Consider the following 52817-nt stretch of genomic DNA (forward strand, 5'->3'; position numbering starts at 1 on the left):
GCTCGACCATCGTCACCTCGAACCTGCCCTTCGAGGACTGGACCTCGGTCCTGGGATCGGAAAGGCTGACCGGCGCGCTGCTCGACCGGCTCACCCACCACGTCAGCATCCTCGCCATGAACGGCGATAGCTACCGTCTCAAGCAATCCGCCGGCCGCCGGCGCCCCACCGCCGCGGCGGAGCAAAACCAGGCCACCACAGAGCGCGTCGATCCCGACACCGGCGAGATAACCGGAGGCTGATCAGAAACGAACGCGACGATATGCAAAGGGCCCCGATCGGGGCCCTTTGCATATCGTCCTCCGGCGCCGCCACTGGCCTGCTTTTACTCCGCCCCGATGGCCTGGAATCCGACCGCCGTTGACATGCGCGGCATCGCGCTGAAGCAGAGATCCGACCCGAAGGCGGCCGGGCACCTCGCCGAATGGCTGCGCAAGCTTCGCCACGACCATGCCGACCGCATCCTGCCGGTGACCGATCAGATCTCGGTCGAATGGGGCCGCATCGCCGCGATCCGCCCGCGCGGTGACATCGATGGCCTGATCGCCGCCACGGCGATCGTGCACGACCTGATCCTCGTCACCCGCAATGTCGCGGACTTCGAGGATACCGGCGCGTCGGTCGTCAACCCCTGGGAGACCGCGAGCTGATGCAGGTGATCGCCGAGCATCGCCAGACCGCGCGAGCGCCCCTACTCCTTCGGCATGAGGCCGCGTTCGATAAAGTGCCCATACATCTGTGGGTACGGCATCGAGGCCGCGATCGCAGGGTCCATCTGCTTCAGGACCACGGGCTCGCTTTGCGGGCCGGGCCAGAGTTGGATCCGATAGTGGTCATCGTCCAGCTCGCTGTCCCCGTCCTCAATTTCCCTCAAGCCGCCGTAGGAAACGCGGACCCGATAGGTGCCGGGCGCGAGCTCGAAGCGCTTCGCCTCCTTGAACTCGGAGGCCCCGTCGCTTCCGAGGCGCAAACCGTCGGCGCCGACGTGGATCGCAGCTTCGACAACATGCTCCCAGCCGTCAAAGCCCTCGGGTGGCGCGCGCTCGGAGATCTCGACGGTGAAGGGGACGTCCCATTCCCGCACCGTGAAGATCGTCAGGGCGCCGTCGCGAGAGCCGAGCATGCGCAGGCTTTCGGCAGGGGTCAGCTCGGCCGGCAACGTGCGCGCTTCGGGCGCTTCGCCCACGAGGTAGACGAGAGAGAACTCGGCGTCGAACACCAAATCATATCGGCGCGTGTCCATGTTGGGTCACTCCCGCAAGCGGATTGTATCGTCTCGGCCCGCCACCACTACCAGTTGCGCGCCACGGAGGTAAATTGATGACCGCGGACCCAGGCGGCGAAGACAACCGGATCGACGCAGGTGCCCCCTCCCCTCTCCCGGCTGTTTCGGACACAGCGTCGTCGTCCGTGCTGCCGGCTCATCTCGAGAAGCTCGCCGACCGCGCCCGCGACTATGTCGATGCTGCGAGCTCGGCAAACACCCGCAAGGCCTACGGTTCCGATTGGCGGCACTTCTCGGGGTGGTGCCGGCGCCAAGGGCTTGAGGTGTTCCCGCCCTCCCCTCAGGTTGTCGGCCTCTACATCACCGCCTGCGCCTCCGGCGCCGCCACGGCCGACCGCAAGCCGAACGCCGTCTCGACGATCGAACGGCGATTGTCGGCCCTGGCGTGGAACTACACGCAGCGCGGCACGCCGCTCGACCGGAGCGATCGGCACATCGCGACCGTGCTCGCGGGCATCCGCAACACTCATGCGGCCCCGCCCCGCCAGAAGGAGGCGGTCCTGCCTGAGAACGTCATCGCGATGCTGGAGACGCTCGATCGCGCGTCGCTACGGGGGTTACGCGACCGCGCCATGCTGTTGCTGGGTTTCGCCGGTGGCCTGCGCCGATCCGAGGTCGTCTGCCTCGACCTCCATCGCGACGACACGGAGGATGGTGGCGGATGGATCGAGATCCTCAAGAAGGGCATGATCGTCACGCTGCGCGGCAAGAACGGTTGGCGCGAGGTCGAGATCGGTCGCGGCTCGTCGGACGCGACCTGCCCCGTGGTGGCACTCGAAACCTGGCTGAAGCTGGCGAAGATTGGCCACGGCCCCCTCTTTCGGCGCGTGACCGGAAAGGGCAAGAACGTCGGCCCGGACAGGCTGACCGACAAGCAGGTGGCTCGCCTGGTTAAGCGGACCGCGCTCGCCGCCGGGGTCAGGGGCGATCTTACCGAGGGCGAGCGAGAGCAGAAATTCGCCGGCCATTCGCTGCGCGCCGGTCTCGCCTCCTCGGCCGAGGTCGACGAGCGCTACGTCCAGAAGCAGCTCGGCCATGCCAGCGCGGAAATGACTCGTCGCTACCAACGGCGCCGCGATCGCTTCCGGGTCAATCTGACCAAGGCCGCGGGGCTATAGTCCCCTCCCCCGTGTCCCAATCGATACTCAGCGCCAGGACAATTGATCCTTGGGAAGCCGACCGCTCGGGTCGATGACGTTCACCTGGTGCGGCAGATCCGGGCCCCACTCCCAAAGCACGAGGTTGAGGTCGTTCGCTTCTGCGCCCGGCGCGAAGCTTGGGACGCATATGCCGGCGAAACCCTGCGCCTTAAGCCGGTCATGGACCGACCACGATGCCGGACGATCGCCGTCGGCAAGAGCCGTGGCCCAGGCGCAAGCCATCTCATCGAGCTCGATCGAATACGCCGCCCTCCCCTGCTCCGTCGTCAGATCGGCGACATCCTCACAGTCAATCTCGTAGGAGCACAGCACGCACGGGTCGACCCGGTGCGCAAAGCCCTGATTGGCTTCCTTGATTGCCGTCATGATGCTCAAGCCGAGATAGAGCGCAGGAACGCCTTTCGGATTGAAACGCGCGCCTCTGATCGCGGCTCCGTCTCCCGATATCGGTTTGAAAGCCCAACGAGGATCGTGTGCCCGATAGCAGGTCGCGACGAACCTCACGCAAATCCGCCAAGAGCCATGTGATCGAGATAATCCCGAACAGCCGCGGCCTTACCCTCCTTGACCAGCGCTTCGGCGGTCCGCCCGCCAAACGCCGGCAGGGGCTGCGCACGATACCAGGCCATGGCCTGCTCCTTGCCGCCGGCCCATTCCGAGACGCGGCTGATGATTTCCAGCATTTCACGGAGCCGCCCCTGGGCCTTCCGCGCGCCGCTACGCTCAGCCCGATAAAGCGTCTCCCGCGCAAGGCCAGCAGTTTCGGCAAGCTGGGTCTTGGACATGCCGAATCCGTCGGCGAGCTGATTGATTGCAATCCGGCCTGCTCGATCCATAAACGACAGGACCAACGGTTCGGTCTGCAGCGGGATCTTTGCCACGTGGGACATCGTCGCCACCTTATGCCATATCCAGATACATATTCCTACGGCGAAACATATGACGTCAGCCAGTCGAATTCAACCCCGTCCAAGTGCTTGGCCGCCCTTCGAGATAGTGCCAACGACGTGGCGAGAATCCCTGCCGAGCCTGACGTCATTCGGCAGCATGCTTGAAATCGATCTCTGCGTTGAGATCTTCGCAGCTAGGTGCGACCTCAGCCGCCTCGACAGTTGCGATCTCCGTCTCGCTCAGTTCTACGGTTCGCTTGGCGCTCTTCCGGCCCTGCATCGGTAGCGTATCTTCGAAGCGCGTGTGCTGGCGACCATCGAGCTCGACAGCGCCGATGTTGGCGCAGGACCGGACTCTCAGGCGCAGGGGAATGTTGTTGCCCGGGCCGAGCTGGTTCATCAGCCAGCCGACGCAGTAGGCGTCCTCGCAAGGCGGGTGCTCGTGACAGGCCATGACATGGCCGGTGTCGCTCAGCGAATCCGGCTCGGCGATCGTCTTGACGAGCGCTCGATGCAAATCCTCGCTATAGCCGTCAGGGATGTCATGAGGGTTCGTCGACACCTTCCAAGGGCACTTCGCGCACTGGCGTACGCGTTTCAATCTCCAGGTCACCCCTTGATATCTCCGTGAAAATCACCGAAGCAGCGGCAAGATCGTCGCCGCGGCAATTACCACGACGATCGCGCTCCGGATGAGGATCCCGTTGATGCGAGCCATCGAGGCTTCCGCGTTTTCAGGCGTGCGCATGACAATCGCCTCCCTGTGGATGCCAGCTTCCCGCAAGACACAGGTCCGGACAATCGCCATCTTGCTTCCTGGCGCAGTTGACCCGGAGCTGTTGCCGGTCGGCAACGAGAGCGATGTCCCCGAGCAGCGTCGCGCTCATCTCGCGCCATCGACGAGCCGATAGCCGCGCCGGGTTTTTCTGACCAGCCAGTCGTCCAGCGCTTCGGCTGCCTCGAGAACATCGCCATAGAGATCCAACCGGCGGCGACTGGTTCGACCCCAGCGCCCCCATTCCCGCACGAGCGCCGCGTCCCCGAACAGCGTCGGCTCGATCGAGAGCACGTAAAAGCGCGCCATGTTGTGCTCCGGCTCGGTTCGATCCAGCACGAGCATCTGCAGGCGGGCCGGTGTCGTTTCAAGAGCGCTGTCCATGCGCGCATGTCACGCTCACGCATGGGCCCGGTCCAACACAAAGATTGAATCGATCTCGCGACAACGATTCACGCGCTTGATGGAACGCGCCACTCTAAGCACGCTGCTTCACGCGCTTGCGACTGCCGATCAGCGCCATCAGCATCGGCCCGAGCGAGAACTCGCCGGCCTCGGCCTTGCGTGTCAGCCCGCGCAAATAGCCGCCGGCACTGGTGATCGCCTCGCCCCGCTGAAGAATGGCCGCCACGACGACGGCCGCTTCGCCTTCGCCCATCACGGACTGCGCATCGAACCAGGCGCTGGGACTGATCCCTAGCATCGGCCGAACCACAGCGACCGCCGCCTGGAAGTCGCGCCAGTTGCTGATCCCGCCGCGGCTGTAGTCGATGATGTCGGGACAGGCGTCGAGAACCAGCCCCAAGGGATACGTTCGAACCGGCATCCGCTCCGGCTCAGGATCGATCACGACAATCGCCCCCGGGCTCTCTGGAGAGCAAGGTTCAAGATCAGTAAGGGGATCTGGTTTTGAATTCTGTATGTGACGCTCAGAATGAGACTCATTGCCGCTCGGATTCTGAGTTTTAATGTGATTTTCCAGCAGGTTGAGGATCTCGTCGGCGAGGAGCGACAGCTCGGTGGCAATTCCCTCGAGGATGGCGAGCGGCGCAGAGCGCGGAATCCGGCCGGCAATGCCCCGGTAGATCTCATGGAGCTCGGTCCAATCGGCCGGCCCCTGGCCATTCCGGCGCGTCGGAACGCCCTCGTAAATGCCGGTCGCGATCATCTTGATGATATCCCGCCGGCAGATCGTAATCCGCTCGCGGGCGAGCTTGAGAGCGCGCTCCTCGGCCAGGACCTCTTCCGCCAGCGCCTCGAATTCCTCGGCGCGGACGACGAGCGGAGCCAGGTCGAAGCCGAAGGCGAGCTCGATCTCCCCTGCCCGGTCCTTACGAGCGTACCGCTTCCCGTTCGGGCTATCGCGCCGAATAATCAGGCCGCAGTCGACAAGGACTGCGAGGTGGCGCCGCAGCGTCGCCGGCGGCATGCCGTGTGCGCGCAGGCAAAGCTGCTGGTTGGATGGAAACACGACCAGGCCCTCGCCCGTCAGAACCGTCTCCGGATGGAATGTCAGTAGTGCGTTCAGCACGGCCAATGCGCGCTCGGTCACGCCTAGCCGGTTCTTGGCTGTGCAGATCGCCCGAAAGATATTCCACTTATGGACCGCCTTTTCCGGCAGCCGTTCCTTGGCGTCCGCCTGGCTTGCTACATGGGCGAGCGTCAGCATTCGCCGCCCAAAGGGCGTCGTTACGACATGAGTTCGCATTCTCTTTCACCTATCGTTAGGCAAAAGAAATCCGCTCGCCGAAGGCGCTGAAAGTGCATCAGCACTTGACGGTGATTCGGGGAAATGCGATTCTCTAGTCGTCACACCAAGAGAAGGGCTTCCGGAACACCGTTTCGGGGGCCTTTTTCTTTTGCGGGCTAACCCTTTCCTTCACCATTGCGCTGCTGGAACTCGCCGTAGAGCCGCTCGAGGTTCTCGGCGATAAATCGGCCGAACTGGACGCTGTCCTTCGCTTTGAAGGCAACAGAAAACGCGCGTCCCGTATCGGTGATCTCGGCGGCAACACCCTGATCTCGGGCCTGCCATTTCTCCTTCGCAGGCTTTGCCGGCGTGCCGCGTCGTTGGCGCGACTTGGATTTCATCTCCGCCTGCGCGCGCTCGAAGCGAAGCTCGGACGACAGGTCACTGAAGCCTGGCTCTGCAACGAGAGACAGCGCGGCCGCACGGCCATCCGGGCTTTCAACGAGCTGCGCAAATTCGAGCCAACGGTCACGCCCAATGGTCTTGCTCGGACCTATCGCAACCGCCAACTCCTCCGGCACACGGCTTGAAACCGAGAGCATGCGCGTGAGCATAGGGGCATCGACAGACAGGGCCGATTGTATCGTCGGCCGTTCGTAACCTTGATCGAGCAAACGCTGCGCGAAGAAAGCGCGCTCGATAAACGAGAGATTTTCACGCGCGGAGTTCTCTTGCCCCTGCGCGATGACATGCTCATCATTCGTGATCGTGCGGACAACCGCTTTGACCTTGCGACCGAGCTCCCGGGCTGCGCGAGCGCGACGATGGCCAAAGACAATTTGATAGCGGCCTTGTCCAACCGGGTGAGGGCGCACCAATATCGGAGTGTCTTGACCGCGCCCGCGGATCGCCTCGACAAGCTCGTCGAACGCCGCATCATCTTCCATTCGGTCCGCTACGAAGGAGTTATCGATCAGATCGGGATCGATCTCGATGACGGACTCGCCCTCGACAATCTGGTCGGCACGGGCAGCCTTTTCAGCAAGCTCCCCGATCGATGCCAATATGTTTCGGGTGGCACCTTGTGCAGTGTAGCCTCGCGGCGCCGGGCGGTCGCTTTCACGCCCGTCGGCCTCCTTGATGTTCCGGAAGATATCGCGGCGAGCCATAACGGAAGTCCCACATCCCTATAAAGCGTTGATCCTACGTGCAAAACTTCAGTTCTGTACGGCTGACAATTCCATTCTCACGGCGTTCTGCCCCAAGCGCCGAGAACAAGTTCCGCCACCTCGCCATTTACAGCATCAAGCGATTCCCGAGCCCGGTCGTAGGTCGCCGAAACGAATTTCGTCCGCTCAACCTCGTAGAGCGACTGCTTGGTCAGCCCGGCATCCGAGATCGCGGTCGATTTCACCATCGGATTCTTCATCATCTGCCGCGCGAACATCGACTGCATCAGACCGACCATCTCCTGCTGCGGCACATCGCCGGGCTCATAGCGGGTCACGAGATAGCGAAACCAGTCGAGAGAAACCGTCGCCCCCGCCGTTTCGATGCTCTTGAGAATCTCGCCGAGCATCAGGAGGAACTGGCTCATCGACATGACGTCGAGCATCTGTGGATGCACCGTGATCAAAACCGCTGTAGCAGCCGCGAGCGCTGTCAAGGTCAGGTAGCCAAGCTGGGGAGGGCAGTCGATGATCACTACATCGTAGTCGTTATCGACCTCGCGAAGCGCCGCGCCGATGCGCGTGTAAAAGGATTTGCCCGCAGAGGGGTCTTTCGCATGCATGGCGACGGGCGTCTCGTACTCGAATTCCTGGAGCTCGAGATTTGCGGGAACGATGTCCAGCCCCGGAAAGTTCGTGGCCCGCCGAACCTCTGTTATCGACAGCCGTTTCTCGTCGTAGCGCAGGGCATCGTAAAATGAGGGGTTCCCGTCGAGCTCCGGCTGAATGCCGAACAACGCTGTCAGCGAGGCTTGAGGGTCCAGGTCGACTGCGAGGACGCGAAAGCCACGCAGAGCGAGATACTCCGACAAATGCACGGCAGTTGTCGTCTTACCTGACCCCCCTTTGAAATTGACCACCGACACAACCTGGAGCTTCTCGCCGGGGCGGCGACGGGGCGAACGGTCGAGGAGGTCCCGCAGCTCGTTCATCTGCTCTGCGGTGTAGTAGCGTCGGCCAGTCGGCGTGACGAACGGCTCGGAGCCCTTGCCCTGCAAATGAAGCTTCTTAATGTAGCTCTGCGAGACACCAACAAAATCGGCGGCTTCCGCAAGACTGAAGCGACGCAACGTCTTTTGGGCATCTGGTGGAAAGCTCTCCATGCGCAACATGTCGAGCCGCCGCGAAATCTCACGGCTTTGCTGCAAGATGGTATCAGAGAAGCCGAACTCCGGCATCTGAACGGGCAGAGTCGCGCTCATCAGGCTCTCGCGGACTAGAAACGATAAATTCCCAATTTTTGGAAATTATCGGGAATATCCCGCGATTCTAAGCGCCCGGCAAGGGAATTTGGGTTAATGAAAGGTTAATGTCGATAGCGTCCGATCGGCTCGTTAGCCGTGGAAGCGGCCATTTCTTGTTTTAGAACAACAAGATACGTTACCAGTAGGATGCATTGCTATCGATGGAGCGCTAACACTTTTATCAGGCCCATGGCCTCGTGCAGGCCTCGGCGACTAGAGGGATTGCCAATCCACCAAGCCGACTCACCGACCTCTCTCGAGAATCGCACTACCGCGAATTCCTGAACTGGGACGTCACGGCCCGCAACGGTCACGAGAGCGATGCCTCCGACGACCGCCCCATCCGACCGACATCCTGGTGCTCTCGGGATGGAACAAGGTCGTCGGTTCGGTCCAACTGTTGCCGGCGACCAGCTCTACGCTGCTCGGCGCCCTGTTCCCCGTGATCGGCAACTCAGGCTTGTTGAAGCCGCACGCGACCATCGTCGAGAGCTCGCGCTTCTGCGTCGACACCTCCCATGAGATCGGGAGGGCAGGGGAGGTGTTGCATAACGCGACCTGGACGATGTTCGCCGCGATCATCAAGTCGTCGATGTCCGGGCTATTCCGTGCTCGTCAAAACAACGGATCTGCGCATCGAGTGAATCCTGCGCCGCGCCGGCTGGCCGATAACACGGATCCGAGAGCCCAAGGCGGTCGGAACACGACGGCTGTCGTCGGCCTTTTGCCGACGGACCTCACAAGCCTCGAGCGCGTTCGCCCGGTCGGCTATCCCTCGATGATCGGCACGATCGCGCGGGCGGCCTGACGAGTCGTCGTGACGTTGACGCAATTGCGATCCCATCCGCACCTGATCGGGAATTACAGGAGGCTCCCGAAGACCAGCTCTACGTCGTGGCAGAGGATGCGACGGTCGCCGAGATTATGCTCAACCTGACGGCAGGTTTCTCATCGAACGGCTCGGCCGCGGCATGACGCCAACCGGCGAGATGTCGCCGGCCACGACCGAGATCGTCATCTGCAGCGCCGGAGTCGGCTGGCAACAGGAGAAAATCACCAACCAGAGGGGAGGGTGAGCGCGATGTTGAAAGCTCCCACCTCCGTCCAGCCGGCCCGCGCCGCCACGCCCCTTCTCGCCGCCGCCCTTCTTTCGGATGCCAGACATTCGGTTCGGACGGCGTCACCAGCAGCAGCGCACCAGCTGAATTGCCGGCGTCAGCCGCCCCGGCCGTGGCTGGCGACCTCGTACCGCGGCTGGTCGAGCAGATCGGACGGGGCACAGCCACGATCGTGTTGAAGCCGGATAGCTCGACCCTTGGTAGCGCGCTGGAAACCTCGCTCAGAACCTGGGGCTATGCCGTGACAAGCGATCAGGATGCGAAGAAGTACGCCAGGGCGATCGGGCTTGCCTATGTCCTCGCGCCGGTGGACGAGCAGGTACTAGCCGGCTGTCGACGCGAACTGTCGAGATCGGCCGCATCTACATGACGACAGGCGCCGGCGCGGCTCCGGCAAGCCTGGTCTCAATTATGAAGTGCGGGTGAGGGGAGGGGCCGTGGTTCAGTCTGCGAACCTCGGCGGGGCGCCGGGCGGGGCCTGGCACAGGGCGGGAGGTCCGTCACCTCAGCCGTCTGCCGATCATCATCGCGATCTTTCTCGTGGTGCTCTTCTACGGCCTGAGCTCGCACGGTGTGATCTTCCAGAATGCTCAGGATGGCAGCGGTTTGGGCGGCTCGCCCCCTCGACCTTGAGCGGTCAGCTCAAGCGCGTCGTCACCGACGGTATCATCGGCGATCCGACGCAGCAGACAGTCGTCGCCCCACCTCCAAGCGAATCGCGGAAGGAGCAGTAGGATACTTTTAGTCAACTAACAAACCGGCGAAGAACCTCAGCGAACGGCTCGACGTTGCAGATCGGCGGCATGGCCGGTATGGACGCCGAGGGCTATGGCGGCTTCAACAACAGGGTCGATAACCGCTATCTGAAGACCTTCGGTTCGGCGATCATGGGCACCTGCATGGACATGGCCATCCCGAGGAACTCGAGCGAGTCCAACCAAGCGATCGCCTCGATGCCGCCCGGCGGAATTTCGCCGAGACTTTAGGACGCGTGGCCGACGATCAGCAAGAACCTTGACGTCCAGCTGGTGCTCGAGATCAGGCCTAAGACCGGGCTCCGAGCAGCTGCGTTATCGCTCGCAGCAAGCGAAAAATAATCGTTGCCGCTATTGCGTCCGTGATGGGAACTGGATGCGACAGTAGCGAGATTGGGTGAAATGGCACAATCCGACGGGGTTTCAACTATCGGCTTTCTCGGGCTCGGATCGCTGGGTGCCCCCATCGCGACGAGGCTGGCGATGGCCAGACCGGTCGTAGCGTTCGACCCCGATCCTACGCGGTTCGATGGTCTTCCGGCGAGTATCGAGCGGGCCAAGTCGCCAAGCGCGGTCGGCGACAGCGCCGACATCGTATTCGCGTGTCTTGCCGCGGAGAGGCATCACCATGACGCCTTACTGGGTCCTGTGGGCCTGTTACACGGCAAGCGGCGGAGGCTATACGTCCACTTGGGGACGAGCGGGTCCCCATTCGTCGCGTGGCTGGCGGAGGTGTTGGTCAAGAATGGCATCGAGACCTTGGATGCGCCTGTTACGGGCGGCCCACCGAAAGCGCGCTCGGGAGAGTTGACCTCGGTCGTCTCGGGCAAGCCGGCACATCTCGCCGACGTGCGAGAGGCGCTCGGCCTCTACAGCAACAAGGTTGTCGTGGTCGATGAGGCACCCGGCCGGGCGCAGACATTGAAGCTCGTCAACAACGCGATCGCCCTGGTCAACCTTGTGGCGGCCTGCGAGGCCATGGTCGTCGGCGCCAGAGCCGGGCTGCCCGCCGGGGCGATGCTGGAGGTGATCAACAGCGGGAGCGGCCGTAACAGCGCGACGTGCGATAAGGTCCCCACCCACATCCTCCGGGGCACCTTCGACTTCGGTGCGAGCTTAGACGTCGTGATCAAGGATTTGGAACTCTTTCTGGCTGAGCCGGCCGCAGTCAGCAGCGCCCTGATCGAGACGTGCCGCAGCGCCCTGGAAGCCTACAGACGAGCCAAGTCTGAGGGGGTCGAAATCGACGACCTAACGGCCGTCGTGCGCCCGATGGAGCGCCGGGCTGGCATCGAGCTGCGCGCATAAGGCTCAGGCCAGCATCAGGACCTCGCCCATCCCCCAGCCGCTGGCGTTCTCGCGGTAGATCGACAGGAAAGTTGAGATCAGGAGCGCATCCAGGGCCGGGTCCATGTCATAAGCGCGTATCGCATACAGTGTCCTTTCCAAGGCGGCGTCCGGGATGCGCGAGGCGGTCAGCCTCTCCGCCGCGACGTCCTCGTAGACGCTGCCCAGCGGAAGGATGGCCGACGCCAGACCGCGCGAGACAAGCTGCTTGATCGCCGTAAGTGAATGGACCTCGTAGGCGACATTCAGCGAGAGCCCGGCGGCGGAGGCGCTGTCCTCAACCATGCGGCGAACGACATCGTCGCGATCAGGCATTGCAAATCGGCCGCTGAGCGCATCGCGCAACGAGACGGACTTCTCGGATCGGGTCGCGTCACTAGGCGCACGTATGAGGAAGAGGGAATCCTTCAGGAGCGGCGAGCACCGATAAGACCCGCTTATCTCCGGCTTGAAAGCGAAGGCGAGGTCCACTTTGCCATTGGGCAGCCCCGCCACCATCACATGGCTGAGGCCCTCGGCGAGCTGGAGGTTCACGTTTAAGGGAGAGCGTGCGATTGCCTGGATCAGGTCGGCTCCCATCAGCATCGTCATACTCGGGGTGAGGCCGACCGTCACGGTTCTCCGGACCGCATTATCCCGGAAGACGGCGAGAGCGCTCCGTATTTCTCTTCGGCCGTCGAGCGTCCGCCGAGTCCAGTCCAGAAAGATCCTACCGGCATCCGTGGGGGCCACGCCGCGGCTCGTCCGGCTGAGCAAGGGACAGCCCATCTCGTCCTCCAGCTGGCGAATCTGCAGTCCCAGAGCCGTCTGGGCCACATTGAGCGTAGACGCGGCCTGCGTGATGCTGCCGAGCTCGCACACGCGTTCAAAGCATTCAAGTTGGCGGAACCTCATGTCGATTTCCCTTCCCGGGCGGAGCGTTCGGAGCCGGGGGTCCTGCGCCACGTTCAGGCGATGGCATATCGCGGGTAGAAATGGCGAGCGATTTTTTTGCTGACTGCGAGGGTGAAACAGTCTTTGTGACGAATGAAGCGATGCTGCACATTCCGGAGAAGAGGATGGCTGACGCGGCCTCTTAGCGCCAGGAATGAGATTTTCCGCTAGTGCGGCCGCACATCTCAGACCGGAAGGAGAATAGTGCAGATGAGCGTAGCGCTCGCTTCTGACGCTGGCGCGGCTGAGCCGTCGCACCGTGGGATTCTAGAAGACGTCCTTGACGACCTGGTCGTGTCGAACCGGATACTTGCCCGCGAAGGCGTCCTTGATGGCTTCGGCCACGTAAGCGCCCGGCATCCATCCGAGCCGGGCCGATATTTCATCTCCCGCTCGCGCAGCCCGGCGCTCGTCGAGCGAGCCGATTTGGTGGAACTCGACCTAGACGACCGCCCGGTCCGCGACACTGGCGCAAAACTCTATGCAGAGCGCGTGATCCACGGCGCCATATATCGGGCGCGGCCAGACGTGATGTCCGTTTGTCACCATCACGCTCCAGCGGTCGTCGCATTCTGCATAGCCGGCCTCGACATCGTGCCGGTCTGCCATCTTGGTGCGGTGATCGGACAGCGGGTGCCAGTCTGGGACAGCCGGGACGATTTCGGCGACACTGACTTGCTGGTGCGGACGGTCGACCAGGCCGAGTCGCTTGCGGCTGCGCTCGCCGACAACTGGGTGGTGACGATGCGTCGCCACGGTGCGACCGTAGTCGGCCGCTCGGTTCGTGAATTGACATTCCGAGCGGTCCACCTGCGGCTCAACGCCGAGCTTCAGTTTCGGGCGTCCACGATCGCGCCTTTGTCCCCTCTGACGAGCGGGGAGATCGAGCTCTCCAGTCGAGTTAACCTGTCAGAGGACGTCATTGGGCGAATCTGGGAGTACTGGTCGGCTGACATCTGACGTCGCTCCACGAACAACCAAGCAAAACACCGAGGGAGGAAGAAAATGCAGTTCATGAACAGACTGCGCGGGCGGTGCCTGTCGTTGGGCCTGGCCATCTGCGCCATGGGCGTGGGCACGCTGCGCGCCGAGGAGATCGTCGTCAGCAATTATGGTGTTTCCGCCAGCGGCATGCCGTTCGCGGTCGCTATGGAAAAGGGCTTCTTCGACGGCAATGTGACGGGGATCCTATCCTCTCAGGGAGGTGGCACGACCGTGCGCAACCTGCTGGCCGGCGACATCGCCTATGCCGAGGTAAGCCCGATCGCCGTAGCAACCGCGATCAGGCAAGGGGCTGCGCTTAAGATCATCAGCAACAACGTCCAGACCGTTTCCGAATTCGGCTGGATGGTGAAGAAGGACTCGCCGATCAAGTCGGTCGCCGATCTGAAGGGCCGCAAGCTGGGTTATTCCAGCCCGCGCTCGGTCAGCCAGGCCTTGGCCATGCTGATCGTCGAGAAGGCCGGGCTTAAGCCATCCGACGTGGAACTGGTCATGACCGGAGGGCTCGGCGAAGCCCTCGTTGCATTGGATCTGGGCGCAATTGACGTCGCGCCCGCGACCGAACCGCTGCTGTCCAAATATCGCGAGAAGTACCGGATCATCGCGACCGCGGACAAGCTGTTCCCTTCGATGAGCAACGTCGTCGGCGTGACGACGCAGGCCGCGGCTGGAAAGCGCGGAGACTTTTTGCGCGCGATTGTGGCCGGCCGGGCAAAGGCCGTCGCCTTCATGAACGAACACCCCGAGGAGGCCGCGGCGATCGTGGCGAAAGTCTACAAGCTGGAGCAGCCGATCGCCCTTCAGGCGGTCAGGCACCTGGTCGAGGCCAAGGACGGGCTTCCCTACTGGAGCACGGGCAAGTTCGATCTCGCTGGGCTCAAGGAGATGTGGCGAGCCCAGATCCTGGTCGGCGCCACCGATGGCGACATCGACTGGAGCAAGATGATCGACGAGAGCTTCCTTCCCGAAGGTGAGCGCGTCCTAAAATGAATGCCATGACGATTGCCGCGCCTGTCCACGTCGGGCTGCGAGGGGTAACACGCGTATTCGAAACCAACGCGAGGACCAAAGTCGAGGCCTTAGGGCCGGTCGACTTGGATCTCCGTAAGGGCGAATTCTTCGCTGTGGTTGGCCCCTCGGGCTGTGGCAAGTCGACCCTGTTCGACATCGTCGCCGGACTTTCCCCGGCGACGAAGGGCCAAGCCATCTTCGAAGGGAGCCGTCTCGATGGGCGGGCCGTTCCCGAAGGTGTTGGTGTGGTCTTCCAGGAGGATGCGTCGTTTGCTTGGCTGAACGTCGCGGACAACGTTGCCTTCGGCATCCGGCGGGCGGGCCTCGGCGAGGCAGAGATCAAACGCAGGGTTGACGACACGTTGACTCTTATGGGCCTACGCGATTTCGCGGCAGCCTATCCCGCGCAACTCTCCGGCGGCATGCGTCAGAGGGTCTGCATAGCGCGGACGCTCGTGCAGCGCCCCCGGCTCATCTTACTAGATGAGCCATTCGGGGCGCTCGACCAGCAGACGCGGCTCATCATGGGCGAGGAACTCCTTAAGCTCTGGCGGGAGACCGGCGCCACGGTGCTGCTCATCACCCACGCCCTTGACGAGGCCGCCATGCTCGCCGATCGCGTAGGCGTCATGTCCGCCCGCCCGGGCAGGATCATCGACGTCGTTGAGACGCCCTGGGGCCGCGACCGCGACAGTCGCGTGGTCTCCGATCCGCGCTTCGGCGAGATCACAGCGCGCCTCTGGATGCGATTGCGCGGAGAATCGATGGCAGCGCTCTCCCACAAGGCAGGCTGACATGAAGCCCGCGACAACCGTGCGGCTCGGATTGATTACCGCGATCGTCCTGGCTTTGGAGATCCTGACCCGTATTGGCGTGATCGCCCGCTTCGTTGCGCCGCCCCCAAGCGAGATGATGGTGGGCTTGTGGCGCCTGCTGCTCTCCGGACGCGTCCATTTGGCGATCACCCAGACGCTGAGCAAGATCGCGATTGCATGCTCCCTGGCGATTGTTGTCGGCATCCTGATGGGAGTTGCAATCCAGCGCTTCCGCGGCTTGGCCGACGCGATGTCGCCATTCTTCACCGCGTACTATGCGGTGCCGGTCTACGCGTTCTACCCGATGATGATCGCCATCTTCGGAATCGGCGAAGCCCCCCAGATCGTCATCGGCTTCATGCTGGCTGTCGTTGCGGTAGTGGTAAATACGATCAATGCGCTGGACCGCATTCCGCGCGTCCTCCGTAAGACGGCAGCGGTCTACGGGATGCGCCCGCTGGAAGCCGCCAGGCGGATCTATCTGCCCCATGCCGGCCCGTATCTGGCAACTGGTGTGAAGTTGGCGGTCTCCTACTCCTTTATCGGCGTGATCGGCGCCGAGTTTATCATGTCGAGGATCGGTATCGGGCACGAGATCGTCTTCGCCTACAACAACTTCGAGAACGAGATCATGTATCCGTTGATCCTGTTCGTCCTACTCGTGGCCGGAGCCGTCAACGGGCTCTTCTACGCTTGGGAGAAGCGCCTCTTGAGCCGCAGGAGCCGTTCGTGATGACGAGCGCCAGAAATAGCCTTCTCGTAATCGTCGGCCTACTCCTGCTCTGGCAACTTGCCTATTGGGCGATCGGCGACCTGGCACTCCGCCCCCCGCTCGAAACCGTCGTCAAGGCGGGAGCGCTAATCGCGTCGGAAGGTTTCTTGTCTCACCTGGCGGAGACGCTTCGGGCTTTCGCGCTCGCACTTGCGATCGCCGTGGTCGTCGGCGTCGCGTTGGGCTTCTCCCTGGGCATGAATCGCCTCGCTGGCGAGGTGGGCGAGCCGCTGCTTGTGTCGTTCTATTCGCTGCCGAAGATCACCCTCTATCCGATCGTCCTGCTGATCTTCGGGATCGGAATGCCTTCCAAGGTCGCATTCGGCGCGATCCATGGCATTATGCCGATCGCGATCTTCACGCTCGGCGCGTTGCGCAATCTTCCCCCAGTGCTCGGCCGCACATCGAGGGCGCTTCGCCTTACACGATGGCAGAGCGCCTGGGCCCTCCTATTCCCCGCAGCACGTCCCGAGATATTCACGGGACTCAGGCTGGGATTTTCATTAACGCTCATCGGCACGCTGCTCGGCGAGATGTTTGCATCGCAGCGCGGGATCGGGTTCCTGCTGATGCAGGCCATCGGTCTGCACGACACGGATCTGATCATGGTGCTGACGCTCCTAATCGTCAGCTTCGCGATCACGGCCAGCATGGCATTGCTGGCGATCGACAAGCAATTGCGGCACGGCTCGTCATGATGGTGCAGTCGCTGGCCGACGCACACCTGGCTCAACGTCGAGCTTGAGCTCCGGGTTTCCAAATTTGCGCCGCTGTCCCCTAACGAGCGGTACGATGGAGCTTTCCGGCGAAAACATTACTGATCGGACGCCGTGATTGATCAGATCTGGGAGTACTACCGTGATGCTTCGCGCCTGCGCGCTCGCGACAGAATTAGCCCGCCCCTCGCAGGGCAGACATTATCAACTGCGCGGGATAGGTCGGTTCGGTATCGGTGCGAGTTGTGAAGCCGACGGGACCAAGCGTATCATCGCTTTCGACAGGGAGCGTCGCGAGAATCCCTCTTCGCACATCCTGAGCGATGACGCCTTCTGAAATGACCCAGACCGCTGTGGTGCTGAGGAGATAAATTCGGGCGAAGGCGTCCGAAACTGTCTCTATCTGGGTACCGGTCATCTGAACCGAATGGGCGAGGAAATAGCGCTCAACAACCGGATGAATGACGGAGCCTGGGGGTGGAATAAGCAGTTGGTAGCGACTGATTTCGGACAGTTCCAGCTGTCGTTGCGCGAGCAGGGGATGGTCGGGGCGAACGGCAAGCACGATCCGCTCGGAATAAAGGTGCTCAAACGCCAAGCCCTTCATCGCTTCGGGAGATGTCATTCGCCCGACGACCAGGTCGACATCGCCCAAACGCAGTTGCGCTATCAGAACATCATTGGAACCGGTAACGACGCGCAGCCTTAAGTCCGGAAATCGGCTTGTAAGATCTGCGAGTGCTCCGGGCAGGACATTCGCAGAAACCGTTGGTAATGCCCCAATCGTGAAAGTGGCGCGCCGGCTCTCAGAATCCTGCGCTACCATTCGCATCCCCTGCTTGAGAGCGGTCACACTAGACGTGGCGTATCGCAGAAAGATTTCGCCTAGAGGCGTCAGCACCATGGAGCGCCGATTGGGCTCAAACAGGCTGGCGTTCAAGCTGTTTTCCAACTCGTGAATAGTCTTTGAAACTGCGGGCTGGCTGAGTCCGAGGGACGCTGCTGCCTTGCCCGCACTTTTGTGCCTCGCCACCTCGATGAAACAAGAGAGATGGCGAAGCTTGATCGTCCTGTCCCACTGAAGGTCGCGATTTTGGCTCATACGATAACCTGCAGGTTATTTTCAACGTCGATAATGCCATTTAACATAATCAATTGATTGGTCCATGCTGTTGATCTCCAATTGGCTGGACGATTTTCCATGGCTTTCACGCGTATCGACGGCGAGCTGGTGCATTGGCGCGAAAGCGGTCCGCGCGAGGCGGCGGCCGTGGTGCTGGTCAATTCCCTCGGCACAGATTTCCGGATCTGGGACGAGGTAGCGGCCGCGCTGGCCCGTGAATGGCGCGTCGTCGTCTACGACAAGCGCGGCCACGGCCTGTCCGAGGTGCCAGCGGGTCCCTATGCCATAGCCGACTTCACCGATGACCTCGTCGCCCTTGCCGACCATATCGGCCTCTGGCGTTTCGCCCTGGTAGGGCTTTCGATCGGCGGGCTGATCGGGCAGGATCTGGCGGTGCGCGCACCGGAGCGCCTCTCGGCGCTGGTTTTGGCCGACACCGCTCCCAAGGTCGGTACGGCCGACAGCTGGAATGCGCGGATCGACGCCGTCCGCGCCGGCGGCATAGCGGCCATTGCCGATCACGTGATGGAGCGCTGGTTCACGCCGGCCTTTCGGGCCGAGCGGCCGGACGACCTCACCGGCTGGCGCAACGCGCTGCTGCGGCAACCGGCCGACGGCTATATATCGACCTGCGAGGCACTGGCCCAAGCCGATTTCACGACCGCCATCGGCAACATCGGCGTGCCGACGCTGGCAGTTGCTGGCGATGGCGACCAGTCGACGCCGCCCGATCTGGTGCGGGCGATGGCAGAGCGCATCCCGAATGCGCGCTTTGCGCTAATTGACGGCTGCGGGCACATTCCGCCGGTCGAGCAGCCGGAGCGGCTGCTGGCGCTGGTGACGGAACATCTGGAGAAGCACGGACGTGGCTGACGCACAGGACCGATATACCCAGGGCATGGCGACCCGCCGTTCCGTGCTCGGCGAGCGCTATGTCGATGCGGCCGTCGCCAACACCGATCTCTTCACCGCCGATTTCCAGCAGCTCATCACCGAGAGCGCCTGGGGCACGGTCTGGTCGCGCGACACCATCAGCAAGCGCGAGCGCTCGATGCTGACCATCGCCCTGCTCGCCGCGCTCGGCCATCACGACGAGGTCGCGATGCACGTCCGGGCGACGCGCAACACCGGCGCGAGCATGGAGGACATCAAGGAAGCGCTGTTGCATGTGGCGATCTATGCCGGCGTGCCGGCGGCCAACCATGCCTTCAAGATCGCTAGGGCAGCCTATGCCGAGATGAAGGACGGCAAGGCGGGCTGAATCCGACGACCCCGTCGCGGTCGCTCGCGCTGAGGGCGGGAGCGGCGGGGATTGAGCCAGATCAAGACCAGGCGGGCCGATCTCGTCGCAAGCTGGCAGCCCGTTCGACGAGAGACGCTACAGGGAGGGAGGCGCTGCCATGCGCAATGAAAATTCGAGCCATCAGGGCGGCTCGTTCTATCAGCGTGACCGAAGCTGGCATCCGCCGGCCTTCACGCCGAACTACAAGACCTCGGTGCTGCGTTCGCCGCAGAAGGCCTTATTGTCTCTCGGCAATACGATCTCGGAGATGACCGGCCCGGTCTTCGGCCACGACATGCTGGGGCCGCTCGATAACGACCTGATCCTGAACTACTCCCAGACGGGCGAGCCGATCGGCCCGCGCATCATCGTGCACGGCCAGGTGCTGGACGAGGATGCGCGGCCCGTGCGCGGCGCGCTGGTCGAGTTCTGGCAGGCCAATGCCGGCGGCCGCTATCGCCACAAGAAGGAAACCTACCTCGCCGCCATCGATCCGAATTTCGGCGGTTGCGGGCGCACCATCACCGATGACGAGGGCCGCTACTGGTTCCGCACCATCAAGCCCGGCCCCTATCCCTGGCCGAACGGCGTCAACGACTGGCGCCCGGCGCATATCCATTTCTCGGTCTTCGGCCACGCCTTCGCGCAGCGGCTGATCACCCAGATGTATTTCGAGGGCGATCCGATGATCTGGCAGTGCCCGATCGTGATGGGCATCCCTAGCCGCGAGGCGGTGGAGCGGCTGGTCGCGGCGCTCGACCGCGAGGCGACGCTGCCGATGGACACGATGGTCTACAAGTTCGACATCGTCCTGCGCGGTCGCCGCTCGACCCTGTTCGAGAACCGGATGGAGGGCAACTGATGGTCCAATCGCTCCGCCGCCTCAGGGAAAGCCCGTCGCAGACGGCCGGTCCCTATGTCCATATCGGCGCCACGCCGAACTTCTCCGGCATCGGGGGCGTCTACCCGCACGATCTCGGCTCGCAGCCGCTGGCGCCGGAGGTGAAGGGCGAGCGCATCGCCGTCACCGGCCGCATCTTCGACGGCTCGGGCACGCCGATCAAGGACGCGCTGATCGAGATCTGGCAGGCCGATGCCCAGGGCCTCTATCCCGGCCAGGGCGAGCGCCGTGGCGAGGCCGATCCGCATTTCCCCGGCTGGTTCCGCCAGCCCGTCGACGGCACGACCGGCGTCTATCGCTTCGAGACGGTGAAGCCCGGCATCGTGCCCTATTTCGACGGCCGGCCGATGGCGCCGCACATCACCGTCTGGATCGTGGCGCGCGGCATCAATATCGGCCTGCACACGCGGCTCTATTTCGGCGACGAGGAAGCGGCCAACGCCGCCGACCCGATCCTCGCCCGCATCGAGCACCGCGTGCGCGTCCCGACGCTGATCGCGACCCGCAGCGAGGACGAGGCGGGCATGCCGGTCTACACTTTCGACATCCGCCTGCAGGGCGAAGGCGAAACGGTTTTCTTCGACATCTGAAGACGGCATATCGCAGCCGGTATGCGATCCGACAGGAAGCAGAGTAGCGACGACATGAGTGAAGCCTTCATCTGTGCCTATCTCCGCACGTCGATCGGCCGGTTCGGCGGCTCGCTCTCGGCCGTGCGGCCCGACGATCTCGGCGCCGTGCCGCTGAAGGCGCTGATCGAGCGGCACACGGGCGTCGATTTCGACGCCGTCGACGACGTCATCTTCGGCTGCGCCAATCAGGCGGGCGAGGACAACCGCAACGTCGCGCGCATGTCGCTGCTGCTGGCCGGCCTGCCGAAGGAGGTGCCGGGCACGACGATCAACCGGCTGTGTGGCTCGGGCATGGACGCCGTCATCGCGGCCGCCCGCGCGATCCGAGCCGGCGAGGCCGAACTGATGATCGCCGGCGGCGTCGAGAGCATGTCGCGGGCGCCGTTCGTGCTGCCCAAGGCCGAGAGCGCCTTCTCGCGCCACGCCGAGATCCACGACACCACCATCGGCTGGCGCTTCATCAACCCGCTAATGAAAAAGCAGTACGGCGTCGATTCCATGCCGGAGACCGGCGAGAACGTCGCTGCCGATTGCCAGATCAATCGCGCCGATCAAGACGTCTTCGCCCTGCGCTCGCAGCAGAAGGCAGTCGCCGCTCAGGGCAACGGCCGGCTGGCGAAGGAGATCGTGCCGGTCGCGATCCCGCAGCGGAAAGGCGACCCGGTCGTCGTCGAGATCGACGAGCATCCGCGCGGCGACACCACGCTGGAGAAGCTGGCGAAGCTGCCGACGCCGTTCAAGAAGGAAGGCGGCACCGTCACCGCCGGCAATGCCTCGGGCGTCAACGACGGCGCGGCGGCGCTGATCCTCGCGTCCGAGAAGGCGGCGGCGAAATATGGGCTGACCCCGCTGGCGCGGGTCCTCGGCGGCGCTGCGGCCGGCGTCGCGCCCCGTGTGATGGGTCTCGGCCCGATCCCGGCGACCCGCAAGCTCTGCGAGCGTCTCGGCCTGAAGCCGACGGATTTCGATATCGTCGAGCTCAACGAGGCCTTCGCCTCGCAGGGAATCGCGGTGTTGCGCGATCTCGGCATTCGGGAGGATGCGGATTTCGTGAACCCGAATGGCGGCGCCATCGCGCTTGGGCACCCGCTCGGCATGTCCGGCGCCCGCATCGCCGGCACGGCTGCGCTCGAATTGTCGCTGACCGGCAAGAGACGCGCGCTCGCCACCATGTGCATCGGCGTAGGGCAGGGCATCGCGATTGCGCTGGAACGGGTCTGACAGGACAGGGCGATCTGCTCTAGGATCGGCCGACCACAAAGACGAGGGATTGGATGGCGAACAAGATCTATGACAGCTCGAAGGCGGCGCTCGATGGCCTGCTCTTCGACGGCATGACGATCATGTCCGGCGGCTTCGGCCTGTCCGGCAACCCCGAGAGCCTGATCCCCGAGATCCGCGATTCCGGCGTCAAGGATCTGACCGTCATCTCGAACAATGCCGGTGCGGACGGATTCGGGCTTTGGATGCTGCTCGAGACGCGGCAGATCAAGAAGATGATCGCGTCCTATGTCGGCGAGAACAAGCTGTTCGAGCAGCAATATCTCTCCGGCGAGCTGGAGCTGGAGCTCAACCCGCAAGGCACGCTGGCCGAGCGCATCCGCGCGGGCGGCGCCGGCATCCCGGCCTTCTACACCAAGACCGGCGTCGGCACCGTCGTCGCCGAGGGCAAGCCGGTCGAGGAGTTCGAGGGCGCGCTCTATGTCCGCGAGACCTGGCTCAAGGCCGATCTCGCCATCGTCAAGGCCTGGAAGGCCGACACGGCCGGCAACCTCGTCTATCGGAAGACGGCGCGGAACTTCAATCCTAACATGGCGACCGCCGGCAAGGTGACGGTGGCCGAGGTCGAGGAGATCGTCCCGGTTGGCTCGCTCGATCCGGAGGCGATCCACACCCCCGGCATCTATGTCGACCGCGTCATCAAAAGCACGATCAACGAGAAGCGCATCGAGAAGCTGACCGAGCGCAAGAGGGAGGCAGCCTGATGGCCTGGACCCGCGAAGAGATCGCCGCCCGCGCCGCCAAGGAATTGCAGGACGGGTTCTACGTCAATCTCGGCATCGGCATCCCGACGCTGGTGGCGAATTACATCCCCGAGGGCGTGAACGTCACGCTGCAATCGGAGAACGGCCTGCTCGGCATCGGTCCCTTCCCCTACGAGGGCGAGGCCGACCCGGACCTGATCAATGCCGGCAAGCAGACCATCACCACCCTGCCGAGCTCGAGCTTCTTCTCCTCGGCCGACTCCTTCGCGATGATCCGTGGCGGCCATATCGATCTCACCATCCTCGGCGCCATGGAAGTAGCTGCGAATGGCGACATCGCCAACTGGACCATCCCCGGCAAGATGGTGAAGGGCATGGGCGGCGCGATGGACCTCGTCGCCGGCGTCAAGAAGGTCATCGTCGTGATGGAGCACGCCAACAAGGCGGGCGAATCCAAGGTGCTGGAGCGCTGCTCGCTGCCGCTGACCGGCGCGGGCGTCGTCGACATGATCATCACCGATCTCTGCGTGATGACCTGCGACAAGGCCAATGGCGGTGGCTTGACCCTGATCGAGCTCGCGCCCGGCGTCAGCCTCGACGAGGTCAGGGCCAAGACCGGCGCGCCATTCGCGGTAGCTACGGCACTCACCGAGAAGGCTGCGTGAGCCATCTGCTCAGAAGCCGGCCGGCGACGACCAACGCAATGCTGGCCGTCTTCGACGATGCAGCGACCATGCGGCATGCACTGGCGTTTGAGGCTGCGCTCGCCCGCGCCGAAGCGGCCGAAGGGCTGATCGGCGCCGACGCGGCCGATGCGATTGCGAAGCTCTGCGCCACGATCGTCATCGATCCTGCCGAACTCGCCGAGGAAGCGGCGCTCGCCGGCACGCTCGCGATCCCGCTGGTGGCGCGGCTGCGTGCGGCCCTGCCCGAAGCGCCGGCCAGGGCTCTGCACAACGGTGCGACCAGCCAGGATGTCGCCGACACAGTGCTATCCTGCCAGATCCGAGCGGCATCGACCCTGTTCGACAGCGATCTCCGACGCGTCGCCACGGCGCTGGCCGCGCTGGCGCAACGCCATGCCGCGACCCCGTCCATAGGCCGCACCCTGCTGCAGGATGCACTGCCGATCGGCTTCGGCCTGCGCATCGCGCAATGGCGGGCCGGAATCGCGGATGCGGCGGAGCGCTTGCGACGCGAAGGCGAAGATGCGGCCAGGTTGCAATTCGGCGGCGGCGCCGGCACCCGCGCGGGGCTCGGCGGAAAGGGCGGCGCCGTGGCGGCCCGCCTCGCCGCGGCGCTCGATCTGCCGGACGCCGCGCCTTGGCACGCCCGCCGCGGCGGCATCGCTGGCACCGCCACGGCGCTGGCTATCGTCGTCGGCGCGCTCGGCAAGATGGCGCGCGATGTCTCGCTGCTCGCCCAGAACGGAATCGGCGAGGCGTGTGAGCCCGCCATCCCCGGCCGCGGCGGCTCCTCCGCCATGGCACACAAACGCAACCCGACCGGCTGCCAGATCGCCCTTTCCGCCGCTTTGCGCGCGCCCGGCCTTGTCGCCGGCATTCTCGCCGGCCTCCCGGCCGAGCAGGAACGCGGGCTCGGCGGCTGGCAGGCGGAAGGCCCGGCCGTGGCCGAGCTCTTCTTGCTCGCCGCCGGCGCGGCCGAAGCGATGGCGACCGTCGCGGAAGGGCTGGAGATCGACGAGGCGGCAATCGCCCGCAACCTCGCGGCGGCAGGTGTCGGCACGGATATCGGCGAGAGCGCGGCGCTGGTTGAGTTGCTGAAGATACAAAGACGATGAGTTGCCGAGAGGGATAATGGCCGGGGCGACAGCGTGAAGTTCGCCAAAGCTGTTAGGCTTGCAAGCATGACTTCGTTGCATGTGGTCGTCGCCGACAGCCCTTGTTCCGGCAGGCGCCAAAGCTAAACGATTCTCAGTTCTCCAATAAGTCGATGACAGGATCGCTCCGAAGACCTCGGATCACAAGTGTACGGCCAGCATGCCGTCACCTAACTCTGTGCGAAGGGCCTTATCTTTGAGAAGCGATCCATTCTGCGGCCATCGAGCGTCACGTATGTGAGGCAGCCTCGCGCTGTTGGGTTCAGTATGTGCGGCTTTTTATAGGCCGCACATACTCAAAACGCCCCTTTAGAATTTTCGCTCATCCACCCATTTTTTTACATAATCGAACATATTGCGCAAACTATTACTATAGGCTGCCGCGTTTGGCGAACATGTGATACATGGTGTGAAACCATGTGTTGCACCTTCAATGAAGATTAGATCCTTGTCGGTGCTGGCGGCGTTTTCGTATTCCTCCTCAGAATCGCGAATGAAGAGATACCCACCCATGCCCATTACCAGCAGCGGCACATGGATCGAACGAACGGCGCAAACTGTCGAGTTATTGCTGCTGCAGTGATCGATGCCGTCTAGTGAATTGCTGGAACGGACAGCCTGTGTGCTCAAGAAGGACTGCAATGACAGGATCTTCGTCCCAGTATTGAATCGCGTCGTCGAGTCCTTCGTCTCAAGTTCAGGAGGACTGACGGAAGAGACAATCTGCTTTGCGATCGAACCATCGTTGCGCAGCAGCTTCTGCGGCTCGCGAGTTTTGCGTAGCGCGATGGATGTGTCGAGGCTGTGGAGCTGGGATGCGCCGCCCGGGCCTGCACCGGGATTCCCACCATGCGGAATCGCAAGAAGGTCGTTGTCCGGATATGGAATACGCGCTTCCCGAATGGCCTTGACCCGCGACTGCGCGGCCTCGATTAGCGCATTCATGCGGTTCGATTGAGCGGCGAAATAGCGCTTCTGAAAGGCCTCCGGATAAGAAGATGATCCCGCGGGGCTGTATCCATTGGCGGGATTATACGGATCGAGCGCGGGGTCGAACCGGCCGGGCGTTTCGTTGATCACCGAGCCGTTCAGGCTGCGCAGCAGGATGACCGGCACCCCTGGATGTGCGTCAGCGAGCACAAGCGCATCCGCTTTGGGCAGATTGGTCAAGTCATCGCGGCAAGGAAGAATCTTCTTCGGATCTTGACAGAACGCGAGTCCGTTTTCCGCGACAGCCTGGAAGAAACTTGTGGTCGGTCCTCCGCCGCTATGACCGAACAGGATGACTTTTTCAATCCCGGCTTGTTTCCTCAGAAACTCGACTCCCGCCTTCACATCGAGTGCGATACGGTCCCAATCCACTTGGAATTCATTGTTCGTGAAACGCGTGCTCATGCAGAGCGCTGCAAAGCCGCGCTTCGGCAGTTCCTGGCAGGCGACGTGCGTGGTGTAGTCGGCTGTGCGATGGATGACGAGAAAGGCGATTTTGGTCGGCGCTGCAGGAGTAGCGTAGACCGCACGTGCCGGTCCGAGTGCGAAATACGTCTTATTCTCCTGAGAAGCAGCGCCTGTCGCGGCCAGGCTGAGCCATAGGCATGCCCCGATAGTGGCCGAAGATGATTTTCTCATGCATTCCTCCCGATCGAATCGTGGTTCACCTACAGGCGCGTTAAGCGAGGCACGCGTTTAGTGCGGCAATGAGAGCCAGGGGGCGCGGCCGGTTCGCCGGGGCAGGGTCCATGGCGTTCATCACATAGCCGAAACCAATTTTGTGGTCCGGATCGGCAAATGCCGTCGCACCGCCGGCGCCCGACATGCCGAGGCTCCGCGGTCCCGTACTCACCGAGTTGGCTGTTGGCATGAGGAATCCGAGTGAAAGAGACAACAAGCGGTCCTGCACGTCCTTTCCGGACCACTGCACTTCAGAAGCACGATCGAGCGTGCGCTGGGATAGCAGTGAAACTCCGCCAATTGTGCCGCTGCAAGCCAGTGCGCCGCAGAGGCGCGCCAGCGCCCGTGCATTCGTATGAGCATTTACCGAAGGGATCTCGGCCCGACGCCAATCTTGGCTGTTGAAATCCTCGTCATCCCAGAATATTTTCCAGCTCTTTGCGAATATATTCTGACCCTCATCGATCCAGTGCTGTGACGCATGGTCCTCCTTATCAAGGAAAGTAGCCACACGAGCATTCTCATTGTCGTTTAGACCGATAGCGCAATCGATACCCAGCGGTTCAGCTATTTCTTCGCGGACAAACTGGCCAACGGATTTGCTCGTCACACGTCGCAGAACTTCGCCGATGATGAAGCCGTAATTGGCGGAATGATAGCAAGGCGTCGTTCCGGGCTCCCAAAGCGGCGTGGTCGCAGCGAGTCCGTCCGCCATGCGGTTCCAGTCATAGGCCATGCCCGGGGTCGCGCGCTCGACTACTGGAATGCCGCAGCGATGGTCCAGCAACCATCGGACTTTGGTCTCCTCCTTTCCCTTCTGTCCGTACTCCGGCCAGTATCGGGTGACCAGTTGATCGACGTCGATCAACCCTCTGTCGACTGCCATATGGAACGCGACTGCGGTGATTTCCTTGGAGACCGATTGGACGCAACAGATCGTGTCTTTTTCCCAAGGCTTCACCTGTGCCGCGTCGACGTTTCCGCCCCAGAGGTCGACGACGGTTTCTCCGGCGATCGTCACTGATACTGAGGCGCCGACTTCGCCGCGCTCAATGAAGTTGGCATAGAATGCGTCTTTGACGGCCGAATATCTTCGGTCGCAGTGTCCCTCTATCGAGATAACTCTCTCGGGATTAAAGATACGTCGGACCATCGCTCGATCCTCCTTATTCAAGTTTTTTCAAGTAATTTGTCTGTCTACAGGAAATATTCACACCGATGCGTCTACTTCAAACGCATATCTAGGCCCTTATACAACGTGACGGCCTGGTTTCCATGCGCCTTCATCGGAGTTAGCCGGGAGCCTATGACCATGTAAGCCTGGTCGTGAACCAGCGGCATCCAGACGAAATCGCGATGCGCGATCAGTTGCGCCTGCTTGAACGCTTCCGAGCGATTGGCGGCGTCGGTGGCTGAACGCCCTGAGCGCAGCAATGCGTCAAACTCCGCGTTACGCCAGTTCATCCGATTGGGCGCCGGAATCGCCTTCGACGAAAAATTGTCCGCCATCATCATCCCAGCTGTCAGATAGGGTTGCTGCAGGCCATACATCTCGAAATCCTGCTGGCTGGCGCGCTGGAAGAACACTGCGCCATCCAGAAGCTCGAGCCTGACGTCGACTCCGATCTGGCGCAGGGAGCCCTGGATGGCCTGCGCCGCATCGGCGAGGATGGGCGCCGGAATGACCACGACCGGGGCCAACCTGACGCCGTCCTTGACGCGAAAGCCATCGGCGCCTCGTATCCAGCCGGCGGAGTCGAGCAGCGCATTGGCCTGCGCGAGATCGAATTTCGGCAGGATCGTCGCCAACTCGGCGTTGTAGTCGGTGGCCTGCGGGTGGATATAGGCGGAGGCGGGCTCCGCGCGGCCGAAGAAGACCGAGCGCGCGAGCTCGTCGCGGTTCAGCGCCAGGTTCATGGCCTTGCGGACCCGGACGTCGGAAACGAGCGGGCGATCCGTCTTGAAGCCCAGATACAGCAGGGAAAAATAGGCTTGCGGCCGCGCGACCGTGAACTGTCGCGCGCCCTCGAAGCGGGAGATCGACCAGCGCGGCACATATTGCGTGAGGTCGGCCTGGCCCGCCATCATAGCGGCCATCCGGGTGCCTTCGTCCGGCACCTGCTTCAGCACGAGCTGCTCGACCTGGGCGGGCCCGCGATTCTGGTAGAAATCAGGCCCCCACACATAGGCCTGGTTCCGCTTGAGGACCATCTCGTTGCGCGGCAGCCACCGCACCCAGCAATACGGTCCCGTCCCGTTGAAATGCTTGACCCCGAAATCCGGGCCGAGCTTCTCGACTTCGTTGCGATCGACGATCGACGACGAAACCTGCGTCAGGTTGATGAGCAGCTCCGAATAGGGCTCTGCGAGTTCGTAGACCACCGTGGTCTCGTCCTCGGCGCGGATATCCTTGACGCTGCCCGCCTGGTTGGCCAGCGGAGCGCGCGTTTCAGGCGCGATCCAGCGTTTCAGCGAATAGACGACGTCCTCCGCCTTCATCGGACGCCCGTCGCAGTAGCGGACGTCGTCGCGGAGGGCGAAGCGATAGGTCAGGCCGTCGGCGGAGACGGACCAGGATCTGGCCAGCAGGGGCTTGATCGTCTTCTGGTCGTAATCGAGCGCGAGCAGGGTGTCCGCCAGGAGGAACATAACCTCGTTCATTGGCCGACTGACGATTTTCTGCGGGTCGTAGCGCTCGGCCTCAGCCGCTCGGAGAACGGTCACCTGGCTTGCCGCGTTCTGCGCGTGGGCCAGAGTGTGGCTGGCGATCCAGGCACAGAACAGCACAGCCAACTTCGACAATCTCGTCATGTCTTCCTCCCGCATGTTCGGCATGTCGATCTAGGTCGAGGCGCCATCCTCTTCAGCAGCAAAGGCGCGCATCAAAGCCGCAAGGCGCGGCGAGGCGCCGATGGTCCTGTCTACCGCGAACGGAGCTATCGTCTCGACATGGTGACAGGCGACCAAGTGAGCGGCGCCGATCGTTCGCAGCGGCGGCGGCGTCCCGCAAAGATCCGTCGCATAGGAGCAGCGCGCCCGAAACGCGCAGCCCGCAGGGCGTGCGATTGGCGAAGGCGGCTCTCCGCGCAGACGGGCTTTCGGCTTGCCGGGCGCGGCGCCTGTACGCGGAATCGCAGCGAGCAGCGCCTGCGAATAGGGGTGCCGGGCCCCGGAAAAGAGTTCCTCCGAGGGAGCGCTCTCGACGACCTCGCCGAGATAGAGCACCGCGATGCGATGGCTGATATGACGCACCACGGCCAGATCGTGAGCGATGAAAAGATAGGACAACCCTCGCTTTTCCTGCAGGTCCTTGAGGAGGTTTATGATCTGCGCTTGCACCGACACGTCGAGGGCGGATACAGGTTCGTCGCATACGATGAGCTCGGGCTCGCAGGCCAGCGCCCTGGCGATCCCGATGCGCTGGCGCTGGCCGCCGCTGAACTGGTGCGGATAGCGCGAGGCCAGCTCGGGCGCGAGCCCGACATCGTCCAGCAGCCGCTCGACCGCACTCTCCAGCGCCCTGCCGGTCTTGCCGCCATGCAGGCGCAAGGGCTCCGCGAGAAGCTGGCGCACGGTCAGACGCGGATGCAGGGACGAGTGCGGATCTTGGAAAATGATCTGGACCTTGCGATAGATCTCTCCGGAGGCGGCGAGCCTCGCAATGTCGGCACCGGCGAAGGTGATTGCGCCGCCGGTCGGAGCCGTCAGGTTCAGGATCATGCGCCCGATGGTCGACTTGCCGCTCCCGCTCTCCCCGACGAGCCCGAGCGTCTCGCCGCTTGCGATCGCGAAGCTGACGCCGTTGACCGCGTGGACCGGGCGCCGGCGCAGGAACGTCCCGACAGGGAAGGTCTTTTCAAGGTCGCGGACGGACAGAAGCGGATACCGGGAATTCATGCGGCCATTCCGGGCGAGGGCGGAGCCAGCAGGGGCGCGCGCAGGCAGGCCACGCGATGGCCGCTGGCGATTTCGGTCAAGGCGGGCGCTTCCAGCCGGCATCGCGTGAGCGCCCATGGGCAGCGATCCGCAAAACGGCACCCGGTCCGCACCGTGCCGGGTAGCGGGACGCGGCCCGCGATCGTGCTCAATCTCTGCTCGCGCCCGCCCAGCTTCGGCAACGAGCTCAGCAGTCCGATGGTGTAGGGATGCTGCGCCTCGGCAAAAAGCCGGTCGACCGGCGCATGTTCGACAACCCGGCCCGCATAAAGCACCATGACCTGCGTCGCGACCTCGGCTATCGCGCCGAGATCGTGGGAGATCAGCATCGTTCCCATGCCGCGCTGTGCGCTGAGCTCACGCAGAAGATCGAGGATCTGCGCCTGAATCGTCACATCGAGAGCCGTCGTCGGTTCGTCGGCGATCAGGACCGAGGGATCTCCGGCCAGCGCGATGGCGATCACCACCCGCTGGCGCATGCCGCCGGACAATTGATGCGGATAGGCATCGACTCTCTGCGACGGGTGAGGGATGCCGACCTGCCCCAGCAGCTCGACCGCGCGATCCCGTGCCGGCCTGCGCGAGGCGAGGCGGTGCGTCAGCAGGACCTCGGCAATCTGGTCGCCGACCGTGTACACCGGGTTCAATGCCGTCATCGGGTCCTGGAAGACCATGGCCAGCTCGCTGCCGCACAGCCGCCGGCGCTCGCGCGGGCGCAGGCTGCCGAGGGAACGGTCGCGGAGCAGAATGGTGCCCGTCGCTGCGAGGTTCGGGCCGAGCAGGTCCATGAGCGCGAGCGCGGTCAGGCTCTTGCCGCTGCCACTCTCACCGACGAGCCCGAGCGTCTCGCCCGCCCCAATGCTAAAGGAAACGTCCCCGATGATCTCGACGGAAGAACCGTCTGCGCCATGGTGGGTGACGGCGAGAGCGTCGACGGCGAGCAGCGGCAGGGTCATAGCAGACGCTTGTCCAGCTTGTCCCTCAACACGTCGCCGAGCACGTTGAGGGAGAGAACCAGCAAAAAGATCGTCAAGCTGGGGTAGGTCGCGACGTGAGGGGCGAAAGCCAGGACGTTCCGTCCTTCAGCGGCCAGAACCCCAAGCTCGGCCGCCGGGGGCGCTGCCCCGAGCCCGAGAAAGTTCAGACCCGCGCCCAGCAAAATGATGAAGCCGAATCGCAGCGTCAGGAAGACGAAGATCGTGGGCATGCAGTTCCAAGCCAGATATTTGAAGAAGAGCGTCGTCTTGCCCAGCCCGATTGCCCGGCCGCTCTGCATGTATTCCTGACGCGCGATCGTCAGGCCGGCGGCCCGGGCGATCCGTCCGACTTCCGGAACGGTCGCGATCGACAGAGCGATGGTCACGGGCAGTAGCCCCGGTCCGAGGCTTGCTCCCAGCGCCAATCCGAACAGGATCGCCGGAAACGACAGCAGGATATCCAGCAGCCGGCCGATCACCGCATCGGAGGAAGGGAAAAAGACCGCGGCAAGGCCCAGCAAGGCGCCGACGACGCTGCCGGACACGAGCGCCGTCAGGCTCGTGAGCAGGGTGAGCCTAGTGCCGTACATGATGCGGCTGAGCAGATCCCTTCCCTGCATGTCGGTGCCGAGCAGATGTGCCGAGCCAGGGGGCTGGAGCGCAGCCGACAAGTCCACCTCATAGGGATCGTAAGGGGCGAGGACGGGCGCCAGAAGAGCGACGCCGACGATCACCGCGAGGATGGCCACAGCCATTGCCGTGGCGACGCCGCCCTTTGCCCGACGCCTGCGTTTTGCGCTGCGCGGAGAGATGGACTGGCCCGTTCCGGTCGGCGTCATGTCAGGAAAGCCTGGGATCGAGCGTCGAATAAAGGAGATCGACGATCAGGTTCACGGCGACGAAGATGCACGCCATCAGCAGCAATCCGCCCTGCGCGGTCGCATAGTCGCTGTTCATGATGGCCCCGACCACGAGGCGCCCCACTCCCGGCCAAGCATAGATCGTTTCGATGATCACCGTGCCGCCCAGCAGATGGCCGATCTGGAGGCCGACGAGCGTAACGATGGGCAGCAGCGCATTTCGCAAGCCATGTTTGACGACAACCTTATGCTCGGGCACCCCTTTGGCACGGGCCAAGCGCACGTGCTCCGCGTACAGGGTCTCTAGGACAGCAGTTCGCGAAATACGCGCGATCGGGCCAACGAGGGTGAAGGCTGCGGTGAGCGCCGGCAGCGCCAGCCCCTGCAGGCCTTCCAGCGTCCATATCGGACCCAGCCGACCGGTGAACGGCAGTAGATTCCATTGCACACCCAGGATCAGGATCAGCATGTAGGCGACCCAGAAAACCGGCAATGAAATCCCGGCGACGGCCAGCGCCATGATAGCTCGATCCAACATGCCGCCGCGGTAAATCGCGGCAATGACTCCGAGCGTGATGCCGAGCGGGACCGCCAAACTCAAAGCGGATAGCACAAGCTCCACCGTCGGCCCCAGCGCTTCGCTGAGCTCATCCAGAACCGGCCGGTTGGAGATGATCGATCGCCCGAGATCGCCGCTCGTGACCTGTCCGAAATAATGCACGAACTGCAGGATCCAAGGCTCGTCCAGCCCCATCTCCGTGCGGACACGCGCGACGACGTCCGCCGAAGCTGATTGACCTGCCAGGAGCGATGCGGGGTCGCCAGGCACCACCCTCAAGAGCAAGAACCCGAAAAAAATCGCGCCGATGAGAACCGGTAGAGATAGGAACAGACGGCTAAGAAGAACATTCAGCACGACTGGAACCTTTTGCTGCCCTTGAACCCATCAAGTGCGCGACGCACCGCTCGTGCATGGAACTCCCGCATGCGGCTTCCATCCGAGATTTGACGCCGAAAGTTCGAAAAGCTTAGTTATACTAACTAAGTTATCGGCGAATGAGGCATTGTCAACCATGCGTTTTCGAGGGCTGTGGCGCGGGACCGCTGTTTCGGTTTCAGACGAAGAGGCTTCAACGCCGGATTTCAATAAAGCCGAGCTTTCCGAATAGCTTGACAGAGTCGCGATTCGGATCGACGGCGGCGAGAGGACGGCAGATGAGGAAGAACGGGACCGGGCGTCGGCCAAGCCCTGGTAGGGAGCGCCGGACGACACTGGACGAGGAGGGCCGACGCGCGCTCTATTCCGGAGCCTGGAACGTCGGCTTTTTCATTCGGACCATCAATCGGCGTGCCCGAGACCAGATCAAGGAGCTGCTCGCCGAGCGAAACGTCAATATAGGAATGTGGCCCTATCTATGGGCGTTGTATCATCAGGACGGCATTTCGCAGGTCGTGCTTGGTCGTTCTGTCAAGGCGGTCGGCCCATCCGTCGTCAGCGCGGTCAACCAGTTGGAAAGAGCTGGCCTTGCCCGCCGTGTGAGGAGCGAGAGCGATCTGCGGGTGGCTCATGTGTACCTCACGGAAAAGGCGCACGCGTTAAGGCCAGCGATCGAACAATGCGTGAGCGAAGTGAACGAGCGCGCGCTGCAGTTCTTGCGCAAGGAAGAGATAGATCAACTTATCTCAGCATTGGAGAAGATAAAGATTGGACTTGAGGAAGATATGTAAAAATAATTATTTACAAATAATACTTACGATGGGCTGTTATCAATGCGCTTCATCTGCAGAAGCAGAGCAAGTGAAGGAACCAGCGCGGCAGAGGACATGCCACTGCGCATCGCACTCGCGACCCCGGAATTGGAAGAAGTTCGACCGCTTCTTCAGGATTTAGCTGACGGCGGGCCATCCGGTGTCGACCTCTGTATTCGACTCGATGATTTCGATCACGGTATTTTGTGCGCGGGAGAGATAATGGATGTATTGCTCCTGTGCCGCAGGGCCATCGCGACGGCTGATGGCATCGATCACGCCTTCGAGAATTTGTATGGTCTCGATCTTCTGCTCAGCGCTCGTCGAAAAACTTAGAATGATCCGGATGTAGGAAATCCGATCGAAGATAGAGCTGAGAAGGTTTTTTGCCGTGTCGTTGTTATAGCCGCTCCACAGAATTTTGATAACATCTCCGATCGCCGCGACATATTCCATCGGTAGCGTGATGCATGATTCAGCGCGCCGCAATTCGGCTTTCATGGTCTGAACGAACCGCGGGTCGATGTTGCCGATCATCTTCTCCATCATCTTGGGCTCGAGGATCTTGCGCACCTCGTAGATCTCGGCCGCCTCCGTCGGCGTGATGCTCGACACGAAGATGCCCCTGTTGTGCTCGCGCCGCACGAGGCCTTCCGCCTCGAGATGCCGCATCGATTCGCGAATGCAGGTTCTGCTGACCCCCGTCTCGACGCAGAGCTGCCGCTCGATGATGCGCTGACCGGGCTTGAACTGCATGGTCAGGATCGCGTTGCGTAATACTGCCGTGGTCCGGTCGCGCAGGCTGAGGGTGTCCTGCACGACCTTGAGCGAAGACGGTTGCGGCATGTCAGCTCCAGCCTCAAGTACGCGGCGATGCGGCGATCCCGGTCATCTGCGGACGATTGTTTTCAACCGGAGCAGTTCACGATTCGCCGAATCGCGAATTGCTCCAGCTTATTGTTCAGTCGTAGCGCCTTCACGCGAGCCGGTTTCCACCTCGGTCGACTATACCCGGTCGAAATTGTCCTTCGGCAATCGTCCGCCCGCCTGCGGCCACCGGCGAAACCCGTCAGACCTTCGCGCCGGCAGCAGGGTCGAGACCGATGTCCCAGAACACGCCAGCCATGATGCCGAGACCGTCCCGGAAAAGTGGGATCAGCCCGTGCTCATCGGGCCCGTGCTGACCGCACCCGCCATAGGAATGCGGGATCCATAGGACAGGGACGCCCAGCGTCTTCCGAAAGAATTCGGACGGGCCGGAGGCGCCGATGTTCGGGATAATGTTCGGTGCGTGCCCGACCGTTTCCGTCATGGAACGCGCGATCCGGCGCACCCAGACATCTTCCGGGTCGGTTCTCGAGGGCGGGAACATGTCGCGCTCGACCACCGGGGCGACCTCGACCTCCGTGAAGCCCAGCTTGTCGAGATGCCGCCGCAACGCAGGCGCTACATCCTCCGCGGCAACGTCGACGGTGTGCCGCAACTGTATGCGGGCTTTGGCGAAGCCGGGAACGGCGGGAACCGGCGCTTCGGGCTGTCCGCTGATGGAAGCCAGCACGATCGCGCTGCTCCATGCATAGATCTTCTCCGGGCGCGACAGGCCGGGCTCGCCCCAACCTTCGTCCGGCTTCAGCGCACCCGGTGCGTCGTCGATCACGACCGCCCGGCTTGCCTGCGTGACCGAAGCGGGCACCGAGGCGGGCGTCCATCCGGGCACCAGAATGCGGCCGTCCCGCGAGATGATCGCCGAGATCGCATGGGCCAGGATGACGGTCGGGTCCTTGAGCAGCCCGCCCCAGTGCCCCGAGTGATGCGAACCTTCCCGCAGATTGACGACGAGGTCGATTGCGAGCCCGCCGCGCGTGCCGAGCGTGATATCCGGCACCGACATGCTTTGCCGGGGGCCATCGAGCCCGATGAAGACGTCGGCCGCGCAGCGCTCCCGGTGACGTTCGAGGAAGCGCTTCAGTCCCGGCGAGCCCGCTTCCTCGCCGGTCTCGACGAAGATCTTCACATTGAAGCCGAGCGATCCGCGCTCCTCCAGGACGGCGCGCAGCGCCTCGATCGCGAGAAGGTGCTGCCCCTTGTTGTCCACGACGCCGCGGCCGTAGACGCGATCGCCCTCGACCTTGAGGGTCCATGGATCGAGGTCCGATCTCCAGCGCTCGGGCATCGCTCTGACCACGTCGCCGTGCCCGTAGATCAGCAGCGTCGGCAGCCCGTCGCCCTCGCGGCGCGAGGCGATCAGGACAGGCCCATACTCGTCGAGAGGATTCGGCAGTATCTCCGTCTCGAAGCCGAGCGCGGAGGCGATCGGTCCGAGCCCCTCGGAACAATAGCGCTCCAGCTCCTTCTTGCGGCCAGGGGGGTAGCTTTCCGTCTGATAGGCCACCAGGTCCGTCAGGCGCTGCAGGAAGCTGCCGTCGTCGATATAGCCTCGCGCGCGTTCGAGCGCAGCTTGTCTGTTGCTCATCATGTCCTCGATTGCATGCCGGCTTCATCAGCCGGGTGGTGCGGTCTGCGTGTCACGAAACGCTGCGGCCGGGTCGCAGGAGCGGCACCGGAATGGCGAAGGATCGCTAACGGACCGATATGTCGGTCAGCCATGGCTCACCGGTCGCGTCGGCCGGCCAGTCGACGTTGGTGCGCACGCCGTTCACCAGCCGGTGCGTCCAGAGGAAGACGACCGGCGAGTCCTGCGAGAGCTTGTCGCTGAGCGCCCGCTGGAGCTCGCACTGCTTCTCGACGTCGAAGGCGGAGCGGACGTCCTTGAACAGGCGGTCCGCCTCCGGGTCGGAATAGTTGGTTCGCCGCGAGCCGCCGGTTTCGAAATACTGCGCCAGGGCCTCGATCTGGTCGTTGCTCGCAGCCCGACCGGTATAGTAGAGCGGCAGCTTGCCCTGCCGGATATCATTGGTGAAATTGGCGTAATCCGGCGTGTTCAGCCTGGCCCTGATGCCGACCTGCCGCAGCATCTGGGCCAGCGCTTCGCCGATCTGGCGGTCGGAGACGTAACGCCCGTTTGCCGTCGAGAATTCGACGTCGAAGCCGTTCGGGAAGCCTGCCTCCGCCAGCAGCGCCTTCGCCCGGCCCGGATCGTAGGCCGGGCGGTTCGCGCTGGGGCCGAAGCAGTCCTGGAAATTGCCGATGGCGCCTTGCATGCGGTCGGCGAGGCCGAACAGGAGCCGCTTGATGATCAGCTCCGCGTCGATCGCATGGGCGACGGCCCGGCGCACGCGCGGGTCGTCGAAGGGCTTTATGACGGTGTTCATCCCCAGGAACATCCACTCCAGCGAGCCGGTCTCGATCTGCCTGACGCCGCCATTGGATTTCAGACGATCGACCAGTTGCGGAGGGATCAGCCTTGCGATCTGGACCTCGTTGTTGAGCAAGGCGGTCACACGCTGTTCGGGCTCGAGGATAAGCCGGTAAACCACCGTCTCGGGCGCTGCCGCGGGCATGCCCGGCCAGAACGGATTGCGGGCCACGATGACGCTGCGGTCGATGTCGAAGCGCTCGAGCTTGTAGGGTCCCCAGCCGAAGGCCGCGACCTTGTCGGCATCGCCGCCGTGTTTCTCGTAGAGGTCTGCGCTCGTCACGACGAAGCGATCGAAGAGGAACGAGAGAAGCTGCGCAACCGGCCGCTTCGTCACGATGTCGAACGTGCGATCGTCCACCGCGTCGAATGTCTCGACCTCGGTCAGGTAGAACGCCTGCTGGCTGGCAGGGTCGCTGAGAATGCGCCGCCACGAATGCACGACGTCGCGTGCCGTCGGGCCGGGGCCGCCGTCATGGCGTTTGAGATCGCCGCGCAGCTTGAAGCGCCAGCGCGTCGGCTCCACGACCTCCCAGCTCTCGGCGAGCACGCCCTCATAGGCCTTTCTGCCGTAATTGTAGCGACCCAGGCTGCCATAGACCTGGCTCCAGATGTAATAGAGGTGAATGCTGGAATGCGCGTAGGGGTTGGCGTTGTTCAGGATGCCGGTCGTCGTGATCGTCAACGCCCTGGGCTGGGCCGCGGCGGGCCGGGGCAGGGCCGGGGAGGCCAGCAGGGAGGTGGCGGCCACCTGCAATACGGTCCGTCGCGACGGCTTCCGGATGAGATTCTCGTTCATGGGCTCACAACCCTCGTGTTGCTGACGGAATGTGTCGGGGGCCTCACAGGCCGACATCGGGCAGCCAGAGTTCTCCCGAGGCATCGGGCACGAACCGGACCCCCTTGCGGACGCCGCTGACATACTGGTGATTCCACAGGAAGATAGCCGGCGCCTCGGTGTCGATGAGCTGGCTGATCTCGCGGATGATCTTGCAGCGCTCTTCGAAGGCGAAGGTCTTCCTGTCCTTGTCGAACAGGGCGTCGAGCTGCGGATTGGAGTAGCTGATGCGCGGCGTGACGCCCGTTTCGAAATACTGGGACAGCCATTCCGACGGTTCGAGCGCCAGCCCGCGGCCCATATAGTACATCGGGGCCTTGCCGGCCCGCACATTCGCCCACAGGCTCGCGAATTCGGGCGTGTGCAGCGTGACCTTGAAACCCGCCTGGTTCAGCATCTGGGTGATCGCCTCGCCGACCTGCCGGTCGGAAATGTAGCGTCCGGCCGCGGTGTAGAAGTCGACGGCCGGGCCGCCATTGGCGTAGCCGGCCTCGGCCAGCAGCTTGCGTGCCCCCTGCACGTCGTAGGGCGTCCTGTTTGCAATCGGCGTGGTGTAGCAGACCTGCTCGGTCCCGACCGGGCCGTCGAGCCGGTTGGCCATGCCGAACAGAATGCGCTGGATGATGATGTCCTTGTTGATCGCCATCGCGGCGGCGCGGCGCACGCGGGGGTCGTCCCACGGCTTTATCTTCGCGTTGAAGCCGATGAACATCGGCTCGTTGGAGGGCGAACGTCGCACCTCGACGGACGGGACATTGTCGAGCCGGCCGACGAGCTGCGGGGGAATCAGCCGGGCGATGTGGACTTCGCCGTTGAGCAAGGCGGTGACGCGCTGGTCCGGCTCCTGGATACGGCGGAAGACGACCGTGCGCGGCGAGCTCTCGACCTTGCCCGGATAAGCCTCGTTCCGGTCCAGGGTGATGCGCTCGCTGATCGCGAAATTGCGGAGCTTGTAAGGCCCCCAGCCGATCGGGGCGGTGTTGTAGCTGGCGACCCCGCCCTCTCTCCTGAAGATCTCCTCGCTCGTGATCGTGAACTTGTCGAAGAGCTGGCCGAGCAGCGAGGAGGTGGGTTCCTTCGTGATGATATCGAAGGTGTGGTCGTCGACCCGCCGGATTTCCTTGACGCTCGACAGGTAGAAGCGTCCCTGGCTTTGCGGATCGGTCATGACCTGATTGTAGGAATGCAGGACGTCGGCGGTCGTCGGGCCGGGTCCGCCGTCGTGCCGGACGAGGTCGCGCCGGAGGTGAAAGCGCCAGGTCAGGTCGTCGAGCTGCTCCCAGCGTTCTGCCAGCAAGCCCTCGAACTTGCGTGCCGCATAGTTATAGCGACCGAGGCAGCCATAGACCTGGCACCACACCGAATACATCTGCGCGCTGCTTTCGGCATAGGGATGCCGTGTGACCAACGTGTCGGTGGTCGTGACGACGAGCGTGTCATTGTCTGTCTGAGCCGATGCCGAAAAAGCAGATGCGAGGGCGGCGGCGATAACGGCCATTCGAAGTGAAGGCTTTCGGCAATCGATCATCTTCGGTCCTCCGACATTGGTTCAGTGTTGGCGATCAATGAGGCAATTCAGTCCTGGATTCTCGGTACAGCGTCGATAAGCTTCTTCGTGTAGACGTGGGAAGGCTTCGAGATTACGGCGTCGGCGCTCCCGGATTCGACGATCTTCCCTTGCGCGAGGACGATGACCTTGTCGCAAAGATATTCGATGACTCCGATGTCATGGCTGATGAAGAGCACCGCAATCCCGAGCCGATCGCGAATGTCGAGCAGCAGGTTCAGGATTTGCATCTGCACCGAGACGTCGAGCGCGGAGACTGCTTCGTCGGCGATCAGGATGCGCGGCTCGGTGATGAGGGCGCGGGCGATGCCGATCCGCTGCCGCTGACCGCCGCTGAACTGGAACGGATAGCGGGACGCGGCCTCGGCCGGCAATCCGACGAGCCGCAGCATCCCGGCCACGCGATCGGCCAGGAGCCTTCGATCCGTCTCGCCGGCGATGCGCAGCCCCTCGCTGACGACATCGCCCACCTTCATCCTGGGGTTGAGCGATGAATAAGGGTCCTGGAACACCATCTGGATCCGCCGCGCCGCCGGCGGGAGGAAGATGCCCGCGGCCACGTCGACCAGCGTGGCGTCGCCCGCGACGAGGCGACCGGCGCTCGCCTGTTCCAGCCCGACGATTATGCGCGCCAGGGTCGATTTCCCACAGCCCGACTCCCCGACGATGCCGAGTATCTCTCCCGGTCCCACCTCGAAGGAGACGTCGGTGAGAGCCGTGACGCCGGTCGCCTGGGCGAACAACCTGCTGCGCCCCTGGTAAGTCTTGCCGATACGCTCGGCGCGCAGGACGGGAGCGGAAGGAATGGTCATAGCGGGTGCAGGCATCGCGCAACCTGGGCAGGCTGGGTCGGGGTCATCTCGATCCGACCGTGCCGGCAGTCTTCGGCCATGCGCGGGCAGCGGGGAGCAAAGCGGCAGCCGTCGAACCAGTCGGCGACGCCGGGCACCAGACCATCGATGCCGGCCTGCCGTTTGCCAGCTTCGCGCCGACGCGGGATGCAGTCGATCAGCGCGCGCGAATAGGGATGCGTCGGGTGATCGATCAACTCATGCGCCGGGCCCGTTTCCATGAGCACGCCGCCATAGAGGACACCGATGCGATCGGCGAAGCGGCGCACCAGCGAAAGGTCGTGCGAGATGAACAGGATCGACAGCCCGTGCTGATCGCGCAGCCGCAGTAGCAATTGCAGGATCTCCTCCTGGATCGTTACGTCGAGCGCGGTCGTCGGTTCGTCTGCGATCAACAGGGAAGGGTTGTTGGCGAGCGCCATTGCGATCATCGCGCGCTGCCTCATGCCGCCGCTCAGTTCGTGGGGATACATGCTCCTGACGCTCCCAGGATTCGCGAACTGGACGTCGGCCAGCAGCTCGACAACCCGCTCGCGACGTTCGCGCCTGCCCATTCCGCCCACGACGGCGATCGCCTCGTCGATCTGCCGTTCCACCGTCATCAGCGGATTGAGCGAGGTCATCGGTTCCTGGAAGATCATGCTGATGCTACGCCCCCGCATCCGCTGCACGCGGCTTGCGGGTGCCGTGGTCAGGTCGACGCCGTCCACAACGAGACGGCCTTCCATGCGCAGCGTGTTTGGCGGAAAGAGGCGCATCAGCGAGCGGGCGATCACGGTCTTGCCCGAACCGCTTTCGCCCACCAGCGCGTAGAATTCGCCGCGGGCGATCGAAAAGCTGACGCTGTCGACGATTTTCAGCTCTGTACCGCGCCCTGCGCGCAGGAACAGCGAGAGCTGATCGGCTTCGAGGACCGCATCGTCTATCCGGGATGTATCATGCATGCCGCGTTCCTCAGGATAGGTTCAGCGCCGCCTTGGGGTCGAGCTGGTCCCGCATCCAGTCGCCGAGCAGATTGAGGCCGAGCACGGTCAGGAAGATGCCCAGCCCCGGCAGGACCGCGAGCCACCAGGCGCGCGTGATGTAGGAGCGCCCCTCTGCCAGCATGCCGCCCCAGGTCGGGACGCTCGGCGGAACCCCCAACCCCAGAAAGCTCAGGCTCGATTCTGCGAGGATCGCGGTCGCCATCGTGAAGGTGCCGATGATGATGGCTGAAGCGAGCAGATTGGGCAGGATGTGATGACGCAGCACCCAGACGGTGCCGCCGCCCATGATCTTGGCGGCGGAGATATATTCTCGCGAGCGCAGCATCAGCGCCTGAGCCCGCGCGATCCGGCAATACGGAATCCAGCGCTGGATCGTCAGCGCAATGATGACATTAGTCAGGCTGGGACCGAAAAAAGCGAGGATCGCGATCGCCAACAAGATCGGAGGAAACGCCCAGAACGTCTCGACGACCTTCTGGATGAGGATGTCACGTGTTCCGGAGAGGTAGCCTGAGAGTGCCCCGACCAGCACGCCCACGACACCGGAGAGCACGACGACCGAGCCGGCGATGGCCAGCGACACTCGTGCCCCCGATGTCATTCGCGCTAGCAGGTCGCGCCCGAGATGATCGGTGCCGAGAAGGTAGCCGCCTTCCGGGCCAAAAGGTGGCTCGAGCGCAAACAGCAGATTCTGCTCATTGGGGTCATGGCCGGCGACGAGGCCGCCGAAAAGCGCCAGCACGATGATGCTGCCGAGACAGACCACGCCGACAATGAACTTGAGTTCGAGGAAGCGCCAGGCCTGCATCGTCAGGCCCTCCCGACCCTGAGACGGGGGTCGATCAAGACGTAGACCAGATCGACGAGAACATTCAGGGAGATGAAGATGAATGTGTAGGAGATGACGATCCCGGTCGTCAGCGGGATGTCGCGGGACGTGACGGCCGAGTAGAGCAGCGAGCCGAGGCCGGGCCAGGAGAAGACGACCTCGACGACGATGCTGCCGCTGATCAGGGTCCCCAGCTCGAGGCCGATGATGGTGATGATCGGCACCGTCGCGTTCGGTAGAAGGTGGTTGCGAACGACTTCCCTCCGCTTTAGCCCCTTGGCGACGGCGGTGACGACGAATTCCTCCTGCCCAACATCGATCACTGCCGAGCGTGAGATGCGCGCGATGATGCCGATCATGCCGAAGGCCAGCGTCGTGGCCGGCAGCAGGATGTGTTCGAGCCCCTGGCGGAAGACGCCGACTTGGCCCTGCAGAAGGCTGTCGATCAGGACGAAGCCGGTCATCTCGCGCAGCGGGACATCCAGCGGGATACGCCCGCTCGAAGGCAGCAGGTTCAGGTAGCCCGAGACGAACAGAACAAGGAGAATGCCGATCCAGAAGGACGGGGCGCTCACGCCGAGCACGGCGACGAGCGAACCAAGGCCGTCGAGCCAGCTGCCCTTGCGCAGCGCGGTGGCGACGCCGAGCGGGACGGCGATCGCCGCGGCGATGAGCAGCGCGATCACGGCAAGTTCGATGGTGGCCGGGAGCCGCTGACCGATGAGCTCGGTCACGGGCGCGTGGTAGCGATAGGAGGTGCCGAAATCGAGCCGCGCCAGATTCGTCAGGAAATAGAAGAACTGGACCAGCACGGGCTGGTCCAGCCCCCATTGCGCCCGCATGCGGGCGAGATCGGCCTCGGTCGCATCCTCGGCCGCCAGCGTGCTCGCCGCGTCGCCGGGAGCGAGCCTGACGAGGGCGAAGATCCCCAATGCGACGAGGAGGACGACCGGAACGGCTCCCAGAACTCGCCCTGCGATATGTCGAAGCATCCTAGCTCCCCCGTTCGGCGCGAGACCGGCTCCCCTGCCGGTCGGCCGCGCCGCTCACATCAGCCGGCCGCGACGACGGGCTGCATGCGGTCGTTCACCTGCACCGTCCGCAAATAGCCAAGGTCGGGCAGCGGTCTCCCCAGCGCGGGCGATGTCGCGAAGACCCGTTCGATCGCCTCGGCCACACGCAACAGATGCAGGTCCGAGTTTCTGCGACCGATGATCTGGAGGCCGAAGGGCAGGCCCCGGTCATCGAGGCCGCAGGGAATCGAGATGCAGGGATGATTGATCAGCGTGATCGCGTAGGTCAGCCCGACCCAGTCGAAATAATTGGCGATCGGCCTGCCTCCGATCTCGGCGGGATACATGTCGTGCTTCGCCCAGGGATAGGCTCCGACGGTCGGCGTGATAAGCAGGTCGAACTCGCGGAAGAAGGCCTGCACACGCTGGTAGATGCGGTTCTGCTCGATGAAGGCCAACGAGGCGTCCTCCAGCGAGAAGCGCGCGGCATGTTCCAGGTTCTGTTGGACGAGTGGCCCCCACTGCCGGGGCTTGTCCTTCTGGCGGTCGGCGAACATGCCGATATAGTTCACGGCGCGCAGGATTTCGTAGACGCGCCGTACGTCGCCAAAGTCAGGATGCGCGACCGCCGTCTCGCGGAAGATGGAGGCGAAGGCGGCGGTGCGCTCGTCGAAGGTGCGGCGCAATCCTTCCTCGCAGGGGGCGAAACCCAGATCCTGCGAGAAGGCCACCTTCAACGTCGAGACGTCTACGGGCGCGTCGCCCTTCTCGTCTAGCGGCGTGGCCAGCGCGTCGATGCTCGCGGACGTCGCCATCGCGCACAGCAGCAGGCGCGCATCCTCGCTCGTGCGGGCCATCGGCCCCTGCACCGGCAGATGCGACAGGCCGATCAGCCGCTTCTCGGAGGCGACGATGCCCGCGGTCGGGCGGAAACCCACCACGCCGCAATAAGCAGCGGGGATGCGCAGGCTGCCGGCATTGTCGGAGCCGTGGGCGAGCGGCATCATGCCCAGCGACAGTGCGATCGCCGAGCCGCCGGAGGAGCCACCGCAGGTCAAGCTCACTTCGAACGGGTTGCCGCTGACGCCATAAACGGGATTGAAGGTGTTGCCGCCGGCGCCCCATTCAGGCGTGTTGGTCTTCGCAAAGACGACAGCGCCCTTCCTGCGTAGGTTGCCGACCAGATGTTCGTCCTCGTCGGGCACGTGATGCTCATAGAGCCGCGAGCCGTACGTCGTCCGTAATCCGGCGGTGTCGTTGAGATCTTTGATGCCGATCGGCAGACCATGCAGCGGGCCCAACTCCTCGCCGGCCAGGACCGCCTTTTCAGCCCTTTCAGCAGCAGACCGTGCCCCTTTCTCGTCGATCGCGACAACACCGTTCACGGCTTCGTTGGCATCCTCGATCCGGGCAAGGCAGGAGGCGAGCAGTTCGATGGGAGAGAGCTGTTTGGCGCCGATCAGGAAGCGAGCTTCGGTAGCCGACAGGTCACAGGGTTGGACCATTTTCGCGTGTTTCCCTCGTTATCATTCTGACCACTCATCGCGGCTTGGATCCGGCAAATGGTATACCGTCATAACAAATAGAGTCGCCGCAGGCTGCCTGGCAAGGTCGTTTCCTTAGCTATCGAAGCTTTCGGATCGTCTCGACGCTGTGCTTCGGTCCGATTTTCGCGACTGGAGCCAAAGCGGTCTCCCTTTGACGCACGTGCATTCTTGCCTGACCGCCGCCTCATGCCACCAGGCGCTATGACGAGCGGATTTAAGGCGCGTTTCGCCGCTATACGGGTCGAAAGGCGGGATTTTCTTGGGTATTGGCGATCATACGCTAGCTGGACGGGGTGCGAGATTTGATCGAAAAAGCGACCGAATGCGAACTTTCCGCCCAAGCTCTAGTTCGCGCAAAGACCGCGAATCCGCGCCACAAAAATTCCGCCAAACTGAATTGTTTGGTCTGGAAGATGACGTTTGTCTTGATCGGAGCGATCCTCCGATTCTGGCTCCCTCGACCTTGCCACCGGAGCCAGCGCCGAACCGTCGAATTGATTCGTGAAATCAATATGATAAACCGAATTACGTGTACCGGCAGCGTTCGACAGTTCGGCCGTATGGCGGAGGCGTGCAAGACGTCGCTCGTTCTGAAGGTCTATACGAGGCACAGAGAAAATTTAGTTTTCTAAGCAACGCTCTCCGCCTCTGAACTGGGGCGGGCAAAATGCACAAAATTCGACTTGGCAATCTTCTCCACTGCCTGACGCTCGTGCCTCTCCTGGCGCTGGTCTGCTTCGGTGCGATTCTCGCCTATCAGAGCTTCCAAACCTATCAGGAGGTCCGGAAAGCCTCGCAACTGCAGGCGGTCGTAGACGCGACAACGATCTTCTCGGCGACCGCGATCCCGAATGAGGGCCGGGCCGCCTATCCCTATCTCGCCCAGGGCACGGCCGAGGCGCGTGCCAAGATGGAAATGCAGTGGCCACTGACGGACCACGCCTTCGCGCGTATCGAGTTCGTCGCCGGCGCCGCACAAATCCCCAATGCCGAAACGGCCGGATTGTTGCGGACGATACTCGATCAACGCAAGCTCCTCGGCGAGATTCGGCAGAAGGCCATGCGGCGAGAGACGGATCGCTCGCAGATGGGTGCATTCCTGCAGAACAGCAGCAATCTGGCGAATGAACTCGTCGGACGTGTCGCCGGCGCCGTCGATAATAGCGAGATCGCTCGCCAGATTCTGGCGCTCCATGCCGCGCTCGAGATCAGCACCGGCAGCCTCAACGAAGGCGGGCGCGGCGAGATTGCGTTCCAGACGGGCAAGCTGAGCCAGCCGCTGTTTCGCGTCATGCACCGAGGCGTGGAACTCCAGCAGATCTTCGGGCGGCAGTTCGAGGCATTCGCTCGGCCGGAACACATCGCGCAGTATAAGGATTTCCTCGGATCCGCCGACCACCAGCTGATCAACCGTGTGCGGCCGCTGCTGCTTGATGCCAGCTACGACAAGCTCGATCCCAACGATGCGCCCGGCTGGACGAAGGCCGATCAGGCTCGTCGGGCCTTTTGGCTCAAGCAGATCGAGGAGATGCGCAACAGCTTGTCGGTGCAGACCGCGGAGCTGCTCGGCTCCGCCTATCGCAGCTTCCTCCTTTACGGTGCGGCATCAGTCGTCATCATCCTGCTCGCCGTGGGCTTGGCCATATGGGTGAGCCGCGTGATCCGCTCGCTGTTTGGCCGCCTTGCGGCTTCGATGACCGAGATCGCGGACGGATCCCTCGATACGAGCGTCCCGTTTGCCAACCGGTCCGACGAGATTGGCCGCATGGCGGTCGCACTCGATGTTTTCCGCACCAATGCGCTGAAGGTCCGCAATCTGGAAATCGAGGAGCGAAGGGCGTTGAATGCACGTGCGGAGCGCGCTCAGGCTATGTCCGAAGTCGTCGCATCGGTCGGCGAGGTCGTCCATCGCGCTGCAGAAGGGGATTTCACCGGACGCGTGCAGGTCAGTGCGGACGATCCTTCCCTGCAAGCCCTCGTGGATGGGATTAACCAGATCAACGCCGTCGTCGACGAAGCCACTGGCGATTTCGAGCGGGTGCTGAAAGCGATTGCCGAGGGCGATCTCGCCCAGGATGTGAGCCGCGATTATCGTGGACGGCTCGATCAGTTGAAGACGGCGATCAACCGCACCGCAAACAGGCTGAGCACCGCGGTCGCGACGATTCAGACGACAGCGCAACAGGTCCAGCTCTCGTCCACCGAGATCAAGACCGGCGCGGATGATCTGGCGCAGCGTACTGAACAACAGGCCGCTTCCCTGGAGGAGACCGCAGCCACGACGGAGCAGCTGGCTGCTTCCGTGAAATCGACCGCCCGTTCTTCAAAGCTGGTGGTCGCCGACGCGGAAGCGGCGCGCTCTGTCGCGGCGGAGGGGGGCACCATCATCGGCCAAGCCGTCACCGCCATGTCGCAAATCGAAACGACTGCCGGCCGCGTGGCGGCAATCACCAATGTCATCGAGGAAATCGCGTTCCAGACGAACCTGCTTGCCCTCAATGCTGCGGTGGAGGCCGCCCGCGCCGGCGATGCTGGTCGAGGTTTCGCGGTCGTTGCAAGCGAAGTGCGGACGCTGGCGCAACGCGCGGCAGACGCAGCCAAAGACATCGGCACGCTGATCTCCTCTTCGACGCGCGAAGTCGAGCAGGGTGTGACGCTCGTGCGTCAAGCAGGGGATACTCTCGCCCGGATCGTCGAGGCATCTAATCGGGTCGTCGGGAATGTGTCTCAGATCTCGGTCGCCTGCGACGAACAGGCGAGCGGCATCGACGAAGTGAGCCAGGTCGTGGCGCATATGGATGAGATGACCCAGCAGAACGCGGCACTCGCCGAGCAGAGCTCCGCCTCGGCAGTGGCTCTCGCCGTTCAGATCGACCGGCTTCACGGTCTGGTCGCGCAATTTCGGACAGCCGCGGTAGAGGAGGCGCATCTGCGACGCGTCGCCTGACCTGAAAAGCCGCTCTGGTCAGTATCGCCGCTCGAAGGACGCGATCACGCGCGCCTGCTCTTCCGAAAAGGATTTGATGCGGGCGCGCAATTCGCCCGCAAATTCGCGCGTCAGAAACGAGGTCGGCTTGTTGCAGGCAAATACCATGCTCAGCACCGCGGTCATTTCGGGATCGACAAGCGGAGCAAGGAAGGTCTGGGTATCAACGACCTGGTTGAGCATCGCTCCCAGGGGAAGCAGCGTGAAGCCGTGGCCGGCCATGACCAGCGCCCTCAGGGTGCCGTAGAGGTCGATCTCGTAGGGGCTCTGAAGCGGTATTCCGGCAAGTTCCGCCAACCGGTCCAGCCGGATCCGCAATCCGTGCTGCGAGCTCGGTAGGACGAGGGGCAGTCGGGCGGCCTCGGCGAGCGAGATCGCTTTTCGCCCGTTGATGCCGTGCTCCCGAGCCAGAGCCATCGGCCCGACGAGCACGATGCGTTCTTCGATCAGTTCCTCGGTCACGAGCTGCGGCGAGCTTCCGATGTCGTAATAGATCCCCAGGTCGATGCGGGCGCGAAGCAGCCACTCCTGGATGATACTGCTGTTGCCGCCGGAGATGTGCACGTGAACGTGGGGATAGCGCGCGCAGAAGGAGCTGAGCAGGGAAGGGCACAACGTTTCGCCCAGGTGGTGGACGATGCCGAGGGAAATCCGTCCCCGGGGCTGGACGCTGCGAGCCTGAACGCGATCCATGACGTCCTGCACGTTCGACAGGAACGGCCGCACGACATTGAGCAGATCAAGCCCCTCATCCGTCAGCTCGACACCACGGCCGTTGCGATAAAGCAGGGGCGCGCCGACGGTCTCTTCCAGCTTGCGGATCTGCCGGCTGATGAAGGGCTGATCCACGTTGCGGATGCTGGCCGCGCGGGAGAATCCTCCCTGCTCGACCACGTCCAGAAAGAACTGCAGCTGACGTAGATTCATGCGCACGCTCCGGTGAATGTCAGGTGCCGCAAAGCTGGTATTATTCAATCGTTATAGGAGCATGTCTGCTTCGACACTAACATCCCGTCAGCTTGCCGATCGAAGCCGCCGCATATGCGGCCTTCGAGGGCGTCTTGGGCCAGGACCGCGTCTTTCGCGCGGCGACGCCGCGCAACGACGAGGATGAGATGAAAGAGCAGATGGAGACCAGGCGCGACGGCTCCCGGGGGCCGGCGCAGGAGCGATCGTCGCTTCAGGCCTCGCGGCTTGGCGCGATCGGCTTCTCCCAGACGCTCGCAATGGGCCGTCGCGCCGCGGATCTGCGCCGCGCCGGCCGCGACATCATCAGCCTCGGTATGGGAGAGCTCGATCTCGACATTCCTTTGCCCGTGCGCGAGGCGGCTGCGAAAGCGGCTCTACGGGGCGATGGGCGCAGCCCTCCCGTCGAGGGCCTGCAAGCGCTCAGGGAAGGCATTGCCCGCAAATTGCTGCGGGACAACGGCGTCAACTGTCCCGCAGACGGCATCATCGTCTCAAGCGGGACCAAGCAGGTCATATTCAATGCCATGATGGCGACTCTCGATCCCGGCGACGAGGTGCTCATTCCGGCGCCTTACTGGGTCTCCTATCCCGACATCGTGCGCCTGGCCGGCGGAACGCCGGTGATTTTGACATGTGGGGCCGACAGGGGCCACAAGCTCTCGCCGGAGCAGCTGGAAGAAGCGATCACCGCCCATACGCGCTGGCTCATCCTCAACTCCCCCAACAATCCGACCGGCGTCGTCTATTCACGTGAAGAACTGGCCGCGCTCGCCGGCGTGCTCGCGCGCTTCCCGCAGGTGATGGTGCTCAGCGACGAGATCTACGAGCTCTTCACCTTCACCGCGGAGGGCTTCACTTCTTTGGCTTCGGTGGCGCCGGGGCTGAAGGACCGGATACTGCTCGTCAACGGGCTCTCGAAGTCGTTTGCGATGATCGGCTGGCGGATCGGCTACGGTGCCGGCCCTGCGGAGCTGATCTCGGCCATGGTGAAGGTCCAGTCCCAGAACACCTCGGGCGTGGCCACGATCGTGCAGGCGGGCGCCATCGCCGCCATGGACATGCCGCTGGAAGCGCTGCAGCCGTTCCGCACCGCCTTCGCTCGCCGAAAAGCCAAGGTCGCCGAGTTGCTCCACCATATTCCGGATTTCCGGGCGGTGCAGCCAGAGGGAGCCTTCTACTTCTATCCCATGTGCGAATCTCTGATCGGCCGCCGCACGGCCCAGGGAGGGACGATCGGCAGCGACGCCGATCTGGCGGAGTTCCTGCTCGATACGGCCGACATCGTGACTGTTCCGGGGTCGGCGTTCGGCCTGGGACCGGCGCTCCGGCTTTCTTATACCTGTCCCGAGGAGCGGCTGGAGGAGGCTTTCCAACGGATAGGTGCCTCGTTGGCGAGCCTTTGCTGAAAGGGCCGTTTCGGAGCAATCCCGCTCTTTGAGGACCGGCGGGATTGCTCCAGGTCTTTGTTTGGTCGCATTTTCTTCACGCGAACCGGTGTCCACTTCGCTCAAAAATGCCTTAGGTCACATCGCCTGAAAATGCTCCGGGTCTTTTCATCGGCAGGATGCCGAAACGACGGATGTCGAACGGCGCGATGTCGACCGGGGAAGCCTCTCCGGCAACGAGATCTGCGACGATGGAGCCGGTGATCGCTCCCAATGTCAGGCCCGAGTGTCCGTGACCGAACGCGAAGAAGGCGTCGGCGGTCGCGGGAGCGCGACAGATCACGGGCAGGCTGTCGGGCGTGGAAGGCCTGAGCCCCATCCAGGGTTCAGGCTCTGACGGGCGCAGGTCCGGCAGCGCGGCCGCTGCCAGCTTCAGGAGCCGGTGAGCCCGCCGATAATTGGGCGGCGCGTCCAGGCTCGCAAGTTCTGCGGTCCCCGCGATGCGAAGCCCGCCGGCCATGCTCGACAGTCCAAACTTCTGATCGCCGACGATAACGGGTCGGCCGAGTTCGATGCCCGGATCCGGAACCATGAGATGATAGCCGCGCTCGCTGTCCAGCGGCAGCCATGAGCCCAGTTTCCTTGCCCATCTCTTGGAATGCGCCCCGAATGCAAGGACGAGCTTCCCGATTGGCCGGGCACCGCTGTCGGATATCAGAAAAGCGGGCTTGCCATCGTCGATCACGAGGTCCTCGACCTGAATCTTCACGAATTCTCCGCCCTCCGCGACAAACCGGTCGGCGAGAGCCTGGGTGAGCAGTTGCGGGCTGCGGGTGCTCAGCGAGCCCGTGATCAGCACCCCCCGCGTGAAGTCGGCCGACAGCGCCGGTTCGAGGCGGTGCAGTTCCGCGCCGGCGAACTCCTCGATATGCACGCCGTGCCGCCGGCGGAGATCATGCGCGGGTTTGGCTGCCAGATAGGCATTCTCGGAGCGATAGGCATAGAGCTCTCCGCTCTCGCGGATCAGATGCTCGCATCGCGCCGATGCGATGAGCGGCCGATAAGCTTCAGCCGCAAGCCGCAACAGCGAGGCCAGGGCGCCCGCGATCTGCTCGACCCGTTCAGGCCGGGCCGATGCCAGGAAGTGAAGCAGATAGGGAGAGAGGCTCGCCAGGTGCCGCCAGCGAATGATGAGCGGGCCGTCCGGATCGAGCAGCATGCGCGGGACCTGACGGATGATCCCTGGCGTGGCCGTCGGTACGCAGCCGCCCACCTGTATCATGCCCGCATTGCCGTAAGAGCAGCCACTGCCCGGCTCTGCGCGGTCGATCAACGTCACGCGAAATCCCTTGCGCAGCAGGCTGAGCGCGCAGCAGACTCCGACCGTTCCGGCACCGAGAACCGTAACGCGCGTTCCGTTCACCTTGCCACTCCTCACGGGTTGCTCCGCACGTCGTAGAGCTCGGTCCGCGCGGATCTATGCCGATGGAAACATGGCCTCCCCCGGTTGGCGATGTTTGATGATGTGGACGCCCCCGCCCAACGGCGGCGCTATGGTGCCGATCCGGCTGCCCAACCAGCGAGAGGAGCGTGCGCAATGATGATCAAGACGATTGGACTGGACCTGGCGAAGAGCATCTTTCAAGCGCACGGCGTCGATGAGAGAGGAGCGACGGTGCTGGTGAAGAAGCTGCACCGCAAGCAGATGCTGCCGTTCTTCTCGAAGCTTCCGCCGTGCTTGATCGGCGTGGAAGCGTGCGGAACGGCCCATCACTGGGCCCGAACTCTTTCGGCAATGGGCCACGAGGTTCGCCTGATCCCGCCGTCCTACGTGAAGGCCTTCGTGAAGCGCGGCAAGAGCGACGCCCTTGATGCCCAAGCGATTTGCGAAGCGGTTCAGCGGCCGACGATGCAGTTCGTTCCGGTCAAGACCGTCGCCCAGCAGGGTATCCTCATGACTCATCGTGCGCGGTCCTTGCTGGTTCGTCAGCGCACGTCAGCCGCTAACGCATTGCGAGCCCACCTGGCCGAGCTGGGGCTTGTCGCCAATCCCGGCGTCGCTAATCTGGCAAAGCTCGCCGAGCAGGCATTGGCCGAGGACGCGCTTCCATCGTTTGCTCGCGCTGCGCTTGTTATCATGCACCGCCAGATCGTTGTCCTCGGACAGGAGATCTCGGAGCTGGACCGCCAGATCGCCGCTTGGCATGCCGAGAGCGAAGCGAGCCGCAGGCTCGCTGCGATCCCTGGCCTGGGCGTTGTCACCGCCACCGCCATCGCAGCTACCGTGACTGATCCAGATCAGTTCCGCTCCGGCCGTCAGTTCGCCGCGTGGCTCGGACTGACGCCGCAGCAGCAATCGACCGGCGGCAAGACAAGGTTGGGCGGCATCTCGAAGCAAGGAGATCGCTATCTGCGCCGATTGCTCGTCGTCGGCGCGACTGCCGTTATCCGGCATACGAAGGACAAGCCGACGCCGATGGCGAGTTGGATCAGGACGCTGCTTGAGAAGAAGCCTTTCAGGCTCGTCTCTGTCGCGCTCGCCAACAAACTCGCCCGGATCGCATGGGTGCTGCTGACGCGGAAGGAGACCTACCGACCCCAGCAACTCGCCGCTTGAGAGGACGATCTAGGAGACAACCCGAATTGGTGACGGCAGTCGATGATGAGTGACGATCGAGCCAACGACGAGGCCAACCCGCGTGATTCAATGCGCTCTAGCAGCGCGCCAGTTTGATAGGGACCTCGTCGGCGGATTTCCATCAGGGCCAGCGGCAGACTTCCGCCGCACAAACAGGCCGGACATATGAAAGCAACCGATCAAATCATCCCGAC

51 protein-coding genes and 3 pseudogenes are annotated in these 52817 nt (G+C 63.2%); 25 read left to right on the top strand and 29 right to left on the bottom strand.

All coding sequences use genetic code 11. The annotated features are described in order from the left end of the window. A partial coding sequence (locus AX750_RS09510; RefSeq protein ID WP_197426602.1) for an ATP-binding protein occupies positions 1-242 on the top strand: 242 nt, incomplete at its 5' end. A 123-nt stretch (positions 243-365) separates the two neighbouring features. Further along, positions 366-650 (top strand): annotated as a pseudogene (locus AX750_RS09515) (PIN domain-containing protein); the annotation flags it as partial. A gap of 41 nt (positions 651-691) precedes the next feature. Here AX750_RS09515 and AX750_RS09520 read toward each other — a convergent pair. Continuing rightward, entirely contained in the window at positions 692-1243 is a 552-nt protein-coding gene (locus tag AX750_RS09520; protein ID WP_066720397.1) for a hypothetical protein, read from the bottom strand. A 77-nt stretch (positions 1244-1320) separates the two neighbouring features. Here AX750_RS09520 and AX750_RS09525 point away from each other — a divergent pair, with 77 nt between their 5' ends. Continuing rightward, complete coding sequence (locus AX750_RS09525; protein WP_137883177.1) at positions 1321-2403, top strand: tyrosine-type recombinase/integrase; 1083 nt, start codon at positions 1321-1323, stop codon at positions 2401-2403. 27 nt (positions 2404-2430) lie between these two features. On the opposite strand, the gene AX750_RS09530 is transcribed toward AX750_RS09525, so the two are convergent. The 8 genes from AX750_RS09530 to repA all read right to left on the bottom strand — a co-directional run bounded on the left by AX750_RS09530 (position 2431) and on the right by repA (position 8231). Next, positions 2431-2949, bottom strand: a complete 519-nt coding sequence (locus AX750_RS09530) for an RES family NAD+ phosphorylase (protein WP_066720400.1) — start codon at positions 2947-2949, stop codon at positions 2431-2433. Next, entirely contained in the window at positions 2946-3335 is a 390-nt protein-coding gene (locus tag AX750_RS09535) for an MbcA/ParS/Xre antitoxin family protein (RefSeq protein ID WP_066720402.1), read from the bottom strand. The genes AX750_RS09530 and AX750_RS09535 overlap by 4 nt, the downstream gene beginning before the upstream one ends. Positions 3336-3480: 145 nt before the next feature. Continuing rightward, the gene (locus tag AX750_RS09540) at positions 3481-3936 is read right to left on the bottom strand and encodes a DUF6283 family protein (protein ID WP_156446529.1); all 456 of its coding nucleotides are present in this window, start codon (positions 3934-3936) and stop codon (positions 3481-3483) included. A 33-nt stretch (positions 3937-3969) separates the two neighbouring features. Next, the gene (locus tag AX750_RS25955) at positions 3970-4143 is read right to left on the bottom strand and encodes a hypothetical protein (RefSeq protein ID WP_156446530.1); all 174 of its coding nucleotides are present in this window, start codon (positions 4141-4143) and stop codon (positions 3970-3972) included. 75 nt (positions 4144-4218) lie between these two features. After that, positions 4219-4494 carry a WGR domain-containing protein gene (locus AX750_RS09545; RefSeq protein ID WP_245282361.1) on the bottom strand — a complete coding sequence of 92 codons (276 nt, stop codon included), beginning with the start codon at positions 4492-4494 and terminating at the stop codon, positions 4219-4221. Positions 4495-4588: 94 nt separating this feature from the next. Then, on the bottom strand, positions 4589-5818 hold the full coding sequence (repC, locus tag AX750_RS09550; RefSeq protein ID WP_066720406.1) for a plasmid replication protein RepC: 1230 nt from the start codon (positions 5816-5818) through the stop codon (positions 4589-4591). 158 nt (positions 5819-5976) lie between these two features. Continuing rightward, positions 5977-6969, bottom strand: coding sequence for a plasmid partitioning protein RepB (gene repB, locus AX750_RS09555; protein WP_066720409.1), 993 nt, complete (start codon positions 6967-6969; stop codon positions 5977-5979). Between the two features lie 77 nt (positions 6970-7046). After that, complete coding sequence (repA, locus tag AX750_RS09560) at positions 7047-8231, bottom strand: plasmid partitioning protein RepA (RefSeq protein WP_066720411.1); 1185 nt, start codon at positions 8229-8231, stop codon at positions 7047-7049. A gap of 394 nt (positions 8232-8625) precedes the next feature. Here repA and AX750_RS09565 point away from each other — a divergent pair, with 394 nt between their 5' ends. The 5 genes and pseudogenes from AX750_RS09565 to AX750_RS09575 all read left to right on the top strand — a co-directional run bounded on the left by AX750_RS09565 (position 8626) and on the right by AX750_RS09575 (position 11454). Continuing rightward, complete coding sequence (locus AX750_RS09565) at positions 8626-9081, top strand: acyl-homoserine-lactone synthase (RefSeq protein WP_280939899.1); 456 nt, start codon at positions 8626-8628, stop codon at positions 9079-9081. A gap of 15 nt (positions 9082-9096) precedes the next feature. After that, positions 9097-9292, top strand: a pseudogene (locus AX750_RS27145) (conjugal transfer protein TrbB); the annotation flags it as partial. Between the two features lie 211 nt (positions 9293-9503). Next, positions 9504-9761 (top strand): hypothetical protein, encoded by a 258-nt coding sequence (locus AX750_RS25475; protein WP_245282362.1) that lies wholly within the window; start codon positions 9504-9506, stop codon positions 9759-9761. 397 nt (positions 9762-10158) lie between these two features. Then, a pseudogene (locus tag AX750_RS25480) lies at positions 10159-10488 on the top strand (TrbI/VirB10 family protein); the annotation flags it as partial. A gap of 60 nt (positions 10489-10548) precedes the next feature. Further along, positions 10549-11454, top strand: coding sequence for an NAD(P)-dependent oxidoreductase (locus AX750_RS09575; protein WP_066720422.1), 906 nt, complete (start codon positions 10549-10551; stop codon positions 11452-11454). A gap of 3 nt (positions 11455-11457) precedes the next feature. Here AX750_RS09575 and AX750_RS09580 read toward each other — a convergent pair whose 3' ends face one another. Then, positions 11458-12387, bottom strand: coding sequence for a LysR family transcriptional regulator (locus AX750_RS09580; RefSeq protein WP_066720425.1), 930 nt, complete (start codon positions 12385-12387; stop codon positions 11458-11460). 249 nt (positions 12388-12636) lie between these two features. Here AX750_RS09580 and AX750_RS09585 point away from each other — a divergent pair, with 249 nt between their 5' ends. Genes AX750_RS09585 through AX750_RS09605 form a run of 5 tightly spaced genes read left to right on the top strand, consistent with a single transcriptional unit; the run spans position 12637 to position 16724 of the window. Next, positions 12637-13386 carry a class II aldolase/adducin family protein gene (locus AX750_RS09585; RefSeq protein WP_066720428.1) on the top strand — a complete coding sequence of 250 codons (750 nt, stop codon included), beginning with the start codon at positions 12637-12639 and terminating at the stop codon, positions 13384-13386. Between the two features lie 45 nt (positions 13387-13431). Next, positions 13432-14418 (top strand): ABC transporter substrate-binding protein, encoded by a 987-nt coding sequence (locus AX750_RS09590; RefSeq protein ID WP_066720430.1) that lies wholly within the window; start codon positions 13432-13434, stop codon positions 14416-14418. Then, positions 14415-15233 (top strand): ABC transporter ATP-binding protein, encoded by an 819-nt coding sequence (locus AX750_RS09595; RefSeq protein WP_066720434.1) that lies wholly within the window; start codon positions 14415-14417, stop codon positions 15231-15233. The genes AX750_RS09590 and AX750_RS09595 overlap by 4 nt, the downstream gene beginning before the upstream one ends. Before the next feature lies 1 nt (position 15234). Further along, a complete protein-coding gene (locus AX750_RS09600) occupies positions 15235-15987 on the top strand; it encodes an ABC transporter permease subunit (protein ID WP_066720436.1) in 753 nt (250 codons plus the stop codon). Further along, positions 15987-16724, top strand: coding sequence for an ABC transporter permease subunit (locus AX750_RS09605; protein WP_066720438.1), 738 nt, complete (start codon positions 15987-15989; stop codon positions 16722-16724). Before AX750_RS09600 ends, AX750_RS09605 begins: the two co-directional genes overlap by 1 nt. Before the next feature lie 193 nt (positions 16725-16917). Here the strand turns inward: AX750_RS09605 and pcaQ are convergent, their stop codons facing one another. Next, on the bottom strand, positions 16918-17844 hold the full coding sequence (gene pcaQ / locus AX750_RS09610; RefSeq protein ID WP_066720440.1) for a pca operon transcription factor PcaQ: 927 nt from the start codon (positions 17842-17844) through the stop codon (positions 16918-16920). Between the two features lie 99 nt (positions 17845-17943). On the opposite strand from pcaQ, the gene pcaD reads away from it, so the two are divergent. From pcaD to AX750_RS09650, 8 genes are all read left to right on the top strand, one after another. Further along, positions 17944-18738 carry a 3-oxoadipate enol-lactonase gene (gene pcaD, locus AX750_RS09615; protein WP_066720442.1) on the top strand — a complete coding sequence of 265 codons (795 nt, stop codon included), beginning with the start codon at positions 17944-17946 and terminating at the stop codon, positions 18736-18738. After that, positions 18731-19126, top strand: coding sequence for a 4-carboxymuconolactone decarboxylase (gene pcaC, locus AX750_RS09620; RefSeq protein WP_082734920.1), 396 nt, complete (start codon positions 18731-18733; stop codon positions 19124-19126). Before pcaD ends, pcaC begins: the two co-directional genes overlap by 8 nt. Before the next feature lie 139 nt (positions 19127-19265). Next, a complete protein-coding gene (gene pcaH / locus AX750_RS09625) occupies positions 19266-20009 on the top strand; it encodes a protocatechuate 3,4-dioxygenase subunit beta (RefSeq protein ID WP_066720449.1) in 744 nt (247 codons plus the stop codon). Beyond that, positions 20009-20638, top strand: a complete 630-nt coding sequence (gene pcaG, locus AX750_RS09630; RefSeq protein ID WP_066720452.1) for a protocatechuate 3,4-dioxygenase subunit alpha — start codon at positions 20009-20011, stop codon at positions 20636-20638. Before pcaH ends, pcaG begins: the two co-directional genes overlap by 1 nt. Positions 20639-20692: 54 nt before the next feature. Next, positions 20693-21901 (top strand): 3-oxoadipyl-CoA thiolase, encoded by a 1209-nt coding sequence (gene pcaF, locus AX750_RS09635; protein ID WP_066720455.1) that lies wholly within the window; start codon positions 20693-20695, stop codon positions 21899-21901. A 53-nt stretch (positions 21902-21954) separates the two neighbouring features. Beyond that, on the top strand, positions 21955-22665 hold the full coding sequence (locus AX750_RS09640) for a CoA transferase subunit A (protein WP_066720458.1): 711 nt from the start codon (positions 21955-21957) through the stop codon (positions 22663-22665). After that, positions 22665-23330, top strand: a complete 666-nt coding sequence (locus AX750_RS09645) for a 3-oxoacid CoA-transferase subunit B (protein ID WP_066720462.1) — start codon at positions 22665-22667, stop codon at positions 23328-23330. The genes AX750_RS09640 and AX750_RS09645 overlap by 1 nt, the downstream gene beginning before the upstream one ends. Further along, positions 23327-24466, top strand: coding sequence for a lyase family protein (locus tag AX750_RS09650; RefSeq protein WP_066720465.1), 1140 nt, complete (start codon positions 23327-23329; stop codon positions 24464-24466). Before AX750_RS09645 ends, AX750_RS09650 begins: the two co-directional genes overlap by 4 nt. A gap of 348 nt (positions 24467-24814) precedes the next feature. Here AX750_RS09650 and AX750_RS25960 read toward each other — a convergent pair whose 3' ends face one another. From AX750_RS25960 to AX750_RS09685, 7 genes are all read right to left on the bottom strand, one after another. Then, entirely contained in the window at positions 24815-26134 is a 1320-nt protein-coding gene (locus AX750_RS25960) for a hypothetical protein (protein WP_137883175.1), read from the bottom strand. A gap of 40 nt (positions 26135-26174) precedes the next feature. After that, positions 26175-27329, bottom strand: coding sequence for a serine hydrolase domain-containing protein (locus AX750_RS09660; RefSeq protein WP_066720468.1), 1155 nt, complete (start codon positions 27327-27329; stop codon positions 26175-26177). A gap of 71 nt (positions 27330-27400) precedes the next feature. Further along, the gene (locus AX750_RS09665) at positions 27401-29011 is read right to left on the bottom strand and encodes an ABC transporter substrate-binding protein (RefSeq protein WP_067253996.1); all 1611 of its coding nucleotides are present in this window, start codon (positions 29009-29011) and stop codon (positions 27401-27403) included. Between the two features lie 6 nt (positions 29012-29017). Then, on the bottom strand, positions 29018-30073 hold the full coding sequence (locus AX750_RS09670; RefSeq protein ID WP_066720474.1) for an ABC transporter ATP-binding protein: 1056 nt from the start codon (positions 30071-30073) through the stop codon (positions 29018-29020). After that, positions 30070-31068 (bottom strand): ABC transporter ATP-binding protein, encoded by a 999-nt coding sequence (locus AX750_RS09675; protein WP_066720476.1) that lies wholly within the window; start codon positions 31066-31068, stop codon positions 30070-30072. Before AX750_RS09675 ends, AX750_RS09670 begins: the two co-directional genes overlap by 4 nt. Next, on the bottom strand, positions 31065-31928 hold the full coding sequence (locus AX750_RS09680; protein WP_066720478.1) for an ABC transporter permease: 864 nt from the start codon (positions 31926-31928) through the stop codon (positions 31065-31067). The genes AX750_RS09675 and AX750_RS09680 overlap by 4 nt, the downstream gene beginning before the upstream one ends. 1 nt (position 31929) lies before the next feature. Beyond that, a complete protein-coding gene (locus AX750_RS09685) occupies positions 31930-32865 on the bottom strand; it encodes an ABC transporter permease (RefSeq protein ID WP_066720480.1) in 936 nt (311 codons plus the stop codon). A 299-nt stretch (positions 32866-33164) separates the two neighbouring features. On the opposite strand from AX750_RS09685, the gene AX750_RS09690 reads away from it, so the two are divergent. Beyond that, on the top strand, positions 33165-33677 hold the full coding sequence (locus tag AX750_RS09690) for a MarR family winged helix-turn-helix transcriptional regulator (RefSeq protein ID WP_067254000.1): 513 nt from the start codon (positions 33165-33167) through the stop codon (positions 33675-33677). Between the two features lie 159 nt (positions 33678-33836). Here AX750_RS09690 and AX750_RS09695 read toward each other — a convergent pair whose 3' ends face one another. The 9 genes from AX750_RS09695 to AX750_RS09735 all read right to left on the bottom strand — a co-directional run bounded on the left by AX750_RS09695 (position 33837) and on the right by AX750_RS09735 (position 44603). Next, positions 33837-34544: a GntR family transcriptional regulator gene (locus AX750_RS09695; RefSeq protein ID WP_066717056.1), complete on the bottom strand. Its 708-nt coding sequence runs from the start codon at positions 34542-34544 to the stop codon at positions 33837-33839. A gap of 223 nt (positions 34545-34767) precedes the next feature. Next, positions 34768-36171: a M20/M25/M40 family metallo-hydrolase gene (locus AX750_RS09700; protein ID WP_197426517.1), complete on the bottom strand. Its 1404-nt coding sequence runs from the start codon at positions 36169-36171 to the stop codon at positions 34768-34770. 106 nt (positions 36172-36277) lie between these two features. Beyond that, the gene (locus tag AX750_RS09705; RefSeq protein ID WP_171019674.1) at positions 36278-37765 is read right to left on the bottom strand and encodes an ABC transporter substrate-binding protein; all 1488 of its coding nucleotides are present in this window, start codon (positions 37763-37765) and stop codon (positions 36278-36280) included. Positions 37766-37856: 91 nt separating this feature from the next. Further along, positions 37857-39221, bottom strand: a complete 1365-nt coding sequence (locus AX750_RS09710) for an ABC transporter substrate-binding protein (protein ID WP_197426516.1) — start codon at positions 39219-39221, stop codon at positions 37857-37859. Positions 39222-39427: 206 nt separating this feature from the next. After that, a complete protein-coding gene (locus tag AX750_RS09715; RefSeq protein WP_066717045.1) occupies positions 39428-40231 on the bottom strand; it encodes an ATP-binding cassette domain-containing protein in 804 nt (267 codons plus the stop codon). Further along, a complete protein-coding gene (locus AX750_RS09720; RefSeq protein WP_082735177.1) occupies positions 40228-41214 on the bottom strand; it encodes an ABC transporter ATP-binding protein in 987 nt (328 codons plus the stop codon). The genes AX750_RS09715 and AX750_RS09720 overlap by 4 nt, the downstream gene beginning before the upstream one ends. A gap of 10 nt (positions 41215-41224) precedes the next feature. Further along, on the bottom strand, positions 41225-42064 hold the full coding sequence (locus AX750_RS09725; RefSeq protein WP_066717042.1) for an ABC transporter permease: 840 nt from the start codon (positions 42062-42064) through the stop codon (positions 41225-41227). A gap of 2 nt (positions 42065-42066) precedes the next feature. Beyond that, entirely contained in the window at positions 42067-43077 is a 1011-nt protein-coding gene (locus AX750_RS09730) for an ABC transporter permease (protein WP_082735176.1), read from the bottom strand. Positions 43078-43136: 59 nt separating this feature from the next. After that, a complete protein-coding gene (locus AX750_RS09735) occupies positions 43137-44603 on the bottom strand; it encodes an amidase (RefSeq protein WP_066717036.1) in 1467 nt (488 codons plus the stop codon). 709 nt (positions 44604-45312) lie between these two features. Between AX750_RS09735 and AX750_RS09740 the strand changes: the two genes are divergently transcribed. Beyond that, on the top strand, positions 45313-47592 hold the full coding sequence (locus tag AX750_RS09740; protein ID WP_066717033.1) for a methyl-accepting chemotaxis protein: 2280 nt from the start codon (positions 45313-45315) through the stop codon (positions 47590-47592). A gap of 18 nt (positions 47593-47610) precedes the next feature. On the opposite strand, the gene AX750_RS09745 is transcribed toward AX750_RS09740, so the two are convergent. Beyond that, the gene (locus AX750_RS09745) at positions 47611-48558 is read right to left on the bottom strand and encodes a LysR family transcriptional regulator (RefSeq protein WP_066717031.1); all 948 of its coding nucleotides are present in this window, start codon (positions 48556-48558) and stop codon (positions 47611-47613) included. Positions 48559-48650: 92 nt separating this feature from the next. On the opposite strand from AX750_RS09745, the gene AX750_RS09750 reads away from it, so the two are divergent. Further along, positions 48651-50006 (top strand): pyridoxal phosphate-dependent aminotransferase, encoded by a 1356-nt coding sequence (locus AX750_RS09750; protein ID WP_197426515.1) that lies wholly within the window; start codon positions 48651-48653, stop codon positions 50004-50006. A gap of 112 nt (positions 50007-50118) precedes the next feature. On the opposite strand, the gene AX750_RS09755 is transcribed toward AX750_RS09750, so the two are convergent. Beyond that, complete coding sequence (locus AX750_RS09755; protein ID WP_068074421.1) at positions 50119-51408, bottom strand: FAD-dependent oxidoreductase; 1290 nt, start codon at positions 51406-51408, stop codon at positions 50119-50121. 174 nt (positions 51409-51582) lie between these two features. Between AX750_RS09755 and AX750_RS09760 the strand changes: the two genes are divergently transcribed. Next, the gene (locus AX750_RS09760; protein ID WP_067254004.1) at positions 51583-52602 is read left to right on the top strand and encodes an IS110 family transposase; all 1020 of its coding nucleotides are present in this window, start codon (positions 51583-51585) and stop codon (positions 52600-52602) included. The last annotated feature ends 215 nt before the right edge of the window (positions 52603-52817 follow it).

It is taken from the genome of Methylobacterium sp. CCH7-A2, assembly GCF_001557075.1.
Taxonomy (GTDB): domain Bacteria; phylum Pseudomonadota; class Alphaproteobacteria; order Rhizobiales; family Beijerinckiaceae; genus Allobosea; species Allobosea massiliensis.

What these genes read in the sequence shown, in the direction of transcription:
- AX750_RS09725 (WP_066717042.1), bottom strand. Translation starts at nt 42,064, where the DNA reads ATGCAGGCCTGGCGCTTCCTCGAACTCAAGTTCATTGTCGGCGTGGTC.
- AX750_RS09680 (WP_066720478.1), bottom strand. Translation starts at nt 31,928, where the DNA reads ATGACGCCGACCGGAACGGGCCAGTCCATCTCTCCGCGCAGCGCAAAA.
- AX750_RS25960 (WP_137883175.1), bottom strand. Translation starts at nt 26,134, where the DNA reads ATGAGAAAATCATCTTCGGCCACTATCGGGGCATGCCTATGGCTCAGC.
- AX750_RS09735 (WP_066717036.1), bottom strand. Translation starts at nt 44,603, where the DNA reads ATGGTCCAACCCTGTGACCTGTCGGCTACCGAAGCTCGCTTCCTGATC.
- AX750_RS09710 (WP_197426516.1), bottom strand. Translation starts at nt 39,221, where the DNA reads ATGTATTCGGTGTGGTGCCAGGTCTATGGCTGCCTCGGTCGCTATAAC.
- AX750_RS09720 (WP_082735177.1), bottom strand. Translation starts at nt 41,214, where the DNA reads ATGCATGATACATCCCGGATAGACGATGCGGTCCTCGAAGCCGATCAG.
- AX750_RS09640 (WP_066720458.1), top strand. Translation starts at nt 21,955, where the DNA reads ATGGCGAACAAGATCTATGACAGCTCGAAGGCGGCGCTCGATGGCCTG.
- AX750_RS09535 (WP_066720402.1), bottom strand. Translation starts at nt 3,335, where the DNA reads ATGTCCCACGTGGCAAAGATCCCGCTGCAGACCGAACCGTTGGTCCTG.
- AX750_RS09740 (WP_066717033.1), top strand. Translation starts at nt 45,313, where the DNA reads ATGCACAAAATTCGACTTGGCAATCTTCTCCACTGCCTGACGCTCGTG.
- AX750_RS09520 (WP_066720397.1), bottom strand. Translation starts at nt 1,243, where the DNA reads ATGGACACGCGCCGATATGATTTGGTGTTCGACGCCGAGTTCTCTCTC.
- AX750_RS09700 (WP_197426517.1), bottom strand. Translation starts at nt 36,171, where the DNA reads ATGAGCAACAGACAAGCTGCGCTCGAACGCGCGCGAGGCTATATCGAC.
- repA (WP_066720411.1), bottom strand. Translation starts at nt 8,231, where the DNA reads ATGAGCGCGACTCTGCCCGTTCAGATGCCGGAGTTCGGCTTCTCTGAT.
- pcaG (WP_066720452.1), top strand. Translation starts at nt 20,009, where the DNA reads ATGGTCCAATCGCTCCGCCGCCTCAGGGAAAGCCCGTCGCAGACGGCC.
- pcaD (WP_066720442.1), top strand. Translation starts at nt 17,944, where the DNA reads ATGGCTTTCACGCGTATCGACGGCGAGCTGGTGCATTGGCGCGAAAGC.
- AX750_RS09590 (WP_066720430.1), top strand. Translation starts at nt 13,432, where the DNA reads ATGCAGTTCATGAACAGACTGCGCGGGCGGTGCCTGTCGTTGGGCCTG.
- AX750_RS09605 (WP_066720438.1), top strand. Translation starts at nt 15,987, where the DNA reads ATGACGAGCGCCAGAAATAGCCTTCTCGTAATCGTCGGCCTACTCCTG.
- AX750_RS09730 (WP_082735176.1), bottom strand. Translation starts at nt 43,077, where the DNA reads ATGCTTCGACATATCGCAGGGCGAGTTCTGGGAGCCGTTCCGGTCGTC.
- AX750_RS09675 (WP_066720476.1), bottom strand. Translation starts at nt 31,068, where the DNA reads ATGACCCTGCCGCTGCTCGCCGTCGACGCTCTCGCCGTCACCCACCAT.
- repC (WP_066720406.1), bottom strand. Translation starts at nt 5,818, where the DNA reads ATGCGAACTCATGTCGTAACGACGCCCTTTGGGCGGCGAATGCTGACG.
- AX750_RS09695 (WP_066717056.1), bottom strand. Translation starts at nt 34,544, where the DNA reads ATGCCGCAACCGTCTTCGCTCAAGGTCGTGCAGGACACCCTCAGCCTG.
- AX750_RS09645 (WP_066720462.1), top strand. Translation starts at nt 22,665, where the DNA reads ATGGCCTGGACCCGCGAAGAGATCGCCGCCCGCGCCGCCAAGGAATTG.
- pcaH (WP_066720449.1), top strand. Translation starts at nt 19,266, where the DNA reads ATGCGCAATGAAAATTCGAGCCATCAGGGCGGCTCGTTCTATCAGCGT.
- AX750_RS09690 (WP_067254000.1), top strand. Translation starts at nt 33,165, where the DNA reads ATGAGGAAGAACGGGACCGGGCGTCGGCCAAGCCCTGGTAGGGAGCGC.
- AX750_RS25955 (WP_156446530.1), bottom strand. Translation starts at nt 4,143, where the DNA reads ATGGCGATTGTCCGGACCTGTGTCTTGCGGGAAGCTGGCATCCACAGG.
- AX750_RS09585 (WP_066720428.1), top strand. Translation starts at nt 12,637, where the DNA reads ATGAGCGTAGCGCTCGCTTCTGACGCTGGCGCGGCTGAGCCGTCGCAC.
- AX750_RS09745 (WP_066717031.1), bottom strand. Translation starts at nt 48,558, where the DNA reads ATGAATCTACGTCAGCTGCAGTTCTTTCTGGACGTGGTCGAGCAGGGA.
- AX750_RS09760 (WP_067254004.1), top strand. Translation starts at nt 51,583, where the DNA reads ATGATGATCAAGACGATTGGACTGGACCTGGCGAAGAGCATCTTTCAA.
- AX750_RS09580 (WP_066720425.1), bottom strand. Translation starts at nt 12,387, where the DNA reads ATGAGGTTCCGCCAACTTGAATGCTTTGAACGCGTGTGCGAGCTCGGC.
- AX750_RS09665 (WP_067253996.1), bottom strand. Translation starts at nt 29,011, where the DNA reads ATGCCGAACATGCGGGAGGAAGACATGACGAGATTGTCGAAGTTGGCT.
- AX750_RS09715 (WP_066717045.1), bottom strand. Translation starts at nt 40,231, where the DNA reads ATGACCATTCCTTCCGCTCCCGTCCTGCGCGCCGAGCGTATCGGCAAG.
- pcaF (WP_066720455.1), top strand. Translation starts at nt 20,693, where the DNA reads ATGAGTGAAGCCTTCATCTGTGCCTATCTCCGCACGTCGATCGGCCGG.
- AX750_RS09600 (WP_066720436.1), top strand. Translation starts at nt 15,235, where the DNA reads ATGAAGCCCGCGACAACCGTGCGGCTCGGATTGATTACCGCGATCGTC.
- AX750_RS09525 (WP_137883177.1), top strand. Translation starts at nt 1,321, where the DNA reads ATGACCGCGGACCCAGGCGGCGAAGACAACCGGATCGACGCAGGTGCC.
- AX750_RS09670 (WP_066720474.1), bottom strand. Translation starts at nt 30,073, where the DNA reads ATGAATTCCCGGTATCCGCTTCTGTCCGTCCGCGACCTTGAAAAGACC.
- AX750_RS09595 (WP_066720434.1), top strand. Translation starts at nt 14,415, where the DNA reads ATGAATGCCATGACGATTGCCGCGCCTGTCCACGTCGGGCTGCGAGGG.
- AX750_RS09545 (WP_245282361.1), bottom strand. Translation starts at nt 4,494, where the DNA reads ATGGACAGCGCTCTTGAAACGACACCGGCCCGCCTGCAGATGCTCGTG.
- AX750_RS09575 (WP_066720422.1), top strand. Translation starts at nt 10,549, where the DNA reads ATGGCACAATCCGACGGGGTTTCAACTATCGGCTTTCTCGGGCTCGGA.
- pcaQ (WP_066720440.1), bottom strand. Translation starts at nt 17,844, where the DNA reads ATGAGCCAAAATCGCGACCTTCAGTGGGACAGGACGATCAAGCTTCGC.
- AX750_RS09660 (WP_066720468.1), bottom strand. Translation starts at nt 27,329, where the DNA reads ATGGTCCGACGTATCTTTAATCCCGAGAGAGTTATCTCGATAGAGGGA.
- repB (WP_066720409.1), bottom strand. Translation starts at nt 6,969, where the DNA reads ATGGCTCGCCGCGATATCTTCCGGAACATCAAGGAGGCCGACGGGCGT.